The organism is Serratia sp. FGI94 (genome assembly GCF_000330865.1).
GTDB lineage: Bacteria > Pseudomonadota > Gammaproteobacteria > Enterobacterales > Enterobacteriaceae > Serratia_B > Serratia_B rubidaea.
Genome location: NC_020064.1, coordinates 1,895,070 through 1,952,740, shown reverse-complemented (window position 1 = coordinate 1,952,740; position 57,671 = coordinate 1,895,070). Strand labels below are relative to the sequence as shown.

The following is a 57,671-nucleotide window of genomic DNA, read 5'->3' as shown; positions in this document are numbered from 1 at the left end:
ATCATCCTGCTGCAGCTGGCGGCGGCGCGCATTGTAAAACGCCTGCACCAGCTCCGGATCGCGCTGGAAGCCTTCCGGCGTCGCCACGTCCTCCACCTTATGCTCTTCCCACAGGCCGTCCGCCGCACGGAAGGTGCGAATGCCGGACTCCGCAGAAATGCCGGCGCCGGTCAACACCACCACAAACGGCTTTTTCAACTCCGCCGCCGCCATGGTATCGCGGTGAAAAATCCGCGAACGGAAACGTTGGTGCAACACATGTTTGCTCTTGCGAAACTGACACAGCCGATGGCGCGTACGCATAACTACTCCTTATTCAATTATCCACCAGGTTGAGGAACGCCGCCCCGCGTACGCCGCCGGCATCGCCATAGCGTGCCGGCTCGATCCTTGGCATCTTCGCCACGCGCAACAGGCTGCGCGGCAGACGCGACGGCAGCGCCTGATAGATCGCTGCAAAATTCGAAAGTCCCCCGCCAATCACCACCAGATGCGGATCGATGACGGTCAGTAAATTGCCCAGGCAAATCGCCAGCAGATCGAGAAAACGCTCAACGTGAGCCTGCGCCTGCGGCTCACCGGCCTGATAATGCGCAATAATTTGCGGTGCAGACAAGCGCTGCTGATAAAAATGCGCGTACAGCCACTCAAATCCGCGGCCTGATATGTAATTTTCAATGCAACCATGGTGGCCGCAGCCGCAGGCAACGCGAGGTATGTCACGCCCCAGCACCTCCAGCGCGTCGACCGGCAGCCGCAGGTGGCCGAATTCGCCGGCAATATGATTACGGCCCGACACCACCTTACCGTCGACGATCAGGCCGCCGCCGACGCCGGTGCCGAGAATCAGCCCAAACACCACCGGATAGCGGCGGAACTCCTCGTCCCAGGCCTCCGACAGCGCGAAGCAGTTGGCGTCGTTTTCCACCCGCACTTCCCGGCCGATCAGCGCCGCCAGATCGCGCGGCAGCGGCTGCCCCATCGCCGCCGGCACGTTGGCGGTAAACAGCGTGCCGTCATCATCGTTCGGCAGGCCGGGGATACCGATGCCCACCTGTCCGGGCGCGCCGCAGACGGCGTCCGCCTCCAGCGTCATATCGCGCAGCGTCGCCAGCAACTGGCGATAGTCGTCCCGCGGGGTCGCCACCCGCTTTTGCCAGATACGCTGCAGCTTGGCGTCAAACACGCCCAGCTCAATTTTGCTGCCGCCCATATCAAAACCGTAGAACATCCGTTACCTCACGCAAAAAAATGGGGCTGCATCACTGCGCCCCATTTTTAATCCGGTCACTGACCGCTTAGCACCCGCGCCGGATCGATACGGCTGGCGCGGCGCGCCGGGTACCAGCTGGCCAGCAGGCTGAGTACGATGGCGGTCGCCAGGACGATCAGTACGTCCAGCCAGTGCAACTCCGACGGTAAAAAGTCGATAAAGTAAATATCGCCGGACAAAAACGAATGTCCGACCATTTTTTCAATCAGCTTGATGATATTCGTCAGCTGCAGCGAGGCAAACACGCCGGCCACCACGCCGCTCAGGCTGCCCACCAGCCCCGCCAGCAGGCCGTACCAGACGAATATCGCCCGGATAAAGCCGTCTTTGGCCCCCAGCGTACGCAGCACGGCGATATCGCCGCTCTTGTCCTTCACCGCCATCACCAGCGTGGAGACGATGTTAAAGCAGGCCACGCCGATCACCAGCACCATCGCCAGATACATAATGGCGCGGATCATCTGAATATCGCGGTACATATAGCCGTACTTGCCGATCCAGCTCTTGATATAGACGTAGGCGTTGGTCACCTCGCCGGCGTCGCGCACCAGCTTATTGGCGGCGAACACGTCGTTCACCTTGATGGCGATACCGGTGACACTGTCACCCATGTCCAGATAGCGCTGCGCATCGGCCAGCGGCACCATCGCCAGGCTGTGATCCAGCTGGCCGCTGAGCTGCAAAATACCGCTGACGTGCAGGCGGATACGCTTCGGCTGCAGCAGTTTCATTTCCGGGTCGCTGTTGGGGATCATCACCGTGACAAAAGAGCCCTGCTTAACGCCGAGCGCATCGGCGACGCCTTTGCCCAGAATCACCTGCTGTTCGCCGCCCTTGAAGTTGGCCCAGGCGTCGCCCTGCACATACTTCGGCAGCGCGCTGAGATCCGCTTCCTGCGCCGGGTCAACCCCCTTCAGCTGCACCGCGCGCAGCTGCGCGCCGTTTTCCATCAGGCCGGTGAAATTGATGTACGGCGCGGCGGCCAGAATGCCCGGCACCTTCTCCACCCGCTGCATCATCGCCGGCCAGCCGTTAAACGGCTGATTGACCGGCTCGATTTCCCCGTGCGGCACCACCGACAACACGCGGTTTTGCAGCTCACGCTCAAAACCGTTCATCGCGCTCAGGCCGACGATCAGCACCGCCACCCCCAGCGCAATGCCGATGGTGGAGATCACCGAAATCAGCGACACCATGCCGCCGCGCCGCCGACCGCGGCTGAAACGCAGCGCCGTCAGCAGTGAGAGAGGCAATGCACGCATTACTCGGCCCCCAGCAGCGTCAGCTGCGCCTGCAGATGGCCGTCGCGCATTTCCAGCTGACGGTTAAGGCGTTTGGCCAGCTGCAGATCGTGGGTCACCACCAAAAACGCGGTGCCCTGACGCACGTTCAGCTCGCCCAGCAGATCAAAGATGCTGTCGGCGGTGCGCTGGTCCAGGTTGCCGGTCGGTTCATCCGCCAGCACCAGCGACGGATTGTTCACCAGCGCACGGGCGATCGCCACCCGCTGGCGTTCGCCGCCGGACAGTTCGGCAGGACGGTGTTTGCTGCGCTTATCCAGCCCGACCGCCGCCAGCATCTCCAGCGCCTTCTCCTGCGCCTGCGCCGGCTTGACGCCGCCGATCAGCAGCGGCATCGCGGCATTTTCCAATGCGGTAAAATCCGGCAGCAGATGGTGAAACTGGTAGATAAAGCCCAGCTCGCGGTTACGCAGCTCCGCCTTGGCGGCGGACGACAGCGCGTTCATCGCCTGCCCTTTAAACACCACGCTACCGGAGGTTGGTGAGTCCAGCCCGCCCAGCAGGTGCAACAGGGTGCTTTTCCCCGAGCCCGAGCTGCCGACAATCGCCATCATCTCGCCGGGCTGCATGGCAAAGCTGACATTACGCAGCACGTCGGTATGCAGATTGCCTTCCTGATAGGTCTTGCACAGGTTGTCACACTGCAACAATGGATGGTTACTCATAACGTAAAGCCTCAGCGGGTTGAACGGCGGCGGCGCGCCATGAAGGATACAGCGTGGACAGCAGTGAAACCGCCATCGCCGCGACGGCGATGATCGTCACCTGCAGCGGATCCACCGCCACCGGCAGCGATGCGCCGTCAATCAGCGCGCCAAGCGCCGGCATAATGGTGTTCAGGTTCAGCGCCAGCAACACACCCAGCAGCGTGCCAAGCAGTGCGCCGATGATCCCGGCGCTGGCGCCCTGGGTCATAAACACCGCCATGATCTGGCGGCGCGTCAGCCCCTGGGTTTGCAGGATGGCCACTTCGCCCTGCTTTTCCATCACCAGCAGGCCGAGAGAGGTAATGATATTAAAGGCGGCGACCGCCACGATCAGGCTCAGCAACAGCCCCATCATGTTCTTTTCCATACGCACCGCCTGGAACAGCTCGCCTTTGCGATCGCGCCAGTCTTTCCAGCTCGCGCCCTGCGGCAGCGCCTGCCGGCTCAGGCTGTCGACCTCCAGCGGCTGCTGCAGGAACAGGCGCCAGCCGGTGATGTTGCCCGCCGGATAGCGCATCACGCGCGAGGCGTCCTGCTGGTTGACCAGCAGCTGGTATTCGTCCACATCGCTATTGGCGTGGAAGGTGCCGGCCACGGTAAACACGCGCTGGCTGGGGATGCGTCCCATCGGGGTAAACTGGCTGGCGCTCGGCACCATCAGGCGCAGTTTGTCGCCGCGTTTGACGCCCAGCTTGCCGGCCAGCACTTCGCCCAGAATCACGCGGTACGCGCCCGGCTGCAGCGCCTGCTGTTTGATATTGACCAGAAACGGCGTCAGCGGATCGGCTCCATCCGGGTTGACGCCAAGCATCACCCCGACCGCCACGTTGCGCGGGCTTTGCAGCACCACGTCGCCGGTAGTCAGCGGCGCCACGCGGGTGACGCCCTGCAGCCCCTGCACCGCAGAGGCCGGTAGCCGTTGAGGATTGACCGACCCGCTCGGGGTGGTGACCAGCGCTTGCGGCATCAGACCCAGAATGTTGTTTTCCAGGTCTCGTTCAAAGCCGTTCATCACCGACAACACGGTGACCAGCGCCATCACCCCCAGCGTAATGCCGATAGTGGAAAGCCAGGAGACAAACCGGCCAAAGCGGTCTGAAGCCCGCCCGCGCATGTAGCGCAGGCCAATGAATAACGCGACAGGTTGATACATGAAATCCGTTTTGTGGCCGTAGCTTAAGCAAAGTGATCATGGATAATAAAGGCTCCGCGCCGATTAGGGAACCGTTCGGCGGCTTTTATTCTGCCAACGCGGGCGCATGCGGGTTAATTAACCACCACTAAACCGATTTGCCTATGTCAGTTTGCCAGCCAGTGGGCTAGTATAAAGCAAACAAAAGCGCCGCCCGCCGACGCCGGATCACCATCACTTTACAGACCAAAAGATACCTGATGAGCATTGCCGATAACCGTAGTCGTTCCGCCGCACTCTCCTCCCGTTATGACCTGCCGAGCCGCGCAGGGGATTTACGCCAGCTGGGTCAGCTGACCGGTGCGGCCTGCGCCGTTGAGTGCGCCGAGATCGCCGAACGCCACGACGGGCCGATTATGCTGATCGCGCCGGATATGCAAAACGCCCTGCGACTGCGCGATGAGATCCAACAGTTTACCGACCAGATGGTCACTACGCTGTCGGACTGGGAAACGCTGCCTTACGACAGCTTCTCGCCGCATCAGGAGATTATCTCCGCCCGCCTCTCCAGCCTGTACCATCTGCCGACCATGGCGCGCGGCATCATTATTCTGCCGGTCAACACGCTGATGCAGCGCGTCTGCCCGCATGAGTTCCTGCACGGCCATGCGCTGGTGATGAATAAGGGCCAACGACTGTCGCGCGACAAACTGCGCGCCCAGTTGGAGCAGGCCGGCTACCGCAGCGTCGATCAGGTGATGGAGCACGGCGAGTTCGCCACCCGCGGCGCCCTGCTCGATCTCTACCCGATGGGCAGCGACGAGCCCTACCGCATCGATTTCTTTGATGATGAAATCGACAGCCTGCGCATTTTCGACGTCGACAGCCAGCGCACGCTGAGCGAAGTCGAGTCGATCAACCTGCTGCCGGCGCACGAATTCCCGACCGACAAAAACGCCATTGAGCTGTTCCGCAGCCAGTGGCGTGAACAGTTTGAAGTGCGCCGCGACGCCGAACATATTTACCAACAGGTCAGTAAAAGCAGCTGGCCCGCCGGCATCGAATACTGGCAGCCGCTGTTTTTCAGCCAGCCGCTGCCGTCGCTGTTCAGCTATCTGCCGGCCAACACCCTGCTGGTCAATACCGGCCATCTGGAAAACGCCGCCGAGCGCTTCTGGCAGGATGTCAATCAGCGCTACGAGAGCCGCCGCGTCGATCCGATGCGCCCGCTGCTGGCGCCGGATACCCTGTGGCTGCGCGTCGACGCGCTGTTCGCCGAGCTGAAAGCCTGGCCGCGCGTGGCGCTGAGTACCGAAGAGCTGCCGGCCAAAGCGGGCAATACCAATCTCGCCTACCGTGGCCTGCCTGAGCTGGCGGTACAGGCGCAGCAAAAGGCGCCGCTGGATAACCTGCGCCGCTTTATCGAAGGCTTTGACGGCAGCGTGATCTTCTCGGTGGAGAGTGAAGGCCGGCGCGAAACGCTGCAGGACCTGCTCGGCCGCATCAAGCTGGGCACCAGCCTGATTCAGCGGCTGGACCAGGCCGAAGCCGGCGGCCATTATATGATGGTCGGCGCCGCCGAACGTGGTTTCCTCGACGCGCCGCGCCAGCGGGCGCTGATTTGCGAAAGCGACCTGCTGGGTGAGCGCGTCAGCCGCCGCCGGCAGGACAACCGCCGCACCATCAATACCGACACCCTGATCCGCAACCTGGCGGAGCTGCATCCCGGCCAGCCGGTGGTGCACCTGGAGCACGGCGTCGGCCGCTACGTCGGCCTGACCACGCTGGAGGCCGGCGGCATCAAGGCGGAGTATCTGATTCTGTCCTATGCCGGCGAAGACAAGCTGTACGTGCCGGTCTCCTCACTGCATCTTATCAGCCGCTATGCCGGCGGCGCCGATGAAAACGCCCCGTTGCACAAGCTCGGCGGCGACGCCTGGTCGCGGGCGCGGCAAAAAGCGGCGGAGAAGGTGCGCGACGTCGCCGCCGAACTGCTGGATATCTACGCGCAGCGCGCGGCCAAGGCCGGCTTCGCCTTTAAACACGATCGCGAACAGTATCAGCTGTTCTGCCAGTCCTTCCCGTTTGAGACCACTCCCGACCAGGAGCAGGCGATCAATGCGGTGCTGAGCGATATGTGCCAGCCGCTGGCGATGGATCGTCTGGTGTGCGGCGACGTGGGCTTCGGCAAAACCGAGGTGGCGATGCGCGCCGCCTTCCTGGCGGTGGAAAACGGCAAGCAGGTGGCGGTGCTGGTGCCGACCACCCTGCTGGCGCAGCAGCACTTCGACAACTTCCGCGATCGCTTCGCCACCTGGCCGATCCGCATTGAGATGATGTCGCGCTTCCGCAGCGCCAAAGAGCAGCAGCAGGTGCTGGACGACGCGGCGGACGGCAAGGTCGACATCGTGATCGGCACCCATAAGCTGCTGCAGAGCGATCTGCGCTGGAAAGATCTGGGGCTGTTGATCGTCGACGAAGAGCACCGCTTCGGCGTGCGCCACAAAGAGCGCATCAAGGCGATGCGCGCCGATGTGGATATCCTGACGCTGACCGCGACGCCGATTCCGCGCACGCTGAATATGGCCATGAGCGGCATGCGCGATCTGTCGATTATCGCCACCCCGCCGGCGCGCCGTCTGGCGGTAAAAACCTTTGTGCGCGAATACGACAGCCTGGTGGTGCGCGAAGCCATCCTGCGTGAGACGCTGCGCGGCGGCCAGGTCTACTACCTGTATAACGACGTGGAAAACATCGAAAAAGCGGCCGAGCGGCTGGCGGAGCTGGTGCCGGAGGCGCGCATCGCCATCGGTCACGGCCAGATGCGCGAGCGCGATCTGGAGCGGGTGATGAACGATTTCCACCACCAGCGCTTCAACGTGCTGGTCTGCACCACCATTATCGAAACCGGCATCGATATCCCCAGCGCCAACACCATCATTATCGAACGGGCCGACCGTTTCGGTCTGGCGCAGCTGCACCAGCTGCGCGGCCGCGTCGGCCGTTCACACCATCAGGCTTACGCCTACCTGCTGACGCCGAATCCGAAAGCGATGAGCAGCGATGCCCACAAGCGTCTGGAGGCGATCGCCACGCTGGAGGATCTGGGCGCCGGTTTCGCCCTGGCGACGCACGATCTGGAGATCCGCGGCGCCGGCGAACTGCTGGGGGAAGACCAGAGCGGGCAGATGACCACCATCGGCTTCTCGCTGTATATGGAGCTGCTGGAAAGCGCGGTGGATGCGCTGAAACAGGGGCGCGAACCGTCGCTGGAAGATCTGACCAGCAGCCAGACCGAGGTGGAGCTGCGCATGCCGGCGCTGCTGCCGGATGACTTTATCCCGGACGTCAACACCCGGCTGTCGCTGTACAAACGCATCGCCAGCGCCAAACACGAAGGCGAACTGGAAGAGCTGAAGGTGGAGCTGATCGACCGCTTCGGCAAACTACCGGACGCCACCCGCAACCTGCTGCACAGCGCCGCGCTGCGTCAGCATGCGCAGACGCTGGGCATCAAGCGGATTGAGGTTAACGAGCGCGGCGGCTTTGTCGAGTTCGGCGAGAAGAACTGCGTCGATCCGGGTTACCTGATCGGCCTGCTGCAGAGCCAGCCGCAGATCTACCGGCTGGACGGCCCCACCAAGCTGAAGTTTACGCTCGACCTCAGCGACCGGGCAAAACGGCTGAAGTTTATTGAGGATCTGCTGAGCGCCTGCCGTGAACATACGCTGGCCTAGCGCCATCGCCTGACACGCAGGCAAACAAAAACCCGCAGCCGACGTTGAAGTTGGCTGCGGGTTTATTTTTAACGCCGGGGAGGCGTTAAGGCATCAGGCCTGCGTGCTGTTGGTACGGTTCAGAATCAGCTGACCGCTCTTGTCCAGCGGGATCTGAGTGCCCGGATCGTGATCCATGCGGATTTTGCCCTGTTGGTCGCCGATCTTGTAGGTCACGTCATAACCCAGCAGCTTCTGCGATTTGTCGTACACCGTTTTACAGCGCTGTTGCACGCTGGTGGTGGTGTCGTTGTTCTGCATCGACCCCTGGATCTGGTTGCCGGCATAGCCGCCGCCCAGCGCACCAACCACCGTCGCCACGTCACGACCGCGACCTCCGCCGAACTGGTGGCCGATAACCCCGCCGGCTACGGCGCCCAGCACGGAACCGGCAATGCGGTTCTCATCCTGCACCGGCGCACGGTGGGTGACCGTCACGTTGCGGCATTCACGCCGCGGGGTTTTGATGGTTTCATTAATCGGCTTGGCGTTGAGAACCTGCGCGTATTGTGGGCCGGAAGAAAATACGTCCAGGCTGGCAACGGCAGCAACACCCAGAGCAGCTGCGATGCCGATACCTACGCCGGCTAACATTGACTTGTTCACAGGAAATCCTCCTGAAATTGTTACCACGCATTTGCACCGGGTACATCGCCAACGTTGCACCGCGCTTATTATTTTGCGCATTGGCGGCACGGGCCTCCCGGTTTACGGCGTGCGTGCTGCGCCGTCTGTAAACACGTCAAAGTCTGCACAATCCTTATTGTTGCTGCAATAAGACGAAGTGACCAAAGATGCGGGAAAATGCATGAATAACACCTGTTTAGGAGAAATCCGAACAATCAGGCAGAAAATAGCCCGCTTTTATGCTGCACCCGCAGTGACATGGCACACATCGGTCTGCCGGCGCCAATAAAAAACCCACGCGGTCACAAAACGGCGTGGGTTGGATAACGCGCTACGGCAGAATCAGTGCATTTTCAAACGCGGACGAATCACGCGGTTGATGCCGCCCACCAGCATCATCAAGCCGGTTTTGATATAGCCGTGCAGCGCCACCTGGTGCATGCGGTACAGCGAAATGTAGACAAAGCGCGCAATACGCCCTTCCACCATCATCGAACCGCGCATCAGGTTGCCCATCAGGCTGCCGACGGTGCTGAAGCGGGACAGGGAAACCAGCGAGCCATGGTCTTTATAGACGTAAGGCTTCAGCGTCTGGCCGTTAAGCAGCGCCAGAATGTTGCTGCCACAGCGTGACGCCATCTGGTGCGCTGACTGGGCGCGCGGCGGCACGAAACCACCGCCTTCTTTCGGGCAGGAGGCGCAGTCACCGATGGCGAAGATGTTCGGGTCGCGCGTGGTCTGCAGCGTTGGCTCGACCACCAGCTGATTGATGCGGTTGGTTTCCAGCCCGGCGATCTCTTTCATAAAGTCCGGCGCTTTAATGCCCGCCGCCCACACCATCAGATCGGCCTGAATAAATTCGCCGCCTTTGGTATTGAGACCGTTGTGCTCCGCACTGGTGACCATGGTATTGGTCAGTACCCGCACGCCCAGCTTGTTCAGCTCCTGATGCGCAGCGGCGGAAATCCGCGGCGGCAGCGCCGGCAGGATGCGCTCGCCGGCTTCCACCAGCGTCACGTTCAGCGCGCTGTTGTCCAGCCCCTCAAAGCCATAACTGTGCAGCTGCTTCACCGCGTTGTGCAGCTCCGCCGACAGTTCAACCCCGGTCGCGCCGCCGCCGACGATGGCGATATTGACGCTCTCTTGCTGCCCCGGCTGCGCCGAGAACTTCAGGAACAGGTTGAGCATTTCGTTATGGAAGCGCCGCGCCTGATGCGGGTTATCCAGGAAGATGCAGTTATCCTTCACGCCCGGCGTGCCGAAATCATTCGAGGTACTGCCCAGAGCCATCACCAGGATGTCGTAAGACAGCTCACGTTCAGGCACCAGCTCGTCGCCCTGCTCATCACAGATCTGCGCCAGCTGTACGGTCTTGTTGTCCCGGTCGATATTGGTCAGCGAACCCAGTTGGAAACTAAAGTGGTGATTACGGGCGTGGGCCAGGTAGCTCAGCGCATCGACGCCGTCATCCAGAGAACCGGTCGCCACTTCGTGCAGCAACGGTTTCCACAGGTGGCTGTGGTTACGGTCGATCAACGTAACCTCGGCCTTGTTTTTACGACCGAGCTTGTGACCCAGGCTGGTCGCCAGCTCCAGGCCTCCGGCGCCGCCGCCCACAATGACGATTTTCTTGATTGGCATTGTCAAAATAACCCTCTAAATGTGAACCAATTGTTATCTAAGGGTAAACAAACAATATCCTTAGAATACATGGGGTTCGCGTAAAATAAACCTGCAATCTGCGGCCAGAATAGCATGTGAGGTTATTTGGTCATACCAAAATTGACGCATATCAAAGTTTTTTACTTAAAGGCTGGACGCGGGGCTTTTTTGACGATTGCGATTCAAATAGTTAGCGTCAGGTCACATTTTTTTGCCCCGCCGCTGGCTGCCAACATCTTTGCCAGAGCAATAAAAAAAGCCGCGCATTACCCTCATTCAGAGCAATAGTCGCGGCGGTGCGGCACGTTATAAAACTGTTACGCGAGGGTCTTGAAGGCTTTGATGCGCTGCAAATGCGGGGAGATGTTTTTGAACTTGTGCGTCTGCTGTTCGTCCCAGACAATTTCGTAGTACTTGTGCAGCAGATCGGCGCTACGCTGGCTATCCAACACTTCGTCATGGCGTGACAACACCACCAGGCAGCGATCGCGATTTTTTTCACGGAAGTCCGCCACGCACTTGGTGGCAATATCCAGGTACTCTTCCGGCCGGTCGATCTTGCCGTGCATATGCTCCTGCGGGAACAGGTTCGGGTTGAACGCCACCTGCCGGATGCCGCACAAAAAACCGATGCGCTCCGCCCAGAATCCCCCCAGCCCAACGCCGCAGATCAGCGGCTGGCGGTCCCCTTCCTGCTGCACGGCCTTGTCGACCTCCTTCAGCAGGTGCTGCATATCATGACGCGGATGCAGGGTGCTGTAGCTGATAAAGCGTACGTCCGGATCGATAAACTGCAGTTGCAGCACTTTCTCATGATTGCCGGGACTGGTGGAATCAAAACCATGCAAATAGATAATCATGTGGATCCTCGCAATAAACGGAGGGCCGGCTCTCGGCCCTCACCGGCAGCGCCGCAGGACGACGCCGTTATTGGTTGACCTCGCCGCGCTGTTTGTACTCTTCCCAGCGCTCGCTCAGCGCGCTCAGTTGCTGATGCGCCAGTTTCCAGCGTTCGGAATCGCGCAGCGCCTGACGGGTAAACTGCCCCTGATGATACAGCCGCTTAAGCTTGTCAACTTTGACCGGGGACAGGTTATCCAGCACACTGACCGCGCCGGCGCGGTTGTTGCACACCAGAATCATATCGCAGCCGGCATCCAGCGCCGCCTGGCCGCGTTCAGCGTAGCTGCCCATCACCGCCGCGCCTTCCATCGACAGATCGTCAGAGAAGATGATGCCGTCAAAGCCCAGCTCCTGACGCAGAATTTGCTGCAGCCAGTACGGCGAGCCGCTGGCCGGACGCGGGTCAGCCTCAGTATAGATAACGTGGGCCGGCATCACCGCGTCCAGCAGCCGGCGCTCAATCAGCGCGCGGAAAATCGACATGTCGTGATTGCGGATGGTCGCCAGCGGACGCGGATCGCGCGGGGTTTCTTTATGCGAGTCGGCGCTGACCGCGCCGTGCCCCGGGAAATGTTTGCCGGTGGTGCGCATGCCGGCGCTGTGCATCCCCTGTATAAAGCGTTCCGCCATCGCCAGCGCCTGCGTCGGATCCTGGTGGAAAGAGCGCTCGCCAATCGCCGCGCTAACGTGGCCGATATCCAACACCGGCGCAAAGCTGATATCGATATCCTGCGCGATCATCTCCGCCGCCATCAGCCAGCCGGCCTCCTGCGCCAGTCGCCCCGCTTCCGCCGCGTCATTGAGGGCGGCGAACGACTGCGCCGCCGGCAGGCAGGTAAAACCTTCGCGGAAGCGTTGTACGCGGCCGCCTTCCTGATCGACCGCCACCACCAGTCGATCGTGGGACGCCGCGCGGATCTGCCGCACCAGCTCACGCAGCTGCTGCGCATCGTGGAAGTTGCGGGTAAACAGAATCAAACCGCCCACCAGCGGATGCTGTAAAATTTCGCGCTCTTCGGCATCCAGCTCATAGCCGGCGACGTCTAACATTACTGGGCCCACGGCCACCTCACTTCATCAATTCATACAGAAACAGGGATCATAAACAAAAACGCCGGCGCAGCGCTGCGGCGCAACGCAAAAATTGCGCATCGCCGCTCTGCTGCCAGCGGACTTCAAACCACATCAGCATCAGGTAATCAACCCATGGCAGCCAGCGGTGCACCTGACGACTCAGCGCCGCCGGATCCCGGTAGCCCTGGCCGGCGTACTGCTGCAAAAATTCCCACTGCGCCGCGGCGGACCACTGGTTGAAACGAAACAGGGCCGCCAGTTCAAGCGCCACATCGCCGTCGCCGGCGTATTCCCAGTCAATCAGCCGCAGCCGCGTCTGCTGTTCAATCAGATTTTCCGGGTGAATATCCATATGCAACGGCGCCAGCTTCAGCGGCCGCGGCGGCGGCGTCTGCAGAAAATAGCGCTGCAGGCGCAGCCAGGCCGGGGTGATGCGCCGCCGGTCCAGCTGCTGCCAATAGCGCAGATATTGCGCCGGCAGGTTCAGCCGGTAGCCGCTGCGCGGCCGGCGGTGCAGCGCGGCAATCAGCGCCGCCAGCTCGCCCCCCTGCCGGTAGCGTTCAAACGCCTGCGGGCTGACGCTGGCGCCGTCAAGCCATTCCACCACCAGCCAGCGCCGGTCCTGCGCGAGCGGCCGCGGCCCCAGCGCGCCTGCGCTGCGGCGTAGTACACGCGCCTCGCGCCGGCGGTTCACCCCCAGCGCCGCTTTTTCCGCCCCCTGCTGACGCGCCAGCAGCACAACGCCGTCAGCGCTCTCAATGCGCCAGCTTTCGCCGGTCAGCCCGGCTACCGGGCTGAAACGACTACCGGCGGTTTTCACCGCCGGCAGTTTGTGTTGCAAGAGTCGCTGCAGTTCGGCCTCAGCGCTTAACCGCGCCATTGCCCGACCAGATGATTTCGCCGGTCTGCACCAGCATCAGCTGCATATCCAACTGCGGTGACTTCACATCGCCGCTGGCGTCGCTATACAGCACGTATTGCGCGTTGACGATGCGCGCCAGGCCAATCGCCTTGCTGCGTGAACCCAGGCTGTCTTCCGCCGACAGCCCCAGCGTCTGCTTGGCGCTGGTCAGTTGCGCCTGCGGCACCACGGTGAAGGTCTGGTTGGCGCCCAGCGCTTTATGCAGCGCCGCGGTCGCCTTGCCGGTCTGCAACGAACCGTTGGTGTTGTTTTTTACGCTGTCGAGCAGCAGCACGCTGCCCGGCGTTACGCCATCGGCTTTCAGCATCTGTGCGATCAGCGGCTGTACGCTACCCAGCCAGTTAAAACTCTGAATCTTCGGCGGCTGCGGCACCGGCTCGGAAGTCGGCGGCTCCGGCTGTTGCGGCACCGGCGTGGTCTCTTCCGGCGTCACCGGCGTGATCGTCACCGGCGCTTCCGACTGTTCAGGCGGACGCTGTGGACAACCGGTCAATACCAACGCGGCCGCTGCCACAAACAGATACTTTTTCATTATTTTCTCCAACTGGCCCGAGGATTATAAGAATAGATACAGGCGCGCGCGCTTGGCGTCAAAGTTGCCATTGATGGAATAAACCTGCGCCGTCGCATTTGGCGCCAGGGTAATGGCGCGCGGTTTTTCAAACGGACGAATATCCAGACCCTGTTCGTCATACCAATAGAAGCGGTAGCGCAGGGTTACCGAGGTCGGCTGCGTGTTGCTGAGCACCGCGGTGGCTATCACCCGGCCGGAGGCGTCGTTAACCACCGGCCTGTCGGCCAAAATGCCGGCGGTCAGCACCGACGGCTCCATCACCACCGTCTGTCGTTCATTAACCGCGATCCCCTGCGGGCTGCTGCAGCCCGTCAGTATCGCGGCGGACAGCGCCAGCGCCATTAGGCAACGCAGCGGTTTGTGATAGCGCATGGCGGCTTCCTCAATCAGTGTGACAGCATAGGGCCGAGGGCATGACCGCCCACCAGGTGCATATGAATATGATAGACCTCCTGGCCGCCGTGGCGATTGCAGTTGACGATCAGGCGGTAGCCATCCTCGGCGATGCCTTCCTGCTCGGCAATTTTCGCCGCCACGGTCATCATCCGCCCCAGCGCCGCCTCATGCTCGCTGGTCACGTCGTTCACCGTCGGGATCAGCACGTTCGGCACGATCAGGATGTGCGTCGGCGCTTTCGGCGCGATATCGCGGAAAGCGGTCACCAGCTCATCCTGATACACCACATCGGCAGGGATTTCACGGCGGATAATTTTACTGAAAATCGTTTCTTCGGCCATCTGGAATTCCTTGTTAGCGTTAAAGAAAAAGGTATACGCAGTATGAGTGACAAATTCTACCGCTTTCAACCTGATTGCGCACTTTCTACATCGAGTGGCGCAGAATCAGACAATCCTGGCGCAGCACCGCTAATTAACTGCGGCGCATGGCTGCGCATCCAGTCGGCCAGCGAATCCAGCGTCGGGCGCAGCGTCTTGCCCAGCGGGGTAATCTGGTATTCCACCCGCGGCGGCACCTGCGGAAATATTTGCCGCGTCACCAGACCGCGTCGTTCGAACTGGCGCAGCTGACGCGTCAGCTCCTTTTGTGCAATCGGCGCCACGGCGCGCTGCAGTTCACCAAAGCGCACCGGCGCGTCCATCAGGATCAGACGGTACAAAATCGGTATCGCCCACTTGCCGGACAGCAGATTGACAAAATCCACCATCGGGCACGGCTGCCCCGCAGCCGGCAGCGTCGCTAAATTTTTTTCCTGCTCGCTATGCGCAGAACCCGTCATTTCATACCTCCCAGCGCCTTAGTATCCATTCGGTACCTACTATGCAAAGGATAGTTTTGCCGTAAATAATGCCAGCAAGCTCAGCAGGAGGAAACCGTAATGACACGATTAGCAGACAAATACGCGCTGATTACCGGCGCAACCAGCGGCATCGGGTTGGAAACCGCCCGTCAGTTTATTGCCGAAGGCGCCAACGTGGCGATTACCGGCCGTTCGTCACGCGGACTGGAGGAGGCGCAACGGCAGCTGGGTAAGGCGATCGCCCTGCAAAATGACGCCGGGGATATTGCCCAACAGCGCCAGCTGGCGCAGCAGTTGGCCCAACGCTGGCCACGGCTGGACGTGCTGTATATCAACGCCGGCGACGTCACCCACCAGCCGCTGGAACTGTGGGATGAGCAACGTTACGACCGTCTGATGCATACCAACCTCAAGGGGCCGTTTTTCCTGATCCAGGCGCTGCTGCCGCTGCTGGCCAATCCAGCGTCGATTATTCTGTGCGGTTCGGTCAGCGCCCATATCGGTCTGCCGCAGAGCAACGTCTACGCCGCCAGCAAAGCCGCTCTGCTGTCGCTGGCGCGCACCCTGTCCGGCGAGCTGCATTCCCGTGGTATCCGCGTGAACAGCCTCAGCCCCGGGCCAACGGAGACGCCGGCCTTCGGCAAGCTGGGGCTGCAGGATAAGGATGAGCAAATGCTGAAGGACGAGATCCGCGCGCTGGTGCCAATCGGCCGAATGGGCACCAGCCATGAGTTGGCCAAAGGGGCGGTATTCCTCGCCTCGGACGAATCGGCGTTTATGGTCGGCACCGAGCTGTTGATGGATGGCGGCGTAAGGAATTTGTAGCCTGCATTCCCCTGCCCGTTCAATTTTATGCATCACCGTTGCACCATCAATTGTTATGTTATATTGTAACTTTTTATTTGTTTCTATCAGCAGGGAGATATACGGTGACGATTCATTTTGGCAAACTGGCGCTTGCGCTGGGAACGCTGCTTATCAGCAGCCAGGCGCTGGCTCATGCCCATCATTCACATGGCAAACCGATGACGGAAGCCGAGCAAAAAGCCGCCGCAGGCGTATTCGACGATAAACAGGTGCAGGACAGAACGTTAAGCGACTGGGATGGCGTTTGGCAGTCGGTATATCCTTATCTGCTCAGCGGCGATCTCGACCCGGTATTTAAGCAGAAAGCAGAAAAGGACAAGGGTAAAACCGTTGCCGAGCTGAAGGCCTATTACCGCCAGGGCTACGCCACCGACGTGGACACCATCGGCATTGAAAACGGCGTGATGGAGTTTCACCGCGGCGATAAAGTCAGCAGCTGTAAATACGACTATGCCGGGCATAAAATCCTGACCTACGCCTCCGGTAAAAAAGGCGTGCGCTACCTGTTTGAGTGCTCGGATGCCGGCAGCCAGGCGCCGAAATACGTGCAGTTCAGCGACCATACTATCGGCCCGCGTAAATCAGCCCACTACCATATCTTTATGGGCAATACCTCTCAGGAAGCGCTGCTGAAGGAGATGGATAACTGGCCGACCTATTACCCGTATCAGTTGGACGCCAAACAGGTGGTGGACGAAATGCTGCACCATTAAAGTGCGGCTGACTTCTATACCCAGCACGCAGGTGCATTGTCGGCTACCGCCCCAACGTCGGCAGGCCCAACCCGCCCCCGCAGCTCACCCTCACCGGTAAGTGGCTGGAGCCGCTGGGCTTTACCACCAGCCAGCGGATCGAGGTGATCGCCGAACCGGGGTAGTTTATCGTCCGGCTGACGGAATAGACATAACCGACTGACCGGTAAAGTAAAAATCCCAGCCGCAAGGGCTGGGATTTTATTTATTCAATGGGTGTTGCTACATATTCATCAAGGATATAAACATCTTCAACATTACATTCTGGATATATCCATTTTTCCCAGTTATTGACAACCCATTCAGTGCTTAAAGCCCTTCCTTCAGTTGAGCCACTTTCAGTTGGTAAAGATATTAAAATTAATCCAGCTTTATGTCCTGAAGAGACGACCAACCCATGAGTATCAAATAAATCAATAACCATAAAATCAACCCATGCTTCATATGGCCAAACGGCAGGCAGCCTAAAAACCGAACCTCTCTTTATAGATTTGTTTTTATAATCAATCAATTTCATCATTTCACCTTCAAATCATGACCGCCTGACTTATCGATACTGTTAAGAATTTTTTGCATAGCAAAATCAACTTCACCTAAATGCTTGCCTTTTGGACTAACAACTTCAAATCGTCCATGCTGCGTATCGAGAGCATAAAGGTTTCCGTCCTACCCACGATACACATCACGACCACCATTCTTTTCAGTCAGTTGATTATCCTTAACCATGCCATTCTCAGCGGCTACCTTCGGGGCTGTCTGTCTTATGATAGCTACACGCTCTCCAAGAGGAAGGTTTGCCAAGCATTTCTCAAAGGCACCGACCGCCTGCCCAGTAGCAATTTTAATGGTTGGGTCAACGGCTTTAACAACATTCGGCAATTTCTTGCCAGGCAATATAATCCCGGCAAGCAATCCACCCGTAGCTTCCAGCGCTGCCTGATTTCCTTCCGACGCCTGTACTACCGTGTCTTTCACTGCAGACCAGGTTTCACTGCTCATCAGTGCTTTAACGCTGTCTGCCACTGCCTGATTCTTACCAGACAGATCGCTCAGTGCCTTATTACAGTAGCTGTCTCCTGCTGCACACGCTGCCAGCGCCATTGCCGCATCCGCCGCGTAATCCACTGAGCCTAATGCCGCATCACCGGTATCAGCAAGGGCATTGATAATACTATTGGCGATGGAAGATGTGGCGCCTTCACCCAGTTTATCCCTGACCTGATTCTTCAGAGATTCAGCAGCCTGTTTCACCGTCTCACGGACTTTATCACCAATTTTCAACAACAACCCGGGCCAAAGCCGAGGTTGTTGTTGTGGCTACTCTTTCGGTTTCGGCGGAGATTGCTTCTCTTTACGGACTTTCATCCACGACATAAACCAGATGCCTATTCCTGCGGGGATACCGGCAGCAATTCCTACTTTAATTGAATATAGAACGTCATCTTCCCAACTAAAATAAAATGTCCCAACCTTAAACAAATAGACAAGGGAAACACCGAACCTAATTATTAATACCGTGACAATCAATATGGTTACACAATAAGCAATAAGGTAAAAAAATAGGTAAATACCAACCGTTGTAGGTTTCATTATTTACTCGCCTCCTTATCAATAATATTTTGGATCGCACTTCCTGCAGCTTCAGAACTCGCAGAACCTGCGATATTTCCCAAAACATCCGCTGCCTTGTCGGTAACAAGTGGCTTCAATTTATCAGTAACAACCTTACCAGCACCACTACCCGCTGCCGCACCAACTCCGGCACCGATCATCGCATTGGTCGGATCTCCTCCTTTAATTGTACCGCCAACATAAGCCCCCCCCGACGTTAATACCTCCCGTCACAATCGCACCTTTCCCCTGGGATAATGCCCCTGTTCCTATCGCTATCAATGCATCGGTATAACTGAACGGCTTATCACCGTTGACCGTCAGTTGGGTGCTGATATTGGCCGAACCACCAATGACTCCGCCGGTTAACATACCTCCGGCACCGGCTGCCGTTCCTGTCCCTAACGTCGCTGCCGTACTCATCAACAACGCCCATTTCTTCACCAACTCCGTCGCGGGCTGAGGTGCTCCTGTACCCAACCCTTTCGCCAGATCGCTTTGAGCCTGCGCGATTTCTGCCGTCGAGGCACCATTTTGCGCCATATACTGCCCCAGCGTAGAAGCAGCCTGACCAGCATTCATCATCCCATTCGGCAGGCTTAAGTGGTTATTTTCTACAACAACCCCGGCCAAGGCCGGGGGAAAATTGATTACTCTTTCGGGAAGGACGGTTTCTTTTTACGTTTCAATTCATCAAGTTTAGATAAAACCCAGCCACCGATTCCTATAGGGATACCACTGGCTAGCCCGACTTTACCTGAGTAAATAACATCTTCCCATCCAAAGTTAAATACTCCTATTTTGTAATAAGCGTAACCACTAATTCCTAAAACTAATAAATTGATAAACAAGAATATTACAACAACAAAATAAATAATTAGAAAAACAAACAAATAAAAATTTACCTTTGTGGGCTTAAAATTAGAGAGCATCATTTTTTCTCTCCGAGTTTATCCTGCATCTTGCTACCTACAACCTCTGAAACTACAGAACCAAGAGCTGTTCCTGCTGTCTCAGAAAGATTATCAGAAACAATGGGCTTTAACTTATCAGTAACAACCTTACCAGCACCACTACCCGCGGCTGCACCAACCCCTGCACCGATCATCGAGTTGGTCGGATCTTCTCCTTTAATTGTACCGCCAACATAAGCCCCCCCGACATTAATACCTCCTGTCACAATCGCACCTTTCCCCTGGGATAATGCCCCTGTTCCTATCGCTATCAATGCATCGGTATAACTGAACGGCTTATCACCGTTGACTGTCAGTTGGGTGCTGATATTGGCCGAACCACCAATGACTCCGCCGGTTAGCATACCCCCGGCTCCAGCAGCCGTTCCCGTCCCTAACGTCGCTGCCGTACTCATCAACAACGCCCATTTCTTCACCAACTCCGTCGCAGGCTGAGGTGCCCCTGTACCCAACCCTTTCGCCAGATCGCTTTGAGCCTGCGCGATTTCTGCCGTCGAGGCACCATTTTGCGCCATATACTGCCCCAGCGTAGAAGCAGCCTGACCAGCATTCATCATCCCATTCGGCAGACTTAAGTGGTTATTTTCTACCGTCGTCTTACCAGACTGCGCTCCTGCCAACGTATCAGCTGTGCTGCCGCCAATCAACCCTCCCGCCAGACCTGAAGCCAGCGTGGCCAGTGCCGACACCGTCTGTTTTTCTGTCTCACTCAGTTCACTTACCGGCCTGCCGTATGCATTAACCGCGATCATCCCGATAAGCTCACCCGTGGCAGCGCCACCTGCACCAACCAGCGCATTATTGCCCTGCGCCGCCGCCAATGCGGCATTCACTGCGGCGTGCGCCAGTACCTTGCCTGCATCATCCAGACCGCTGCTGCCGATGATATTCGCAATATACGGCGCTGAACCGCCCGCTATGGCCTTCGTCAGATCTCCGCCGGCCAGCCCCTGAATGACCGCTGTCGCCGCCTGCATTGCACGCTGTACCTTGCCGCCCGTACCAAAACCAGAGTCATTCAGCGCCTGATTGTATGCCGTTTCATAGGCCTGCTTCTGAATCGCTTCTGCCGTCGCCGGCTTGCCTTCTTTTTCCAGTTTTTCCCTGGCCGCTGCCAATGCAGCCGGGTCTTTCTGTTTCTCCCTGGCTTCTTTCGTCGCTGCTATCGCACCTTCCGTCTCTGCAATATTCATCAGTTGGCTGCCAATTTCGCCAATCAGCTGCGCTTCCTTCAGCCGGTTCTGTTCCTTCTCCTTATCAAATATCGGGCTTAACGCCTGATTGGCGTGCTCCACATCGCGGCTCAGCTCGTTAACATCCTGCTGCTGCTTGCCCGGGTCGCGGATAACTATCGCGCCCTCGCTCACCGCCGATTTCGTCGTCGAACTGGCATGCCCCTCGTTGTTCGCGCCCACCAGCAGGTTGTTCGCCACGTTCCCCAGGAACTGGCCGCCAACGTTGCCGCTGGTGCTCACACTCACGCTCTGGTGCTCGGTCTTAAAGTCCGCCTGATTGTGGATATCCTTAAAGCCCAGCGTTCCCGTCTCCAGCCGGTTCTTGTCCGCCGTCGCCGTACTGCCTATCACCGCGCCGTCCAGCTGCGTATGCTCGCCCACCTTGACGTCAAAACCGCCCTTGCCGGCAAAAATACCCGTCTGCTCCTGCACGCTGTCGTAGTTGCTGTGCAGTTTGTCGCGGCTGGCGCTGACACCCGCCGATGCGTTCATTGAACCAAAGGTGAAGCTGCCCCCGGCGCTGCCGCTCTGCTGCTTGGCATCGTAACGGTCGCTGTCCCGCTCCGAGGTCAGCGACAGGTTGCGACCGACGTCCGCGCTCACCTGCTCGCCGCTCACCTGCGCGCCCTTCAGCGTGGTGTCGCGTCCGCTGCTGATGTTGACCCGCTGGCCCGCATTGACCGTGGTTTCCCCGTGCGTTGTGCCGTTGCCGCTCTCCGAACCTTTGCCCTTGTTGACGCTGGCGGAGACGCTCAGGCCCGCGCCGCCGGAGCCTACGCCAAGTCCCAGACCGACGCTGCCGCCCTTGCTGCTGTTTTTACCGGTCAGGAACTCGGTGTTCTTCGCCGATACCAGGTTCACATCCCGCGCCGCTTCCAGACTGACGTCCTTGCCCGCCTGCAGCTGGCTGCCCGTCACGTTGACGTCGCCCTCTTTGGCGCGGATTGTCAGGTTGTCGCCCGCCGTCAGGCTGCTGCCCTGCGCGGTGCTCTGTCCGCTGTGCTGTACGGACTTGGAAGACTGGCTGCCGTAAGACAGGCTGATCCCCACCGAATTGTTGTTCGACGGATCGTCCCCCTTCGCCGCATCCATTCGCCCGGCCTGCATCGCCTGTACGCCGGACAGCGCCGCCTTGGTGCCCTGCAGCGCCTGCAGGCGGCCGCTGCTCTCCTTGCGCGCCTGCTGGGCGGTGCTGACCGCGGTATTCAGCGCGCTGCCCACCGCGCCCGACAGCGCCACGCTCAGCCCGCTCTGCTTGGTCTCAAAGGTTTCCGTGCGGGTGCGCTGGTCGTAGCCCGGGTCGATCTGCACGCTGTCGCCGCTCAGGGTCATATCCTTGCCGGCCACCAGATCGGCGCCGCCGATATGCAGCTGCTTGCCCGCGCTGATGGTCACGTTGCCCTGATTGCTGCCCACCGTGCTGACGCTCTGGCTCTGGGTGACGCCCTTCTCGTCAATCTGATGCCGGCTGGACTGGCTGCCGAGGGTGAAGCCCAGTCCGCCGCCGCCAAGTAGGCCGCTCTTTTTCTTCTCTTCCAACAGGTAGTGCGCATCGGTCTCGGTGGCGGCGGAAATATCGACGTTGTTGCCCGCCTGCAGGTTGACGTCATGGTCGGCGGCAATCGCCGAGCCGCTCACCGTCAGATCGTTGCCGGCGCTGATGCTGACGCTGTCGCCGCTCAGCAGGCTGCCCTGCTCGCGCGTCACCCGGTCGTTTTTCACCGTGCGGCTGCTTTGCTTCTTCAGGAAGCCTTTCTTCTCGGCGCGCTCCTCCGAGTACGTCGCCTCGCTTTCGGTGGCGCTGCTTAGCGTAACGTCATTTTTCGCCTGCAGGGCGATCGCCCCGTCCTCGCTGTGCAGCGTGCTGCCGGTGACCGTCACGTCCCCGTCGCGCGCCACCACCGTCACGCCGCTCTGGCCGCTGAAGGTGCTGCCCACCGCGTCGCTGCGCGAACTCTCTTCCTCGCGCCGGCTCTTGGTCTTGCCGACCCGTTTGTTCTCGCTGTCGCGGTCGTTAACCTGCTGCCGCGCCTCTTTGAGGGTCACGTTCTGCCCGCTCAGGCCGATGCCTCCTTCCTGGCTGTCAACCTGCGCGCCCTCCGCCAGCAGGTTGTTGCCCGCCGTCAGCGTCACGCCCTGGTCGCCGCTCAGGGTGCTGAGCTGCAGGCGCTCTTCCTCACGGCTGTTCTTCACCGAGGAGGTGCGGCTGTTGGCCGTCAGCTGCGTGCTGTTGGTGGTGCTCTCCGCCAGCAGTTTAACGTCGCCGCCCGCCTGCACGCCGAGCTGGCCGCCGGCCTTGGCCTGGCTGCCCTGCAGCGTAATATCCCGCCCGGCCTTCAGCGTCAGGTTGTTGCCGGCGCTGAGCGTGCTGCCCTGCGCCTGCTGCCACTCGCCGCTGACCTGCGCCATCCGCGAGCCGGCCTCTTCCATCCCGCCGCTGGTGCGGTTGCCCATCGCGCCGGAAATCACCTGCAGATCCGCCGTGTGGCTGCTTCTGGCGGCGCCGATCTCCAGATTGTTGCGCGCGCTCAGGCTCAGGTTCTGCGTCGCGTCCAGCTTCGCCCCCTGCAGGCGGATATCGCCGCCGCTCAGGCTGATGTCATTGGCGCTCATCGACGCCTGACGCAGCGCGTCCTGTAGGTTGGTGCTCATGGTCAGGCTGTCCGCCTGCACGTTGATGCTGTCGGCGCGGATATCGCCGCTCTGATGCATAAACTGACCGGCGTCGATGGTCAGCGCCTTATCGGCAAACAGATTGCCGGCGTTGTTGATGCTGCCCGCCGACAGCTGCAGCTCGCCGCCGGCGATCAGCGCGCCGTCGCCGTTCAGGCGCAGCGTGTCATTGGCCAGATAGACCTTCGGCACCCATACCGTCTGCGGGCCATGGGCGGTCTGCACCGTTTCACTCACCAGCCAGACGATATCCTGCGTCAGCGCCGCAATCTGCTCAGGGCGCAGCGCCACGCCCGGCACCAGCTGGAAGTCCTGCGCCACCTTGATGCCGTTGTTCATCAGGCGCTGGTACTGCGCCATCGCGTCTTCGCCGCGCACCGACGGCCGGCCGGTCAGCGTCAGCATCTGCTCGCGCACCAGGCGCTGCTCATAGAAGCCGTCGCCCAGGCGCTTATGCACCTGCGCCGGGTCGTAGCCCACCCGCTGCAGCATATAGTCGCTGCTGATAAATTTGCTGCGGCTGGTGAAACGCTCGTCGGTCACCACCAGATACGGGCTGTCCGCTGCCAGATGCTGACGGAACAGGCCGTTGTCCGGGATCGCGGTCGCCACGTCGCCCAGATGCTGCTTGTCGGTCAGCGCCAGCTCGCCCGGCGTCAGCGGCCGGCCGCCGGGGGTCAGCTGCGTATCGCCGGACTGCCACGCCACGCCGTCGACCGTCACCGCCAGCGGATTGCGCTCCAGCTCCGCGCGCTCGGCCTCCGCCGCCTGCTGCGCCGCCGCCACGCTGCCGATCTGCGCCTGGTTGACCGTGGTGTTCTCAATGCTGGCGCCGCGAATAGCGACGCTGCCGTTGCCGCTGATGATGCCGTCAATGGTGGTCAGCGCCGTGGTCTCGTCGCGGTTAAACGTCGGGTACCAGTGGTGGGTATCCTTGTCATAGTGGTCGACGATATATTCCTGCCGCCGCTCGTTGACCGAATAGCCGCGGTTGATCACCGTGCCGTCGCCGTCAATCGTCAGGTTGCCGTTGGCGGCGAGGGTGCTGGCGTCATTCAACAGCTGGCTGGCGATGCGCAGCACCATATTGCCGCCCGCCAGGATCTGCCCGCCGATGCCGGCGGAAACCAGCCGGTCACGCGTGACCGTGCCGGTGGTGGTGCGCTCGCGGAAGTTGCTGTAATCGGTCACAAAAGGCGCGTTGATGATATCGAGGTGTTTCTCCGGATCCCACTGTTCCAGACGCCCGCGATCGTGCTCGCGCCACACCGTATTGTGGTACGGCGTCGGCACGCGGTTCTGCCGGAAGCCGCGCGTCTCGTAGAAGGTCATGGCGTAGCCGCCGTCGTCGTTCGGCGTCAGCGCCAGGTAGTTGACCCAGACCTCCAGCATCTCTCCCTGCGCGCTTTTTACCCGCACCTGCGCGCGTTTGCCCGCCGGGTCAATCGCCAGCAGGGTGCCGTAAGGGTTGCTGTCCGCCGCCGCGTCATCGCGGAACGTCAGGTTCTGCGTGGTCGGCGCCATGGTCTCTTTGTCGGGGTTGACCCTGGAGCCGTAAGAACGCCAGTAGTAGTTGTAACGGTGCCACGTGTAGTCGCTGCTTTCCGCCTCGCGCTCAATCTCCAGCCCTTCACGCAGGTTGTCCAGCCGCTTGGCCTCCACCGTCACGTCGCCGTCCGCCTCAATATTGCTCGCCCGGTTCTCAATCAGATCGCCGCTGCCCAGATGCAGGCTGCCGGCGCTGTAGATCAGGCTGCCGTCGCGGTTGGTCAGGCGTTCGCCGGCCTGCAGCTGCAGCCGCTCGGTGGCGGCGATCACCGCATCGCGACCGTGGTTGTCGATCGTTTTAGCGCGCAGCGTAATGTCATCGCCCATCACCGTCGCCAGGTTATCCAGCGTGTCGGCGTCCACCGTCATGCTGTCAGCCTCCAGCCGCCCCTTGTTCAGCAGCGCGCCGGTCGTCAGCCGCAGCGTTTTGCCCACCAGCGAGCCCAGGTTGGTGATATGCGTGCCGTTGACGGTCAGGCTGCCCGGCAGCAGCCACTGTGTCAGGTTGGTCAGGCCGCCGGCCAGCGTCAGCGTCAGCGCTTCGTTGCTGCTGAGCGTATCGCCGGCGCGCTGGGTGTAATCCTGCTGCAGCGACAGCGTCAGCGCCTGCTGGCTCAGCAGCGTGCCGCCCTGGTTGTCCAGCGTGCCGGCGTCCACCGCCAGCGTGGCGCCGCTCTGGATCAGCCCGCCCTGGTTCAGCAGCTGCAGAGCGGAGACGGCGCGCTGCTGGCCGTTAATCGCCAGCGCGCCGTTGGCCACGATGCGCCCCTGCGGGTTGTTCAGCGTATCCAGCAGCGACAGCGTCAGCGAACCGGCGCTTTGCAGGCGGCCGCCGCCGTTATCCAGCGTCTGCGCGCTTACGTCGGTGTGCGTCGTGCCCATCAGCAGGCCGCCGTCGCGGTTGTTCAGGCCGCTGCTCTGCAGCGACAGCCGATCCTGGCTGGTGACGGCGCCGCCGCGGTTATCGATCTGCGCCACCTCCAGCCGCTGGGCGCCGGTGGAAACCAGCTGCCCGCCCTGGTTGTTCAGCTGCTGGCCGCGCAGCGTCAGCGCCTGACCGCTGTGGATCTTGCCCTGCTGGTTATTCAGCAGGTCGATACGGTAGTCGCCGTCGCCCTGACCAATCAGCGTGCCGTTCAGGTTATCCAGCCGCCCGGCGATCAGCGCCAGCGAGCCACGGCTGCTGAACACCCCTTCGCGGTTCTCGACCTGCTGCGCGCTCACCTGCTGCGCGCCGTTGCTTCTGATCGCGCCGCGGGTATTGTCCAGCAGCCCCAGGATCCGCAATGCCACCTGCTGCTGGCCATCCAGCGCGCCGCCTTCGTTAAGCAGCGACTGCGCGTCGAGCTGTAGTTGCTCCCCGCTCTGCAGCCGCCCCCGGCGGTTATCCAGTGCGCCGTTCAGGTTCAGCCGCATCGCCCGCTGGCTGTAAAGCAGGCCGCCCTGCTGGTTGTCCAGGCGCTGCGCCGCCACGCTGAGCGCGTCACCGGCCAGCAGCTGACCCGCCGCGTTGTGCAGCGTGCCGGCGGCCTCACCCGCGTTCGCGCCGCGCAGCGCCAGCTGCCCCTGCGCGCTGAGCTTACCGCCGCGGTTATCCACATCCTGGCCGATATGCAGCGCCAGCGCCCCGGCCGACTGGATGCTGCCGCCCTGATTGTCCAGCCCGGCGCTCGCCAGCTGCGCATCCTGCTGGCTTTGGACGCTGCCGCCCCGGTTGTCAACATGCCGGGCGACGGCGAACCAGCCGCCCTGGCTGCCCATCCAGCCCTGATGGTTCAGCAGATCTTCCGCCCGCAGGGTCTGTGACAGCTTGCTGAAAATCTTGCCGTCGCCGTTATCCAGCTGGCGGGTAAACTGCATATCCAGCGCGTCCAGCGACTGCACCGCGCCGCCGGCGTTCAGCAGGCTGTCGGCGCGCACCCGGGTCGCTCCGCCGCCCTGCAGCGTGCCGTCCCGATTATCCCAGCCGCCGTCCAGCGCCAGCGTCAGCGCCTGCCGGCTCTGCACCCGCCCCTGCTGCCGGTTGCTCAGGCTGCCGCCCTGCAGCGACAGATCGCCGTCGCTGAGCACCTTGCCGCCGTCGTTGTTCAGCCGGCTGCCTGCAGCGCCCTGCCAGCTCAGCCCCTGCTGTGCCGTTAACAGCCCGCCCTGGTTGCTGACGTTGCCGGCGCTGTTGAGCGTCAGCGCGCCGCCGGACTGCAGCCTGCCGCCGTCGTTATTGATCTGGCGGGCGGTAACGGTCGCCCGCCGGCCGCCGGTGGCGCGCCCGCCGCGGTTATCCCAGTCGCCCGCGCTGTTAATCGCTAATTCATCGCCCGCTTCCAGCAGCCCCTGTCGGTTGTCCAGCCCTGTGTGCGCCGTCAGCTGCAGCCCACTCTGGCTGACCAGCCGGCCCTGCGCGTTGTCCAGGCTGTGCGCCGCCAGCTGCAGCCCTGTGCCGTTGATATCACCGTCGCGGTTGGTCAGCGCGCCGCCGGCGTTCAGCGTCAGCTGCCGGCCGGCCAGCAGCTGGCCGCGATCGTTGTCGATCCCCGCCGCCGAGCGAAGATCCAGCGTCGACTGGCTCTGCACCACGCCGCTCTGGTTGTGCAGCTCGCCGGCCGTCAGCGTCAGGCTGCCGTTGCCGCCCAGTACGCCGCCGCGGTTATCCAGCAGGCCGCCGACCCGCCAGCGCTGCGCCGCACCGTCCAGCGCCACCAGACGCCCGCGCTGGTTGTTCAGCAAGGCGGTATCCAGCTGCAGTCCCCGGGCCTCAATGCTGCCGTCGCTGTTGTCAAACAGGCCGTTCAGCGCAAAACGGCTGTCGCCGTCGCCGCTCTGCGACCAGATCGCGCCCTGGCCGAACAGGCTGTTGCCGCTGACGTCCCAGCGCCCGGCCTTGATGCGCGCCTGCTGCGCGTCGATATCGCCCGTCGCGCTGAGCGCCAGCGCCCGGCTGTCCAGCGTGGCCTGCCGCAGCGCTACGCCGCCTGCTGCGGCGCTGACCTCAGTGCGGCGCGCGCTGAGCGTCGCCTGGCTGAGGTCGGCCTGCCGCCCGCTGACCTTCAGCGTTTTTTTACTCAGTAATTTGCCGCTGGCCTGCACTTCGCCCTGGCTGGCCAGGGTCAGATCCGCCTCGCGCACCAGTTGGCTGTTAATGTCGCTGCCGGCCAGCAGGTTGCCGCTGCTGCGGATGCCGCGCGCGGCGTTAAGCCGCACGTCGCCGGCCGCCGCCAGCGTGCCGGACTGGCGCAGCTCGCCGTCACGGCTCTGCACCGAGAGCGTGCCGCCGCTGTGCAGCTTGCCGTGGTAGTCAATGTCGTCGCGGGCGGCCAGTTGGATATCGCCGCCGGCCTGGGTGACCGCCTCCTGTTTTGCCGGCTGCCAGCTCAGTTTGCCTTCGCTGCTGACGGTCAGCGTTTTGCCCGCCTGCAGATGGCCGCCCTGATTGCGCACGCCGACGCCCGCTTCGGTGCCGATCATCTGGATATAGCCGCTGTACATGCCGCCCATCTGGCCCATATCGATCGCCAGTGCCGGTTTTTTATCGTCGGCGGCCAGCGGCGTTACCGCGCTGCCGTCGGCGCTGACGCGGTTGCGCCCGGCCACCACCGTCAGCCCCTGTTTGGCCCAGACGCCGGCGTTCACGTCCACCGCGCGCGCCAGAATATCGACATATTCGGTGTCGTGGCGGGCGTCGCCGTTCAGGCCGCCGCCTTCGATGCGCACCATGCCGCGCTCCACCTGATAACCGCCCAGGCTGCCGTCGGCGTTCAACTGCGGCTTACCGGTGGTCAGCGTCATGCGCCCGGCGTTGATGGTGCCGCAGCCGTTACAGACAATCCCCGCCGGGTTGGCGACGATCACCTGCGCCCGGCCGCCCGCCACTTCCAAAAAGCCGCGCAGCTGACTGGGGTTGTTGCTGTTGACTTCGTTCAGGATCACCCGCGCCGGCGCGCCGTTGGGGGTCAGGTTCGGGTTGCCCTGGATCATGCCCCCCAGTTGGGTTGCGGTCATCGTCGCCGAGTTATTGAGGATCGCCCCCTGCCGGTCGACGTCGAACTGTTTATATTTGTTATGCGACACCCCGGCCTGGTTGGGCGCGGTGATATTGATCTGCGGCAGCCCGTTCTGGGTGGCGATCACCTCAGGACGCTGCCCCGCCGGACCGTCGGCGACGATGCCGCCCGCCAGCGCCGGGCCGGCGAACAGCGCCAGCCCCAACAGCCACACCGCACGGCGCACCGTCACCCACAGGCGCGGCGCATGCCCGCCGCGGCTCTGGCCCGGTTCGGTGCTGCAGCTGCGCGCCAGCTCGGAAACCACCCGCAGCTCCCCGTGAGTGCGGCTAAAGATCAGGCGATAGCAATGTTTATTCATGAATCACGTCCGTGTAAAAGATCTATCCCGTGAACGGCCCGCGGCCGTCCGGCAGATTAAATGTCCAGGTTTACGCTGAAGCCGGCGGTGGCGCCGGAGGTGTGGAACGCGTCCGGCTTGCTCAGCGGTACGCCGGCGAACAGGTCATAGCTGAAGCGGCGCCACAGCGCGCCGCGCACGCCCAGCGCCGCGCCCGTCAGCTGTTTGCCGACCAGCCGGCGCGCGCCGGGGCCGCCCACCCGGCCATAGTCCAGCGCGGTGTACAGTTCATGGCCGCGGGACTGCACGTTCCACGCCAGCTCATTGCGCCACACCATGCCGCGCTCGCCGGACAGCGACATTTCGCCATCGAAGCCGCGCACGGTATAGCGGCCGCCGATCGCCAGCCGCTCCTGCGGCGTCAGCGCGTTGGCGCTCCACTGGCCGCGCAGGCTGGTGTAATAGCGCCAGGGCTGCTGACCCAGGGCAAACGGCTGGTTCAGGCTGACATCCCCCATGGCGATGCCGACGCGGGCGCTGCCGCTGTGCGTTTCCTCTTCCGGCGCCGGTTTGGCGCCGAATGCTCCGGTGCCGCGGTGCCAGTTGAGGTTGGCGTCCAGCGTGGCGCTGCCGAGATAGCTGCGCTGGTTAACGCCCAGCTCCCAGCCGGCGGTGCGGCGCTCCTGGTTATCAATGTTGTAGCCGTCGACCGCGTTGGTGGCGTGGCGACGGTAAGCGCGCATAGTGAGCGTCAGCTTATGGGACTGGTTGCGGAACAGCAGGCGGGACAGCGTCAGCTGCAGGTTTTCACTTTTACCGCTGTAGCTCAGCACCTCGTTGGCGTTGGGGATAGTCTGGTGGTAGGTGTAATCGCTGTAGTTGGCGGCCAGGCTCCAGTAGCCGATCGGGAAGACGTAGTTCAGCGTATGCGAACGGTTGCCGAACGGCCCGTGTTCAAACAGGTTTTTGCCGATATTGGCGTAGAACAGATCGTTCTGGGCAAAGGGCGCGTCAATCGCCAGCGTGGCGGAACCCAGATAGCGGCCGGTGCTTTTCGAACCGCTGTCGTCCAGCCCCAGGCTCAGGCGCACCGGACGCCCCTCTTTCCAGCTCACCCGCAGATCGCTGGTCGCCTCCTGCTCGCCGGGGGCGATTTTAATATCGGCCTCGACGCTGGGCACGCGCTTAAAGTTCTCCAGCCCCTGCTCAATCGCGCGCAGGTTGAGAATATCGCCGCTCGACGCCGGCAGCGCATTCCACAGCCGCCCGCGCCAGGAGGTCCCCTCTTCAAAACGTACATGGTCGATACGACCGGGCTGCAGCGTCAGCGTCAGCACGCCGCGGGTCAGATCCTGCTCCTGCACCATCACCCGGGTGGTGACATAGCCTGCGGCCAGAATGCGGTTCTGCACCTTATTGATTGCCAGCACGATGCCCTGCTGGCCCAGACAGCGGCCTTTGGCGTCTTCCGCGGCGTCCAGCGCCCACTGAAAGCGCGCCGCCGCTTCGCCGACCAGCTGCAGGCTGTTGATGGTAAAACAGGGGTGTTCGTCAGACGGGTAGTCAGGCAGCGCGACCTCGGGACGGCTCAGGCGCACGTCGCTGTGCGGCGCATTCTGCTGCTGCAGCACGCGTTCACGCTCCTGCTGACGCTGCTGCTCCTGCGCATCCCGTGCGGCGGCGTTTTGCAATACGCCATCCGCCACCGGCGCACCATATATCGGCAGCGAGTGTGTGAATAATAAGCCGGCGGCCAGCGAAGCAGGCAGCGTCCTCCGCCATACCCGCGAGGATAAATTCCTTTTCATGTTATGAATTCCGTTTCATAAATTTATATTTGCCGAATTATCCAATCCGACCGATGAAAATCAAGCAAAGTCTTATTGATTTTGTGGCTTTTGGAGAGATGTACTTATATTTGTGGTTATTTCAGCTTTTAATAAAGAAAACAAGCGGATAAAAACCTAAATTTACCAGGTGCGGGTAATAGGATACGGCATGAAATAGGTTCCCTGTGTCCTACTTATGGCAAAACGCTATTTATCCGCCCTCTTTCCCTACGGGTCGGCATCACGAAAAACCCTCATTACGGCTACCGTAAACGGTGTGATTAATGCATGGATAACAGGGGGTCCCAATGTGAATGGGGATAAATTAATGTTAGTCAGCTAGCAAAAAAAAAGGGAGGCTTGCGCCTCCCTCCCGTTGATGCCCATCTGAATCAGTGATTACGGATATATTCATCCATATCGGTTTTCAGGTTATCGGATTTGGTACCGAAGATAGCCTGCACGCCGGAACCGGCAACCACTACGCCGGCAGCGCCCAGTTTCTTCAGCCCGGCCTGGTCAACCTTGGACACGTCGGCCACGCTGACGCGCAGACGGGTGATACAGGCATCCAGGTTGGTGATGTTGTCTTTACCGCCGAACGCCTGCACCAGCGCCGCGGACATTTCCGTGCCGCCCTGCGCGCTTTGGTCGGCGGTGCTGTCTTCACGACCCGGGGTCTTCAGATCCAGCTTGGCAATCAGCACGCGGAAGATGGTGTAGTACACCAGACCGTAAATGATGCCGACAATCGGGAACAGCCAGATTTTGCTGCTGTTGCCGCTCAGTACGATAAAGTCGATCAGACCGTGTGAGAAGCTGGTGCCGTCGCGCATGCCGAGCAGAATACAGATCGGGAACGCCAGGCCGGCCAGAATGGCGTGGATAGCATACAGCACCGGCGCCACGAACATGAAGGAGAATTCGATTGGCTCGGTAATCCCGGTCAGGAACGAGGTCAGCGCCGCGGAGATCATGATGCCGCCCACTTTCGCGCGGTTCTCAGGCTTCGCCGAGTGCCAAATGGCGATAGCCGCCGCCGGCAGGCCGTACATTTTGAACAGGAAGCCGCCGGACAGTTTGCCCGCGGTCGGGTCACCCGCCATATAGCGCGGGATATCGCCGTGGAACACCTGGCCTGCTGCGTTGGTGAACTCGCCGATTTGCATCTGGAACGGCACGTTCCAGATATGGTGCAGACCGAACGGCACCAGAGAACGCTCAACGACGCCGTAGATGCCGAACGCCACGACCGGGTTCTGATAGGCAGCCCACTGCGAGAAGGTCTGAATGGCGCTGCCGATTGGCGGCCAGATAAAGGAAAGCAGCACGCCCAGTACGATCGCCGCCAGGCCGGAGATAATCGGCACAAAGCGTTTACCGGCGAAGAAGCCGAGGTATTCCGGCAGCTGAATGCGGAAGAAGCGGTTAAACATATAGGCCGCAATGGCGCCGGAGATAATCCCCCCGAGCACGCCGGTATCCGCCAGGTGTTTGGCGGCAATCTCTTCGGCCGGCAGATGCAGCACCAGCGGCGCCACCACCGCCATGGTTTTTACCATGATGCCGTAAGCCACTACCGCCGCCAGCGCGGAAACGCCGTCGTTATTGGTGAAGCCCAGCGCCACGCCGATGGCGAAAATCAGCGGCATATTGGCAAACACGGAACCGCCCGCCTCCGCCATCACATGCGAGACTACCGCCGGCAGCCAGCTAAAGTTGGCAGAACCGACGCCCAGCAGGATACCTGCAATAGGCAGTACGGATACCGGCAGCATCAGCGATTTACCTACTTTTTGTAGGTTTGCGAATGCATTCTTGAACATAGTTGAGTGTGCTCCTGAGTAATAGGCTTAGCGACTTCTTGTTGCGCGCTTTTTGCGCTGCAGAGGGGAACAAAAACCCTCTACAATTCAGGGTGTCTGAGCACCCCTTGAATTTTTACGAAGAGTAAAATAAATACCCCAAACATTGTTTGATGGCAGTCACGTTTCAATCAATAACCCTGCTACTATTTCTGAAATTGGTGTTTTTTTGTAAAAAATGATGAAAGCACATCCGTTAACGGGCCGAACGGGGGTGGAACCTTACCCGTTCAGCCGATTAATTACGAGAGTTAAAATAATTACGTGTGCAACGCTGGCAACCTAAGACTAGGTCATGAATCAGAATTTGATGTGAAATAAGCGAGAAAAATTGGCAGTAGTGGCGGCGGCCAGTTCTTCCAGGCTTACGCCTTTCAGTACGGCCATGTATTCAGCCACGTCGCGCACATAGGCAGGCTGATTCTCTTTGCCACGGTGCGGCACCGGGGCCAGATAAGGCGAGTCGGTTTCCACCAGCATGCGGTCCAGCGGCACATAGCGCGCCACGTCGCGCAGCTGCTCGGCGTTACGGAAAGTGACAATGCCGGAGAAGGAGATATAAAAGCCCAGGTCCAACAGCACCTCTGCGGTCGCCCGGTCTTCGGTAAAGCAGTGCAGCACGCCGCCGCACTCCTGCACCTGCTCTTCACGCAGGATCGCCAGCGTGTCTTCCCGCGCATCGCGGGTATGCACGATCACCGGCTTGTTCAGCTCGCGGCCGATGCGGATATGCTGGCGGAACGACTCCTGCTGCAGCGCCCAGTTATCCTTCTGGTAGAAATAGTCCAGCCCGGTCTCTCCCAGCGCCACCACCTGCTCCGCCGCTGCCAGCTGGCGCAGCTCAGCATAGTCATAGCCGCCTTCCAGGTTTAACGGGTGCACGCCGCAGGAGAACGCCACGTCGGGACGATCGCCAATCAGCGCCGTCATCGAACGGTAGCCCGGCAGAGTGGTGGCCACCGCCAGCACATAGCCCACGTCGCGCGCCTTGGCTTTCGCCAGCGCGTCGTCCACGTTCTGGTGTAATGCCTGGTAGTCCAGGCTGTCGAGGTGACAGTGAGAATCGACTAACAACATAATGTTTAACTCTTTTACAGCGAATGAGGGTGAGAATAGCCGGCGGCTGCGAACATCTGTTCCCAGCCCAGCAGGCGTTCGGTCAGCAGCAGTTCGCGGTTAACGCCCACCACGCTGAGTAATTGATGCCGGCAGTGCAGCCACTGCTGCACGCTATGCTGCAGCGAGCTGCAGCTCAGCCGCGCGGCCAACAGCTGCACCAGCGGCTGCTGATCCTGATTGAGCACAAACGCCGCGGCGCCCTGCTGCCACTTCATCGCGTCCATCAGCAGCGCGCACAGCCAGTGCAGCCGCTCGGCGACGTCATCGTGATTCAGCTGCGGCAACAGCTGCAGCATATCCTGCGACTGCAGCGCCTTAGCGAGCGCCGCACACAGCACACTGCGCTGCTGCCAGCGCTCCGGCTGCAGCAGGCGTTCGGCGGCCAGCGGCGCACCGTCATGCAGGCGCAGCGCCGTCAGGCAATCCGTCCGGGCGCCGGCAACGCCCTGGCGCTCCAGCCACTGCTGGCTCAGCGCTTCCTCAGGGCTGGACAGGTGCCAGTACAGGCAGCGGCTGCGCAACGTCGCCAGCAGGTTGGAGGGTTCGCGGCAGCTCAACAGAAAATAGGTGTGCGCCGGCGGCTCTTCCAGCGTTTTGAGCAGCGCATTGGCCGCCGCTTCGGTCAGCTGCTCCGCCTGCGGCAACCACACCACTTTGGCGCCGCCCTGCTGCGCATGGGCATACAGGGCTTCGCTCAGCTGACGCACCGGCTCGATGCCCAGGCTGCTTTTGCCCTTCTCCGCCGCCAGCACGTGGTAATCCGGATGGCTGCCCGCCAGCATCAGGCGGCAACTGTGGCACTCGCCGCAGCTTTTTTCTCCGTTGCGGCGCTGGCAAATCAGCCAGCGGCTGATGGCGTAAATCAGCGCGTCGTCGCCGTTGCCGGCCGCCGCATGCAGCAGCAGCGCATGGTGACCGCGCCCGCCGGCATACTGCCCGACGAGTTGACGATAAGGCGTATTCAGCCACGGATACCAATTCATCAGGCCGTTTCCTGTTGCAGCAGCCACGCGCTGACGCATTGACGAATGTCAGCGGTGACCTGTTCCAGCGTCTGCGCCGCATCGACGGTCACGATCGCGTCGTCCGCCGCCGCCAGCTGCAGATAGCGCTCGCGCGTACGTTCAAAGAACGGCAGCGCCTCTTGCTCAATGCGATCCAGCGCGCCGCGCGCCTGCGCACGCTGCAGCCCGACCAGCGGCGGCAGATCGAGATACAGGGTCAGATCGGGGCGGAAATCACCCAGAACGGTATCCCGCAGCGACGCCATCAGCTGAGGGTCGACGCCGCGCCCGCCGCCCTGATAGGCCTGAGACGACAGGTCATGACGGTCGCCGACCACCCAGGCGCCGCGCGCCAGCGCCGGTTTAATCACCGTTTCAACCAGCTGCACCCGCGCCGCATACAGCATCAGCACTTCCGCCTTGATGGTGGGCAGCTCGCCTTCATGGCCGCGCTTAAACAGATCGCGCAGTTTTTCCGCCAGCGGCGTACCGCCCGGCTCACGGGTAAAGACCATGTCCTCGATACCGTGTTCGCGCAATACGCTGACGACCGTATCACGCGCGGTGGTTTTTCCCGCGCCTTCCAGCCCCTCAATAACCACGAATTTACTTTTCATTCTTTTCCTTCACTAGCTGGCGGTAAACCCGCACCGCCTTATTATGGCTGGCCAGATTGGTGGTAAAGGTGTGTCCACCCTTGCCGTCAGCAACAAAATAGAGATAAGGCGTTTTTTCCGGCTGCGACGCCGCCGTCAGCGACGCCTGGCTCGGCATGGCGATCGGCGTCGGCGGCAGCCCGCTGATGGTATAGGTGTTATAGGCGGTCGACGTATCCAGATCCTTACGGGTAATGGTACCAGTATAGCGTGCGCCCATGCCGTAGATCACCGTCGGATCGGTCTGCAGCCGCATACCGATGCGCAGGCGGTTGACGAATACCGACGCCACTTTGCCGCGCTCCGCCGCCACCGCGGTCTCTTTCTCGATAATGGAAGCCATGGTCAGCAGCTGTTCCGGCGTTTTATACGGCAGCGCCTTGTCACGCTGCTGCCAGGCCTCATCCAGCGCCTTTTCCATCCGCGTATGGGCGCGCTTGAGCAGAGCGATATCGCTCATGCCGGCGGTATAGGAATAGGTATCCGGGTACAGACGCCCTTCCGGGTGCGTGCCTGCCGGCATGCCCAGCGCGGCGGCGATTTCCGCCTCGCTTTTACCCGCCAGCGTATGCTTCAGGTACTTGGCTTGCTGCAGAATGCTCATCCAGTCGCTCAGGCGTGAACCTTCAATAAACCGCGCGTTGAACTGCGCCTCTTTGCCGCTGGCCAGCAGTTCCAGCATCTGGCGCACCGTCATGCCCGGAGTGAAACGGTAGGTGCCGGCTTTAAATGCCGCCAGCTTAGGCTCAATTTTCAGCAACCACGGGAACCATTTTCCGTTGCGGATCAGTTTGTCGCGCACCAGCAGCCCTTCCAGTGCCACCCGGCCGGTGCCCGCCGGCAGTTTAAAGATCGCTTCCTGCTGAATCGCCAGCGGCGTATCGGCAAAGCGTTCAACCTTCTGATAGCCCCAGAACAGCAGGGCCAAAATCACGACGACGAGCAGTGCAACAAACTTTACTTTCTTCATTAATCGGCCTGGTTAAATGTGGTGTCGTAAAAACTCATACAGCCGGCGCGAATCATAGCGCCATAAATGGGCGGCATTGACCGGCAATAACGGCATCAGCGCGTTACTGATCAATACCTCTTCCGCCGTCGCCAGCGTTTCCGGCGGTTCGGCGACGTAATGCAGCGTATATTCGCTGTCCGTCAGTAACTCAATCACCCGGCGGCGCATCAGGCCAGCCACGCCAGACTGGCTCAAATCCGGGGTATATACCGCTTTCCCCTTACGCCAGAATAAATTAGCCGCACAGCATTCCACCAGCAGCCCTGCGGTGTCAAGCACCAGCGCCTCGTCGGCGTCAGTCTGCTCAAGATGCGCACGGATCAACACCTGCTCCAGCCGGTTCAGATGTTTAATCCCCGCCAGCAGCGGGTTACGCGCCAGCGGCACCGGGCTTAACGCCAGGCTGACGCCCTGCTCGCGCCATGACAGATAGTGCTGCGGATACGCGCCGCATGACACGATGCGGGTGGGACGCTCACAGCCGGCAGGGCTATAGCCGCGCCCGCCGCTGCCCCGCGTCACGATGGTTTTGACCACACCAAAGCGGATTGATTCTGCCGCCTGACGTATTTCCTGCTCCAGCGTCGCCCAGTCCAACGGCGGCAGCAGCAGACGCTGCGCCCCCTGCTGCAGGCGTTCAAGGTGCCAGGGCAGCAGTTCCACCCGGCCATCGACCGCACGCGCGGTGGTAAAACAGCCGTCGCCGAACTGTATGCCGCGATCGCCGGCCGCCAGCGTGTCGCTCTGCTTTCCATTAATCCAGTACATGGCTCTTCCCCTGCATCTCATCTTGCGCCCTACAGGATAACAGGCGCGGCGCAAAATCCTGAACGGCGGACATAAAAAAGCCCGGTAAGAACCGGGCTTTTAACCTGCGACGCAGCAACGTTACGCGCGACGGAAAATCAACGAGCCGTTGGTGCCGCCAAAACCGAAGGAGTTACACAGCGTGTACTCCATATCTTTGGTCTGACGCGCTTCATGCGGCACGAAGTCCAGATCGCAACCTTCATCCGGGTTATCCAGGTTGATGGTTGGCGGTACGGCCTGATCGCGCAGTGCCAGCACGGTGAAGATCGACTCAATCGCCCCCGCCGCCCCTAACAGGTGACCGGTCATGGATTTTGTCGAGCTGACCATCACCTGAGCAGCATCGGCGCCGAATATCGATTTCACCGCCTCTGCCTCGGCTTTGTCGCCTGCCGGGGTAGAGGTGCCGTGAGCATTGATATAACCGATTTGCCCGGCGTTGAGGCCGGCATCGCTCAGGGCGTTCGCCATCGCCAACGCAGCACCCGCACCGTTTTCCGGCGGTGACGTCATATGGTAGGCATCGCTGCTCATACCAAAGCCGACCACTTCCGCATAAATTTTCGCGCCGCGTTTTTTCGCATGTTCGTACTCTTCGAGCACCATCATGCCAGCGCCGTCGCCCAGAACAAAACCGTCACGGTCTTTATCCCAAGGGCGGCTGGCGGCCTGCGGATCGTCATTGCGGGTGGAGAGCGCGCGTGCGGCGCCGAAGCCGCCTACGCCCAGCGGCGTACTGGCTTTCTCTGCGCCGCCGGCCAGCATCACGTCGGCATCATTGTAGGCAATGATACGCGCCGCATGGCCGATATTGTGCACGCCGGACGTACAGGCGGTGGCAATGGAAATGCTCGGGCCGCGCATGCCATACATGATGGTCAGGTGGCCGGCAATCATGTTCACGATGGTCGACGGCACAAAGAACGGGCTGATCTTGCGCGGACCGCCGTTAACCAGCGAGCTGTGGTTTTCTTCGATCAGACCCAGGCCGCCAATGCCGGAGCCAATTGCGGCGCCAATACGGCCGGCGTTAGCCTCGGTGATCTCCAATCCGGCGTCCTGCATGGCCTGCATGCCGGCAGCGATACCGTACTGGATAAACAGATCCATCTTGCGCGCATCTTTGCGCGAGATGAAATCTTCAGAATTAAAATTCTTTACTAAGCCGGCAAACTTGGTTGCATAGGCTGTAGTATCGAAATGGTCAATCAGGCTGATGCCACTCTGACCGGCAAGAAGTGCGTTCCATGTGGACTCGACCGTGTTGCCGACAGGAGACAACATGCCCAGTCCGGTCACAACTACTCGACGCTTAGACACGTTTGTCCTCCAAGGAGGGATAATATGACACTAGGATAGAAAAACTTAGGCGGTCGAGTGACCGCCTAGATATGTTCGCTTACTGCTGGCTAGCGTTGATGAAATCAATAGCTGCCTGAACAGTAGTGATTTTCTCAGCTTCTTCGTCTGGAATCTCGGTGTCGAATTCTTCTTCCAGTGCCATTACCAGTTCAACGGTGTCAAGAGAATCGGCGCCCAGGTCTTCAACGAAAGAAGCGCTATTTACCACTTCGTCCTCTTTAACACCCAGCTGCTCAACAATGATTTTCTTAACGCGTTCTTCGATAGTGCTCATACTCTTAAATTTCCTATCAAAACTCGCTTTCGCGATGGTTTTCGTAGTGTATAAAATGTTGAAAAAGATGCAACTAAATCCCGGCTGGTCAAACCACGATTTTACGCTATTTTGCGGTTTTTACCTCAAATAACGCAAATAGTTTTCGCATTTTTTAGACCATGTACATGCCGCCATTGACATGTAAGGTCTCACCGGTGATATAGCCAGCCTCATCAGAGGCTAAAAATGCAACAGCGCTGGCGATTTCTTTAGCATCCCCAAGCCGGTTGGCCGGTACAGATGCCAAAATGCCTGCACGCTGTTCTTCTGTCAACGCCCGTGTCATGTCCGTTTCAATAAAACCGGGCGCCACGACGTTGACCGTAATGCCACGAGAAGCAACTTCACGTGCCAAGGACTTGCTAAAGCCAATCAGGCCGGCTTTAGCCGCCGCATAGTTTGCCTGCCCTGCGTTCCCCATGGTACCAACCACGGAACCGATGGTGATGATACGGCCAAAACGCTTTTTCATCATAGCTCGCATTACCGCTTTTGACAGACGGAATACGGAAGTCAGGTTGGTGTCCAGGATATCCTGCCACTCGTCTTCCTTCATACGCATCAGCAGATTATCACGCGTAATACCGGCATTATTCACTAAAATGTCGATTTCGCCAAATTCTGCGCGAATAGATTCTAAAACGCTGTCGATAGATTGCGCATCGACCACGTTCAGCATGAACCCTTTACCGCTTGCGCCCAAATAGTCGCTGATCGCTTCAGCGCCTTTTTCACTGGTCGCCGTGCCGATCACCTTGGCACCGCGCGCAACAAACGATTCCGCCACCGCGCGGCCAATACCACGGCTGGCGCCGGTGACCAGAACAACTTTTCCTTCGAAGCTCATTGTTTTCCTCTTTATTGTGCAAGCGCCGCCGACAGGGTTGCAGGGTCATTGACCGCCGCCGCCGTCATGGTATCAACGATACGCTTGGTCAGGCCGGTGAGCACCTTGCCCGGGCCGACTTCCAGCAGAGAGCTGACGCCCTGCGCTGAGATAAATTCTACGCTTTCCGTCCAACGCACCGGGCTGTACAGCTGACGCACCAACGCGCTGCGGATCGCCTGAGGATCGTTTTCGATCTTCACGTCGACGTTGTTCACCACCGGGATCTGCGGCGCATTGAAGGTCACCGCCTCCAGTGCAACGGCCAGTTTGTCGGCCGCCGGCTTCATCAGCGCACAGTGGGAAGGTACGCTGACCGGCAGCGGCAGCGCGCGCTTGGCGCCGGCGGCTTTACAGGCCGCGCCTGCGCGCTCAACGGCTTCTTTGTTGCCGGCAATCACCACCTGACCCGGTGAGTTGAAGTTGACCGGAGAGACCACCTGGCCTTCCGCCGCGTCGGCGCAGGCTTTGGCGATGGACTCATTGTCCAGACCGATAATCGCATACATCGCACCGGTTCCCGCCGGCACCGCTTCCTGCATCAGTTTGCCGCGCAGCTCAACCAGGCGTACCGCCTCCTGGAAATCCAGCACGCCGGCGCACACCAGCGCGGAGTATTCGCCCAGGCTATGGCCAGCCATCAGCGCTGGCGCATCGCCGCCCTGCTGCTGCCATACGCGGAAAATCGCCACCGAGGCGGCCAGCAGCGCAGGCTGCGTCTGCCAGGTTTTATTCAGCTCTTCGGCCGGCCCCTGCTGCACCAGCTGCCACAGATCGTAGCCCAACGCGGCGGATGCCTCGCCAAACGTCTGTTCAACCACCGGGAATTCAGCAGCCAGTTCGGCCAGCATGCCAACGGTCTGCGACCCCTGGCCCGGAAAAACAAAAGCAAATTGCGTCATTTTTATTTCCTGTCAATCAGAAACGAACCAGCGCCGAGCCCCAGGTAAAGCCGCCGCCAAAGGCTTCGAGCAGTACCAGCTGACCGCGCTGAATGCGTCCGTCGCGTACGGCTTCATCGAGCGCCGCCGGTACCGAGGCGGCGGAGGTGTTGCCGTGTCTGTCGAGCGTCACCACCACTTTGTCCATCCCCATACCCAGCTTCTTCGCCGTCGCGCTGATGATGCGCAGGTTGGCCTGATGCGGCACCAGCCAGTCCAGCTCGCTGCGGTCCAGGTTGTTGGCGCTCAGCGTTTCATCGACGATATGCGCCAGCTCGGTTACCGCCACTTTAAAGACTTCATTGCCCGCCATGGTGACATACGCCGGCTTGTCTTTATCCTGACGGTCTTTGTACGCCAGCGTCAACAGATCGCCGTAGTGGCCGTCCGCGTGCAGATGGGTGGACAGGATGCCCGGCTGCTCGGAAGCGCCCAGCACCACCGCGCCCGCACCATCGCCAAACAGGATGATGGTGCCGCGGTCTTCAGGATCCAGCGTGCGCGACAGCACGTCGGCGCCGATCACCAGCGCATGCTTCACCGCGCCATTTTTAATGTATTGGTCAGCCACGCTCAGCGCATAGGTAAACCCGGCGCAGGCCGCCGCCAGATCGAACGCCGCGCAGTCTTTAATGCCCAGCATGTTCTGAATCTGACAGGCCGAGCTTGGGAAGGCGTGGCTGGATGTGGTGGTCGCCACAATAATCAGGCCGACGTCTTCCTTGGCCACGCCGGCCATCGCCAGCGCGTTGGACGCCGCCTGGAATCCCATGGTCGCCACGTTTTCATCCGCAGCGGCGATACGACGTTCACGGATGCCGGTACGCGTTACGATCCACTCGTCCGAGGTATCCACCATTTTTTCTAAATCAGCATTGGTGCGCACTTGTACGGGTAAATAACTCCCCGTACCGAGAATCTTTGTATACATGTACGATCAGTCACTCTTGGGTAATACAGCCTCAAGGCGCGCCGCAATCCGGTTGGGGATTTGCCGCTGCACCGCCTGCACAGCCTGTTCAATAGCTACCGCAAACGCCTTCTGGTTCGCAGCGCCGTGGCTCTTGATTACGGTGCCCCGCAATCCTAACAGACATGCACCATTATACTGGTCGGGGTTCAGGTGGCCGAAGCGTCCCGCCATCCGTTTTTGCAGCCAACGGCCCAACCATGTTAACCACCACGCCTGCTTGCCACCGTCGCCTGACGATTTCAGCAGCGATAAAAATAGCCTTATTACGCCTTCCATGGTTTTCAGCGTAACATTGCCGACAAAGCCGTCGCAGACCATAACATCGGTTTTACCTGTGAGCAGATCATTGCCTTCCAGATAACCAATATAGTTGATTGTCGGAGTTTTTCTTAATACGGCGGCGGCTTCGCGAATATTATCTAAACCTTTGCTCTCTTCTTCGCCAATATTGAGCAGCGCCACGCGCGGCTGCGCGATACCGACCACTTCTTCCGCCATCACCGCGCCCATCACGGCAAACTGCACCAGCATCGTGCTGTCGCATTCCACGTTCGCGCCCAGATCGAGCACCACGGTTTTACTGCGCTGCTGATTCGGCAGCACCGTCATCAGCGCCGGGCGCTCAATGCCGTCCAGCGGCTTGAGCAACAGTTTAGCCAGCCCCATCAGCACGCCGGTATTGCCGGCGCTGATGCACGCCTGCGCCGCGCCGCTGTTCACCTGCTCCAGCGCCACGCGCATCGAGGTGCCGCGGCTGGCGCGGATCGCCTGAGAGAGCTTGGCGTCGTCGGCAATGACCGATGCTGCAGGCACGACTTGCAGACGCTCCAGCAAATGCGGATCGGCGTTGGCAAGTAAGGGGGAGATGGCGTCAGGATCGCCGACGAGCAGAAGATGGAGCTGTAAATTAGAGGCCAGTGCCTGCAATGAAGCAGGCACTGTGACGCAGGGACCGAAGTCCCCGCCCATTGCATCTAACGCCAGGGTTAGACGAGTCAAGGTATCGCTACTTAGCCGATAACCTTGCGACCGCGGTAGAAACCGTCGGCAGTGATGTGGTGACGACGGTGGGTTTCACCGGATGCTTTGTCTACAGACAGGGTAGTCGTAGTCAGCGCATCGTGTGAACGACGCATGCCACGCTTGGAACGGGTTGGTTTGTTCTGTTGTACGGCCATGGACCTTACTCCTCGATTACTTACGCTTTAAACTGGCTAATACGGCAAACGGATTCGGTTTCTCCGCCTCTGCAGGCAGTTTGCCAAATACCATGTCCGCTTCGGACACTTCACAGTGTTCAGATTCATGTACCGGAACGACCGGCAGTGAAAGAATAATTTCGTCTTCAATCATTGCCAACAGATCGACTTCGCCAAACTCGTCAACTTCGATCGGTTCGTACGCTTCCGGTAATGCCTCAGCCTGCTCATCATTGACGACCGGGCTAAAACAATATGTTGTGTGCACATGATGCTGGAACGGCTCGCCGCAGCGCTGACACGATAACGTGACCGTGACATCTGCCTGACCGGTGATAACCGCCAAACGCTGGTTGTCGATATTAAACGACAATTCAGCGACAACGTCGCTGTCCACACTGACCACGGACTCGGCAACACGGGTAACCAGCTCAGGCGCATAGACACCAACATAGTCCAGGCGTTTCTGAGCGGTACGTACCGCATCAATGGTCAAGGGTAATTTTACCTTTTGCATAGGGCGCGCATATTAACTTTGTAACGACATAGAGTCAAAGAAAAAGGCCGTGAAAACGGCACCTTTCACCAATATTCGCTTCCGCAGCGGCCGACAGTTTAAAATGCTGGCACCATTTACGCTACGGTTTACGAAAAAAATTATGCAACAACTTCTTTTGGCCTCCACCTCCCCTTACCGCAAAATGCTGCTGGAAAAACTGCATTTGCCGTTTATCACCGCCGCGCCGCAGGTTGATGAAGCGCCGCTGCCGGGCGAAAGCGCCGAAGCGCTGGTGCTACGCCTGGCCGCCGCCAAGGCGCAGGCGCTGGCGAACGCCTACCCCGACCACCTGATCATCGGCTCCGATCAGGTATGCGTGTTAAACGGACAGATTACGGGCAAGCCGCACAGCGAGGCGCAGGCCTGCGAACAGCTGCGCCAGGCCAGCGGCAATGTCGTCACCTTCTATACCGGACTGGCGCTGTACAACAGCCGTACGCAGCATCTGCAGGCGGTCTGCGAGCCGTATCAGGTGCATTTCCGCCCTCTCGGCGCGGAGGAGATCGCCCACTACGTACGTCTGGAGCAGCCGCTGAACTGCGCGGGCAGTTTCAAAAGCGAGGGGCTGGGCATTGCCCTGTTCGACAAGCTGACGGGCCGCGACCCCAACGCGCTGGTCGGGCTGCCGCTGATCGCCCTGCTGGAGATGTTGCGGGCCGAAGGGGTCAGCCCGCTGGCGTAGCGTTACTTCTGCGCCTGTTGGCGCAGCTGCTTCAGGCAGTGACGCAGTTGGTCATCCATCGGCGCTTCAATACGCAGCGTTTCGCCAGTGCCCGGATGCTCAAAACGCAGCGCCGCCGCATGCAGGAACAGCCGTTTCAGACCGGTCGGCGCCAGCTGACGGTCGAACTCCCGGTCGCCGTAACGGTCGTCAAAGGCGATCGGATGGCCGGCATGCAGCGTATGAACGCGGATCTGGTGGGTGCGCCCGGTGATCGGGCTGGCCTTGACCAGCGTGGCGAACGCAAAACGCTCCTCGACCTTGAAACGGGTTTCGGACGGTTTGCCTTCGCTGCTCACCCGCACCACCCGCTCGCCGCTTTGCAGAATATTCTTCAGCAGCGGCGCCTGCACCGCCTTGCAGTGGGACTGCCACTGGCCGCGCACCAGCGCCAAGTAATCCTTCTGCATGGTTTTCAGCCGCAGCTGTTCATGCAGCGCCCGCAGCGCCGAACGTTTTTTCGCCACCAGCAGCACGCCGGAGGTATCGCGGTCCAGCCGATGCACCAGCTCCAGGAAGCGCGCCTCCGGACGCAGCGCGCGCAGCCCTTCGATCACGCCGAAGCTCAGGCCGCTGCCGCCGTGCACCGCCGTGCCGGACGGTTTGTTCAGCAGCAGCACATGGTCGTCTTCATACAGGATGCAGTCGGCCAGCGCCGCCACTTTATCCAGCTTGGCGGACACCGGCGTCTCTTCGCGCTCGGCCACCCGCACCGGCGGTACGCGCACCACGTCGCCGGCCGCCAGCTTGTATTCCGCCTTGATGCGCCCTTTATTAACCCGCACCTCGCCCTTGCGCACGATGCGGTAGATCATGCTCTTCGGCACGCCTTTCAGGCGGGCCAGCAGAAAATTGTCGATTCGCTGACCCGCTTCGTCGTCAGAAACCGTGATGAATTGTACTGCAGGATTGTTCGTTTTCATGGGGCGGGATTCTAAATACAGCAGGTAAATAGCGCCACCTCTTTTTATATGCTTAACTGTCAGTCTGAGTGCGGAAGTCGCCGCAGTGAACAATAAGGCAGCAAGCCGGTTTGATCGTTTGCGATTTCTTCCGCAGTTAAGGCAAAGTCACCTTGCTATAACGGTATCAGCAGTGGAATAATGAGTTCGCTTTCCGCGTTGATTCTCGTTAAAGCAGAGTAAAATGCGGAATTACCAAGGTTTGTCTGATAACGCAAAAACGCAGCAATGGCGTAAGACGTAATGCGATATCAAACAATTAGCGGGCTGCGGGTTGCAGCTTGGCCGGCAAATGGAATGTGATCTGTCGACGTAAATCAGAGGCTATTCCCCGAGTAAAAGTGCTGTTTTTCACAAAGAAAAACAGGCTTACCGAGATAATGCGCCCCTATGCAGGCGACAACCGGGAGGTTGACGGCTTTGCGAGAAGACACGGGGTTTTCGGTTTTAACCCGGCCATAGAGGTTATGCCCAAATAGTTCAGGTGGCGCTAAAGCGGCGACCGCGCGCACGTTCGGCAGCATGGACGGGCGCGAGAGAAGGCCGCGACGCAAGGCAACCTGAATGATGACGGATATATTGCCCGCAGCTCTGTCGATAATGTAAAAAATAACGAGTAAGTTAAGATGAAAAGAATGTTGATTAACGCAACTCAGCAGGAAGAGTTGCGTGTTGCCCTTGTAGATGGACAGCGGCTGTACGATTTGGATATCGAAAGCCCGGGTCATGAGCAGAAAAAAGCGAACATTTACAAAGGCAAAATCACCCGTATTGAACCAAGTCTTGAAGCAGCGTTTGTTGACTACGGCGCAGAACGACATGGTTTCCTTCCTCTTAAAGAAATCGCCCGCGAATACTTCCCTAACAGCTATTCCTCCCATGGCCGCCCCAACATCAAAGATGTGCTGCGCGAAGGCCAGGAAGTGATTGTACAGGTTGATAAAGAAGAGCGCGGCAACAAAGGCGCCGCCCTGACCACCTTTATCAGCCTGGCCGGCAGCTATCTGGTGCTGATGCCGAACAACCCGCGCGCCGGCGGCATTTCCCGCCGTATCGAGGGCGACGACCGCACCGAACTGAAAGAAGCGCTCTCCTCGCTGCAACTGCCTGACGGCATGGGCCTGATCGTCCGCACCGCCGGCGTCGGCAAATCCGCCGAAGCGCTGCAGTGGGACCTGTCGTTCCGCCTCAAGCATTGGGAAGCCATCAAGAAAGCCGCCGAAGGCCGCCCTGCGCCGTTCCTGATTCACCAGGAAAGCAACGTTATCGTGCGCGCCTTCCGCGATTACCTGCGTCCTGATATCGGCGAAATCCTGATCGATAACCCGAAAATTCTCGATCTGGCGAAAGAGCACATCGCCGCGCTGGGCCGTCCGGACTTCAGCAGCAAAATTAAAATGTACAGCGGCGAAATCCCGCTGTTCAGCCACTACCAGATTGAGTCGCAGATCGAATCCGCCTTCCAGCGTGAAGTGCGCCTGCCTTCCGGCGGCTCCATCGTTATTGACACTACCGAAGCGCTGACCGCGATCGACATCAACTCCGCACGTGCCACCCGCGGCGGCGACATCGAAGAGACCGCGTTCAACACCAACCTGGAAGCGGCGGATGAAATTGCCCGTCAGCTGCGCCTGCGCGACCTCGGCGGCCTGATCGTCATCGACTTTATCGATATGACGCCGGTGCGCCACCAGCGCGAGGTGGAAAACCGCCTGCGTGATGCGGTGCGTCAGGACCGTGCACGCATTCAGATCGGTCGTATTTCCCGCTTCGGCCTGCTGGAGATGTCCCGCCAGCGCCTCAGCCCGTCGCTGGGCGAATCCAGCCACCACGTCTGCCCGCGCTGTAACGGCACCGGCACCGTGCGCGACAACGAATCGCTGGCGCTGTCCATCCTGCGTCTGATTGAAGAAGAAGCGCTGAAGGAAAACACCAAAGAAGTTCACGCCATCGTGCCGGTGCAGGTCGCCTCTTACCTGCTGAACGAAAAGCGTGAATCCGTCAGCGCCATTGAAAAACGCCAGGCCGGCGTGAAAGCCGTGATCGTGCCGAACGATCAGATGCAAACGCCGCATTACTCGGTACTGCGCGTGCGCAAAGGCGAAGAAACGTCAACCCTGAGCTATCTGCTGCCGAAGCTGCATGAAGAAGAGATGGTGCAGCCGCTGGAAGAAACGCCGATGGAGCGCAAGCGTCCTGAGCAACCGGCACTGGCCTCCTTCTCTCTCGGCGCCGACGCACCGCCGCCGGCGGCTGAATCCGCCCCGGTGAAAAAACCGGCCGCCAACCAGCCGGCCGCGCCGGCAGCCGCCGCAGCACCTGGCCTGCTGAGCCGCTTCTTCAGCGGTCTGAAATCGCTGTTCGCCGGTGAAGAACCACAGCCGGCAGTCGAGGAAAAACCAGCTGAAACCGCGAAGAGCAGCAGCGGCGAAAACCGCCGCCAGGATCGTCGCAGCCAACGTCGTCAGGGTTCCGGCCGTAAAGAACGCGGCGAGCGTGGTGAACGTAGCGAGCGCAATGAGCGCGGCGAGCGTAAAGAACGCAGCGAGCGTAAAGAACGCGGCGAAGGCCGTGAGCGTGACAACCGCGAAGGACGCGACCGCGATAACCGCGAGTCGCGTGACGAGCAGCGCCGCAACCGTCGTAACGCCGCGAATAACGCGCCGGCGGGCGCCGATGCGCCCGTTATTGATGAAGCCGCTAAAGCGCAGCGCGAAGAGCAACAGCAGCAGCGCCGCGAGCAGCGCGCCGAGCGTCAGCGTCGTCGTCAGGAAGAGAAGCGTCAGGCGCAGCAAGAAGTGCAGCAGCTGGAGAAAGCCGCAGTCGAACCGGTAGCGGCCGCTGAAGAGGATAAGGAAGACCGCCATCAGCAGCCGGCGCAGCGTCGTCAACGCCGCCAGCTGTCGCAGAAGGTGCGTATCCTGTCCGCGGAAGAAGAGCTGCAGCGTGCAGCGGAAGAACTGTTAGCGCCAAAAGCGCCGGCGGCAACCGCTGAGGAAAGCAAAGCGCCAGCGGCAGACGACAGCGTCAAGCTGCTGCCGGAAACCGTCGCCGTAACCGGCGAAGAAGAAGCGCAGGAAAACCGTAACGGTGAAAACGGCATGCCGCGTCGCTCACGTCGTTCACCGCGCCATCTGCGCGTGAGCGGTCAGCGCCGCCGTCGTTACCGCGACGAGCGTTACCCAACCCAGTCGCCGATGCCGCTGGCGGCAGCCTTTGCTTCGCCGGAAATGGCCTCTGGCAAGGTATGGATCGGTTACCCTGTCACAACAGCTGCGCAACCGGTTGAAGAGACAGAAGTTAAATCGCCATCCGCCGACATCGTTGAGCAGCCGGCAGCGGAAACCGCCGCCAGCGTTGCCGCGCCTGTCATCGCCGCTGCTCAGGATGAGGTTCAGGCACCAGCCGCTGCTGCGGCCGCCGCCAGCGTCGAGCCGGAGGAAAGCACGCCAGCCGCCGCTCTGCCGCAGGAAGAGGTCAAAGCGCCTCAGCCGGCAGCCGTAGAAGCACCGGCCGACGTCGCCAGCGATGCAGAACCTGTCGCTGAAGCCGTACCGTCTCAGCCTGAAGAACAGCCTGCTGCGCCTGTCGCCGTTGCGCCGGCAGCCGACAACGCTGCTGCTGAAGAACAAGCGGTGACAGAACAGGCCGTTGAGGAAGCGACCATTGCGGCACCGACCGAAGCAGTCGTCACCAAACCAGCTCCGCAGCCGGTAAGCGATGAGACGGCGGCAACCCCGGCGCCAGCCATCGTGGCCCAGCCAGCAGAGACGCGCTATAAGCACATCGCCAGCGCGCCGATGACTAAAGCACCGGCACCGGCTTACCAGCCGGAAGCGCCGAAGCACAGCGACTGGCAGCGCCCGGCGTTTAATTTCGACGGCAAAGGCAGCGCCGGTGGCCACTCGGCAGTAAGCCAGGCTACCGCCCCGGCCACCAAGCCGCAGCCGGTTAACGACTAAGTTAAACCGTGAAAAAAACCCGCCAATTTTGGCGGGTTTTTTATTGTGCGGCATTCAGGCAATTTTTTTCAGCTGTTTGATATCCAACGAGTCCAATTTACCGTCAATCTGGCGGACAAAGTGTTGGAAGTGTTCGGTGGCGTTATGCTTATCCAACGCCTCAGCGCTGGCCCAGCGCTCGAAGAATACAAAGGTGCCGGGCTTATCCAGCTCACGGTGTAGGTCGTACTGCAGATTTCCCAATTCCTGACGGCTGGCGTCGATAATCTGATGTACGGCATCATTAACATCATCAATAAACTCCGCTTTGGCCTGCAAAGTGGCCACCACGCGAATCTCCATTTCATCCTCCTAGGAAGTAAGTAGCAAAAGTCATCGTCAAGACGATTACTATGCGCCCGTTTATCTATTGTTTTCAACTTTGGTTAACAAACAGATGCATCAAGAGCGCTTTCCGCTTATGCTTACACCCCGGCGTGAATAACCCCCATTATTCGCTTTTACTTAGACGTATTTCTGACCGCCGGAGCCTTGCACCATGACAGCACAACCTCAAGCCATGAAAATTCGCCGCCCTGACGACTGGCACATCCATCTGCGTGATGATGAGATGTTGAAAACGGTCCTGCCCTATACCAGTCAGGTATTCGGCCGCGCGATTGTAATGCCGAACCTGGCTCCGCCGATCACCACGCTTGAAGCCGCACAGCGTTATCGCGACCGCATCCTGGCGGCAGTGCCGGCGGAACACAATTTCACCCCGCTGATGACCTGCTACCTGACCGACTCTCTGTCGGCCGACGTGCTGACGGAAGGGTTTAAGCAAGGCATTTTCACCGCCGCCAAACTCTACCCCGCTAACGCCACCACCAACTCTAACCACGGCGTCAGCGACGTAACGGGTATCTACCCACTGTTTGAGCAGATGCAGAAAATCGGCATGCCGCTGCTGATCCATGGTGAAGTGACCGACGCCGGTGTGGATATCTTCGACCGTGAAGCCCGCTTTATCGCCCAGGTGATGGAGCCGATCCGCCGTCAGTTCCCGGAGCTGAAGATCGTCTTTGAGCACATCACCACCAAAGAGGCGGCTGAATACGTCCAGGCCGGCGACCGCTTCCTCGGCGCCACCATCACGCCGCAGCACCTGATGTTCAACCGTAACCATATGCTGGTGGGCGGCATCCGTCCGCACCTGTTCTGCCTGCCGATCCTCAAGCGCAATATCCACCAGGAAGCGCTGCGCAAGGCGGTAGCCAGCGGCTCCGACCGTTTCTTCCTCGGCACCGATTCCGCGCCGCACGCCAAGCACCGCAAAGAATCCAGCTGCGGCTGCGCCGGGGTGTTCAATGCGCCAAGCGCCATGCCGGCCTACGCCACGGTGTTTGAACAGTTAGGCGCGCTGGAACACCTGGAAGCCTTCTGTTCACTCAACGGACCGCGCTTCTACGGCTTACCGGTCAACGAAGACTTTATCGAACTGCAGCGCGTCCCTAGCATGCAGCCGGAAGAGATTGCGCTGGGCAACGAGTCGATCGTGCCGTTCCTGGCGGGCGAAAGCGTTAACTGGACGGTAACCGCCAGCTAATCTTTTTTATTTATCACGCCCTCTTGCTCCCGACGCGGGTTAACTGTATAAATAAACAGTAGATAACTTCGGGGGCAATAATGCGTGTTGAAGTAACCATAGACAAGACCAGGCCGCTGCCGCCGGGGGCGATAGAAGCCCTTAACGGTGAATTAAGCAAACGGATTAACCGTCAGTTTCCGGATACGGTGGTTCAGGTCAGGTATTCCGGCGCCAACGGGCTTTCCGTTCTCGGCGGCCTCAAGACAGATAAGGATCTGATCGCCGAGATTCTCCAGGAAACCTGGGAAAGCGCCGACGATTGGTTCAGTGCCGAATAATACTGCAATGCTGTTTTTGCCGGGGGGTCGCTCTCCGGCTTTTTTATACCTGTAACCCGCCAACCGGGATGAAATTAGCTGGAATAAAAACGCCATCTGATCTGTAATAAGGATGGGTGCGGGCGCTATTACAACAGGAGGTCTCTTTCCATGGCCCTGGACAAAGAAAAATCAGAAGAAGCAATGACCTTCGGCGAACTGCTGACGGTTATCGCCGATCAAAAACGGCGCCTTAACGTGCTGGAAGTCGCCTTCTCCTATCTGGCCTTTGGGCTGGATGACAAGGCGAATCAACTGCTGATCCACAGCCTGAAGCTGGAAGCGCAAAACCAGAACCGCGATGCCGAAACGCAACAACACTTCGCCCAGCTGGCCGGCGAACTGGAAAAACATCTTCAGCCTCCCGCCGCTTCCCCTGCGGCAGAGTAAACCGTCGTTCTACGGCTTGTCGTTCCGAGAAACGGCAAGCTGCCCCCCTCTCTTTTGCTGAATTATTGCGCAAACACGTCATTATTTAACAAATTTTCATCGGAAAAGCCGCATCAGACAACCACGAAGCGTATACTGTAAAGGCTCCTCATGAAGATGAGCCGCATCGATCCTCGTTAGTCACTCGCGTTAGTTACTACTCAATAAGGGGTCTTTATGGACAGAAATGATGAAGTTATTCAGACACACCCGCTTGTTGGATGGGATATCAGCACCGTTGACGTTTACGACGCCATGATGATACGCCTTCATTACCTGTCTTCGCTAGACCAAACGCCCGAGGAAGCCCAAGTAGACAGAACGCTTTGGTTAACCACAGATGTCGCCCGACAATTGATAAATATCCTAGAGGCGGGCATCGCAAAAATCGAATCGACGGAATACCAGGATCTTGATCGTAAAAAACACTGATTCATTAAGCCAAACGTCCTAAGCGCCGGTGAACATTCCCGGCGCTTTTTCTTTATCTACCGCCGACAACGGGTGCATTGGCGCGCCCAACCTTTTATCATGCTGAGTTCAGCAAAGCGCAACAGTGAGGATAGGTTACGTGGAATATGATTTAATCGTCGTCGGCAGCGGTTCCGTTGGCGCCGCCGCTGGCTACTACGCCACGCAGGCAGGGTTGAAAGTGCTGATGATCGACAGCGAAATCCCCCCGCACAGCAACGGCAGCCACCACGGCGATACGCGTATTATTCGCCATGCCTACGGCGAAGGTGAACGATATGTTCCGTTATTGCTGCGTGCGCAGGCCCTGTGGAACGGCCTGACGCGGGACAGCGGCGAGCAGCTGTTCCACGCCTGCGGCGTGCTCAACCTGGGCCCCAAAGACGCCGAGTTTATTGCCAACGCCCAACAAAGCGCGCGCACTTTCCGCCTGAACACCCAACTGCTGAGCGCCGACGACGTGCAACAGCGCTGGCCTGAATTCAACGCGCCGGCGCACTACGTCGGCGTCTTCGAGCCGGACGCCGGCTTTCTGCGCTCCGAACGGGCCATCGCGCAATATATCCGCCTGGCGCAAGAGGCCGGCTGCAGCCAGCTGTTTAACTGTCCGGTCACGGCGGTTAACGCCATTGACGGCGGCGTAGAAGTCACCACGGCGGAAGGCCGCTATCAGGCGAAAAAAGCTCTGGTCGCCGCCGGCACCTGGGTAAAAGCGCTGTTGCCGCAGCTGCCGGTCACGCCGCTGCGTAAAGTATTTTCCTGGCACCAGGCCGACGGGCGCTACAGCGAACCCAACCGCTTCCCGGCCTTTACCGTTGAGGCGCAGGACGGCTGCCACTATTACGGCTTCCCTGCCGATAACGACGGCCTGAAAGTCGGCAAACACAACGGCGGCCAGCCGATTGAAACGCCGGAGCAGCGCCGGGCCTTCGGCAGCGTCGCCAGCGACGGCAGCGAAGTATTTAACTTCCTGCGCCAGCATCTGCCCGGCGTCGGCGTGTGCCTGCACGGCAAAGTCTGTACCTATGATATGAGTCCGGACGAGGACTTTATTATTGATACCGTTCCCGACAGTGAAAATATGATGGTGATTACCGGGCTTAGCGGGCATGGCTTTAAGTTTGCCAGCGTGCTGGGTGAAATCGCCGCGCTGTTTGCGCAGGACAAAGCCATTCCGTTCGATCTGACGCCGTTCTCGCTGCAGCGTTTTAACTAACCGCGCTAACGCAATCGCAGCCGTTGCCCGCCTCGGCTGCGATATTTCCCCTGCCGTTGACATCCCTTCGGCACCTATCCACGGAAAAAGCTGGCGCAACAATCCAGATTTCCGAATTGATTGGCACCAGGCTCCCCCCTATTTTACCTATGCTTGGTATTATTTGCCCGATCACAAGGATGTCAGCATGAAACTACTCGTCGTGGACGAATGCGGTTATACCCGCCTCGGCATCGCCAGCTATCTGGCCGATAACGCCGCCAATACCGTAACTGGCTGTGATACGCTCAGCGCCGCGGTGCAGCATCTGTCCAGCGATAACCCCTCGCATATCCTGCTGAACCTGACCCACTACTGCCGGCCAAATCTAGACAATCCCCGGTTACAGGCGCTGATCGACAGCGGTAATAACGCGGTGCTGTTTATCTACCTGGATGCTCCCTACCCTTACGGCGACCGGCCGATGCGCATCGCCGATAACGCCTTCCTGTTCAATAAGGCCGCATTGCCCAAAGCGCTGCGTATCCTGCGCGATACGCCGCATGCCTTGATGGAAAACAGCCTGCATTCGCTGTTCAGCCCGCAGGAGCTGACGGTCATGAAGTACTGGATGGCGGAGGAGCCAAACTACCGCATCGCCCGGAAGCTGCAGATCAGCTCGCATACCGTGTATGTGCATAAGCGGCATATCACGGAGAAGATTAACGCCCGTAACCGGCTGGAGTTTTATTCGCTGTACAACATCCTGCGATATTTTTATCCGCCCGATGCGCCCGCAGTGCGCATGGCGGGCTGAACAGTAGAGCGTCAGCCGCGCCAAATGCGTTAGCGTCGCGTCATTCCGCCTGGCGTTCCGCCGCCCTTTCGTCGCGGCCATCACCCAGAATTACCGCTATCTTCCTGCCGTTTTCACTGGCTTCCAGCGCGATGCGCGCAATGATGGTGAGCGGCACCGACAGCAGCATCCCCACCGGCCCCAGCAACCACCCCCAGAAAATCAGCGAGAGAAAGACCACCAGCGTCGACAGGCCAAGACCGCGCCCCATCACCCGCGGTTCGAGGATATTACCAATCACCAGGTTGATCAGTACAAAGCCGCCGGCCACCACCAATGCATCGCCAAAGCCGTTAAATAACAGCGCGGTGATCAACGGTGGAACGGCGGCGATCACCGAACCGATATTGGGAATAAAATTGAGCAGGAAAGCCAGCAGCCCCCAGATAAAGGCAAAGCGCACGTCGATAATCGCCAAAAAGATCCAGACAATCATGCCGGTCGCCAGGCTAATCGCCGTTTTGATCACCAGATAGTGCGTCACCCCCTGCACTGCCCGCTGCAGGTTGGCAATGCCCTGGGTCGGCCTACTCAATACCTGGCGCAGTTTCGCCGGCAGCAGCTGCACCTCAAACAGCATAAAGACCACTGTCATCAGCAGCAGGAAAATATTGGTCATCGCGCCGGAGAGATGGCTCAGCAGGCGCGTCACCAGATTCATCGTAGCGCTGGGATCAATATAATGCACGATCGCCTCCGCCGAGATGACGATATTGAAGCGATCCGCATAGCGCTGCAGCTCATGCATTTTTTCCGTCATCATACCGCGATACTGCGGCAGCGAACGGGCAAACTCATTCAGCGATGCCCCCATCATGCCGATAAACATCACCAGCACGATCACCACCAGCGTCACTAACAGCATCACGCCCAGCATGCGCGGCACCCGCCAGCGTTCCAGACGGGCAACCAACGGGTTTAGCACGATGGTTAAAAATACCGCCAGCAAAAACGGCACCACAATTTCCGAGGACATTTTAATCCCGGCAAGGATCACCACGATTGTCGCCAGCATAATCGCCAGTCGCAGCGGGCGATCGATGAATAGATTTCGGCTCAAGATAACATCCTTTTTTCCCGATAATAGGCAAACTGATGAAACATTTATTTTAACAAACTCCGCCGCAGGACTGTGGGTTAATCATCAGTTTTTATAACTCATCCGCGTGGAAAATCAGCGGATACCGACCAATAACGACAACGTTTTTCCAACCAGCAAGACGCGTTGCCGAACTCCTGCGCCTGGATTTACGCAACATGACAAAAATTGACAGTAAAATAGAAATTCGTTTTATTTCAATTTACAACGCAAGTCATAGCCACCTCTTTTCCCTTTTCACTTCAACGATTACTTTGACTAATTTTTCCGATCTTGTGCAAATCCACTGACTAATATTATCAAGTCGTAACATAGTTAAATTTATTATTGATTTTATGTTTTTTCCTGTTAATTATTGCAATCGGCAATAAGGAATTAAGGAAGTCCGATGCTTTGGAAAAATACCCCCGACCGTTTCGGTCATCTGTTTATCTTGATCCACTGGCTGGTCGCCCTTGTGGTGTACGGCATGTTTGCGCTTGGCCTATGGATGGTCACGCTGGGCTATTACGACGTGTGGTATCACCAGGCGCCGGAGATCCATAAGAGTATCGGCGTACTGCTGTTTATCGTTATGGTGGTGCGCGTCATCTGGCGCCTGATCTCTCCACCGCCGAAACCGCTGGCCAGCTATTCCCGCGTTACCCGCGTCGGCGCCGTGCTGGCGCACCTGGCGCTGTATGTCATTCTGTTCGCCATTCTGATCAGCGGCTATCTGATTTCTACCGCCGACGGTCAGGCGATCAGCGTATTCGGCTGGTTCGAGGTTCCCGCCAGCGTCACCGGCATGGGCGCTCAGGCCGATACCGCCGGGACGATTCATCTTTATCTGGCCTGGAGCGTCGTCGTGCTGTCGGTACTGCACGCTTTGGCCGCACTTAAGCATCACTTTGTGGATCGTGATGTCACTTTGAAACGGATGCTGGGTCGCAGCGCCGATTAACCTACTTGGAATAATGGAGATAACCATGTTGAAAAAGACCGTATTAGGCCTGACCGCAGGCGCTCTACTGCTGAGCGCCGGTTCCGCGCTGGCCGCCAACTACAAAATCGACAAGCAGGGGCAGCACGCCTTTATTGAGTTCCGCATCCAGCACCTTGGCTACAGCTGGCTGTACGGCAGCTTCAAGGATTTTGACGGCGGCTTTACGTTCGATGAGAAAGATCCGTCCAAGGATAAGGTCAACGTCACCATCAACACCGCCAGCGTCGACACTAACCACGCAGAGCGTGACAAGCACCTGCGCAGCGCCGAATTCCTCAACGTGGAAAAGAACAAGCAGGCGAAGTTTGAATCCACCGAAGTGAAAAAAGACGGTGACGGCTACGCCGTGGTCGGCAACCTGACGCTCAACGGCGTCACCAAGCCGGTTACGCTGGACGCCAAGCTGATTGGCCAGGGCAATGACCCATGGGGCGGCTACCGTGCCGGCTTTGAAGCCAACGGTAAAATCAAGCTGAAAGACTTCGGCATCACCACCGATCTCGGCCCGGCCTCACAAGAGGTTGAGCTGATCATCTCCGTCGAAGGCGTACGCGAGAAATAACTAACAACAAGGGCGCGGTTCTGCCGCGCCCTTCTGTCATCACCGCCCTTCGGCAACGATTATTTATCTTCCGGATCCGGAATATGCATGGTGGTCTGCAACAGCCCTTTTGACTTGTTGAAGATCTTCACGCCGTTCTCCCGCCCGGCGCGACGCGCACGCTGCTCTTCGCGCGGCAGTTTCAGCTCTTCACGACAGATTTCGCTGCAGCAGCCTTCAAACTTGGCGGCGCAGCTCGGGCACTGGATAAACAGCAGGTGGCAGCCGTCATTCTTGCAGTTGGTATGGCTGTCGCACGGCGCACCGCACTGGTGGCAGTGGGCGATAACATCGTCCGAAATCCGCTCGCCCATCCGCTCGTCAAACACGAAGTTCTTGCCGATAAACTTCAGCGGCAGCCCCTGCTCTTTAGCACGACGGGTATATTCAATAATGCCGCCTTCCACGTGATAAATGTTTTTGAAGCCGTTATGCAGCATGTAAGCGCTGGCCTTTTCACAGCGGATGCCGCCGGTGCAGTACATGACAATATTCTTGTCTTTCTGATCCTGCAGCATTTCCACCGCCATCGGCAGCTGGTCGCGGAAGGTGTCGGAAGGCACTTCAATGGCGTTTTCAAAATGCCCCACTTCGTACTCATAGTGGTTGCGCATATCGACAAACAGCGTGTTCGGATCGTCGATCATGGCATTGACCCGATCGGCCTTCAGATACTCGCCCACGTTAGAAGGATCGAAGCTGTCA

At 59.6% G+C, this 57,671-nt stretch carries 54 protein-coding genes and 1 pseudogene (2 of these 55 cut by a window edge); 14 read left to right on the top strand and 41 right to left on the bottom strand.

What is annotated here, in order from left to right:
- The 5 genes in view from cobB to lolC are tightly spaced (at most 56 nt apart) and all read right to left on the bottom strand, a layout consistent with a single transcriptional unit that may run on beyond the window.
- Positions 1–303 carry the beginning of a Sir2 family NAD+-dependent deacetylase gene (cobB, locus tag D781_RS08895; protein ID WP_015671981.1) on the bottom strand. It extends 534 nt beyond the left edge of the window, so 303 of the gene's 837 nt are visible here — the first part of the coding sequence; its start codon is at positions 301–303; its stop codon lies beyond the left edge, outside the window.
- A 13-nt stretch (positions 304–316) separates the two neighbouring features.
- Positions 317–1,231 (bottom strand): N-acetylglucosamine kinase, encoded by a 915-nt coding sequence (gene nagK, locus D781_RS08890; RefSeq protein WP_015671980.1) that lies wholly within the window; start codon positions 1,229–1,231, stop codon positions 317–319.
- 56 nt (positions 1,232–1,287) lie between these two features.
- Entirely contained in the window at positions 1,288–2,535 is a 1,248-nt protein-coding gene (gene lolE / locus D781_RS08885; protein WP_015671979.1) for a lipoprotein-releasing ABC transporter permease subunit LolE, read from the bottom strand.
- Complete coding sequence (gene lolD / locus D781_RS08880; RefSeq protein ID WP_015671978.1) at positions 2,535–3,239, bottom strand: lipoprotein-releasing ABC transporter ATP-binding protein LolD; 705 nt, start codon at positions 3,237–3,239, stop codon at positions 2,535–2,537. Before lolD ends, lolE begins: the two co-directional genes overlap by 1 nt.
- The gene (gene lolC, locus D781_RS08875; RefSeq protein ID WP_015671977.1) at positions 3,232–4,434 is read right to left on the bottom strand and encodes a lipoprotein-releasing ABC transporter permease subunit LolC; all 1,203 of its coding nucleotides are present in this window, start codon (positions 4,432–4,434) and stop codon (positions 3,232–3,234) included. The genes lolD and lolC overlap by 8 nt, the downstream gene beginning before the upstream one ends.
- 239 nt (positions 4,435–4,673) lie before the next feature.
- Here lolC and mfd point away from each other — a divergent pair, with 239 nt between their 5' ends.
- Positions 4,674–8,150: a transcription-repair coupling factor gene (gene mfd, locus D781_RS08870; RefSeq protein ID WP_015671976.1), complete on the top strand. Its 3,477-nt coding sequence runs from the start codon at positions 4,674–4,676 to the stop codon at positions 8,148–8,150.
- A 93-nt stretch (positions 8,151–8,243) separates the two neighbouring features.
- Here the strand turns inward: mfd and D781_RS08865 are convergent, their stop codons facing one another.
- From D781_RS08865 to D781_RS08825, 9 genes are all read right to left on the bottom strand, one after another.
- Complete coding sequence (locus D781_RS08865) at positions 8,244–8,795, bottom strand: glycine zipper 2TM domain-containing protein (protein WP_015671975.1); 552 nt, start codon at positions 8,793–8,795, stop codon at positions 8,244–8,246.
- A gap of 363 nt (positions 8,796–9,158) precedes the next feature.
- Positions 9,159–10,463: an NAD(P)/FAD-dependent oxidoreductase gene (locus tag D781_RS08860; RefSeq protein ID WP_041411773.1), complete on the bottom strand. Its 1,305-nt coding sequence runs from the start codon at positions 10,461–10,463 to the stop codon at positions 9,159–9,161.
- A 332-nt stretch (positions 10,464–10,795) separates the two neighbouring features.
- Positions 10,796–11,338, bottom strand: coding sequence for an alpha/beta hydrolase YcfP (gene ycfP, locus D781_RS08855; RefSeq protein WP_015671973.1), 543 nt, complete (start codon positions 11,336–11,338; stop codon positions 10,796–10,798).
- Between the two features lie 67 nt (positions 11,339–11,405).
- A complete protein-coding gene (gene nagZ / locus D781_RS08850; RefSeq protein WP_041411772.1) occupies positions 11,406–12,431 on the bottom strand; it encodes a beta-N-acetylhexosaminidase in 1,026 nt (341 codons plus the stop codon).
- Between the two features lie 49 nt (positions 12,432–12,480).
- Entirely contained in the window at positions 12,481–13,335 is an 855-nt protein-coding gene (gene thiK / locus D781_RS08845; RefSeq protein ID WP_015671971.1) for a thiamine kinase, read from the bottom strand.
- A complete protein-coding gene (lpoB, locus tag D781_RS08840; RefSeq protein ID WP_015671970.1) occupies positions 13,316–13,909 on the bottom strand; it encodes a penicillin-binding protein activator LpoB in 594 nt (197 codons plus the stop codon). Before lpoB ends, thiK begins: the two co-directional genes overlap by 20 nt.
- Before the next feature lie 24 nt (positions 13,910–13,933).
- Positions 13,934–14,323, bottom strand: a complete 390-nt coding sequence (locus D781_RS08835; RefSeq protein ID WP_015671969.1) for a YcfL family protein — start codon at positions 14,321–14,323, stop codon at positions 13,934–13,936.
- A 14-nt stretch (positions 14,324–14,337) separates the two neighbouring features.
- The gene (gene hinT, locus D781_RS08830; RefSeq protein WP_015671968.1) at positions 14,338–14,688 is read right to left on the bottom strand and encodes a purine nucleoside phosphoramidase; all 351 of its coding nucleotides are present in this window, start codon (positions 14,686–14,688) and stop codon (positions 14,338–14,340) included.
- Positions 14,689–14,753: 65 nt separating this feature from the next.
- Positions 14,754–15,116 carry a helix-turn-helix domain-containing protein gene (locus tag D781_RS08825; protein WP_233494134.1) on the bottom strand — a complete coding sequence of 121 codons (363 nt, stop codon included), beginning with the start codon at positions 15,114–15,116 and terminating at the stop codon, positions 14,754–14,756.
- A gap of 171 nt (positions 15,117–15,287) precedes the next feature.
- Here D781_RS08825 and D781_RS08820 point away from each other — a divergent pair, with 171 nt between their 5' ends.
- The 3 genes from D781_RS08820 to D781_RS22640 all read left to right on the top strand — a co-directional run bounded on the left by D781_RS08820 (position 15,288) and on the right by D781_RS22640 (position 16,953).
- Positions 15,288–16,034 (top strand): SDR family oxidoreductase, encoded by a 747-nt coding sequence (locus D781_RS08820; protein WP_015671966.1) that lies wholly within the window; start codon positions 15,288–15,290, stop codon positions 16,032–16,034.
- A gap of 104 nt (positions 16,035–16,138) precedes the next feature.
- Entirely contained in the window at positions 16,139–16,789 is a 651-nt protein-coding gene (zinT, locus tag D781_RS08815) for a metal-binding protein ZinT (protein WP_015671965.1), read from the top strand.
- Between the two features lie 35 nt (positions 16,790–16,824).
- Positions 16,825–16,953, top strand: a complete 129-nt coding sequence (locus D781_RS22640) for a SymE family type I addiction module toxin (RefSeq protein ID WP_071823877.1) — start codon at positions 16,825–16,827, stop codon at positions 16,951–16,953.
- A gap of 80 nt (positions 16,954–17,033) precedes the next feature.
- Here the strand turns inward: D781_RS22640 and imm45 are convergent, their stop codons facing one another.
- The 23 genes and pseudogenes from imm45 to yceD form a co-directional block, all read right to left on the bottom strand.
- Positions 17,034–17,345, bottom strand: a complete 312-nt coding sequence (imm45, locus tag D781_RS22635) for an Imm45 family immunity protein (protein WP_015671964.1) — start codon at positions 17,343–17,345, stop codon at positions 17,034–17,036.
- Positions 17,345–17,479 (bottom strand): annotated as a pseudogene (locus tag D781_RS24105) (hypothetical protein); the annotation flags it as partial. The gene imm45 and the pseudogene D781_RS24105, both read right to left, overlap by 1 nt.
- Positions 17,480–17,494: 15 nt before the next feature.
- Complete coding sequence (locus D781_RS23405; protein WP_233494122.1) at positions 17,495–18,109, bottom strand: hypothetical protein; 615 nt, start codon at positions 18,107–18,109, stop codon at positions 17,495–17,497.
- A 36-nt stretch (positions 18,110–18,145) separates the two neighbouring features.
- On the bottom strand, positions 18,146–18,418 hold the full coding sequence (locus D781_RS08805; protein WP_015671963.1) for a hypothetical protein: 273 nt from the start codon (positions 18,416–18,418) through the stop codon (positions 18,146–18,148).
- Positions 18,418–18,600 (bottom strand): hypothetical protein, encoded by a 183-nt coding sequence (locus D781_RS22235; RefSeq protein WP_051032577.1) that lies wholly within the window; start codon positions 18,598–18,600, stop codon positions 18,418–18,420. Before D781_RS22235 ends, D781_RS08805 begins: the two co-directional genes overlap by 1 nt.
- Positions 18,601–18,622: 22 nt before the next feature.
- Positions 18,623–18,982, bottom strand: a complete 360-nt coding sequence (locus D781_RS22230; RefSeq protein ID WP_124014442.1) for a hypothetical protein — start codon at positions 18,980–18,982, stop codon at positions 18,623–18,625.
- 107 nt (positions 18,983–19,089) lie between these two features.
- Entirely contained in the window at positions 19,090–19,374 is a 285-nt protein-coding gene (locus D781_RS08795; RefSeq protein ID WP_015671962.1) for a hypothetical protein, read from the bottom strand.
- Entirely contained in the window at positions 19,371–29,228 is a 9,858-nt protein-coding gene (locus D781_RS22225; protein WP_015671961.1) for a hemagglutinin repeat-containing protein, read from the bottom strand. The genes D781_RS08795 and D781_RS22225 overlap by 4 nt, the downstream gene beginning before the upstream one ends.
- A gap of 56 nt (positions 29,229–29,284) precedes the next feature.
- Positions 29,285–31,015, bottom strand: coding sequence for a ShlB/FhaC/HecB family hemolysin secretion/activation protein (locus tag D781_RS08780; protein WP_015671960.1), 1,731 nt, complete (start codon positions 31,013–31,015; stop codon positions 29,285–29,287).
- Between the two features lie 413 nt (positions 31,016–31,428).
- Positions 31,429–32,862 carry a PTS glucose transporter subunit IIBC gene (gene ptsG, locus D781_RS08775; RefSeq protein ID WP_015671959.1) on the bottom strand — a complete coding sequence of 478 codons (1,434 nt, stop codon included), beginning with the start codon at positions 32,860–32,862 and terminating at the stop codon, positions 31,429–31,431.
- 339 nt (positions 32,863–33,201) lie between these two features.
- Positions 33,202–33,978: a metal-dependent hydrolase gene (locus tag D781_RS08770; RefSeq protein WP_015671958.1), complete on the bottom strand. Its 777-nt coding sequence runs from the start codon at positions 33,976–33,978 to the stop codon at positions 33,202–33,204.
- Positions 33,979–33,992: 14 nt separating this feature from the next.
- Positions 33,993–35,003: a DNA polymerase III subunit delta' gene (holB, locus tag D781_RS08765; RefSeq protein ID WP_015671957.1), complete on the bottom strand. Its 1,011-nt coding sequence runs from the start codon at positions 35,001–35,003 to the stop codon at positions 33,993–33,995.
- Positions 35,003–35,641, bottom strand: a complete 639-nt coding sequence (gene tmk, locus D781_RS08760) for a dTMP kinase (RefSeq protein ID WP_015671956.1) — start codon at positions 35,639–35,641, stop codon at positions 35,003–35,005. The genes holB and tmk overlap by 1 nt, the downstream gene beginning before the upstream one ends.
- Positions 35,631–36,650: an endolytic transglycosylase MltG gene (gene mltG, locus D781_RS08755; protein WP_015671955.1), complete on the bottom strand. Its 1,020-nt coding sequence runs from the start codon at positions 36,648–36,650 to the stop codon at positions 35,631–35,633. Before mltG ends, tmk begins: the two co-directional genes overlap by 11 nt.
- Before the next feature lie 12 nt (positions 36,651–36,662).
- Complete coding sequence (pabC, locus tag D781_RS08750; protein ID WP_015671954.1) at positions 36,663–37,460, bottom strand: aminodeoxychorismate lyase; 798 nt, start codon at positions 37,458–37,460, stop codon at positions 36,663–36,665.
- Positions 37,461–37,580: 120 nt separating this feature from the next.
- Positions 37,581–38,822 (bottom strand): beta-ketoacyl-ACP synthase II, encoded by a 1,242-nt coding sequence (gene fabF / locus D781_RS08745; protein WP_015671953.1) that lies wholly within the window; start codon positions 38,820–38,822, stop codon positions 37,581–37,583.
- A 79-nt stretch (positions 38,823–38,901) separates the two neighbouring features.
- Positions 38,902–39,138: an acyl carrier protein gene (acpP, locus tag D781_RS08740; protein WP_015671952.1), complete on the bottom strand. Its 237-nt coding sequence runs from the start codon at positions 39,136–39,138 to the stop codon at positions 38,902–38,904.
- A 154-nt stretch (positions 39,139–39,292) separates the two neighbouring features.
- Positions 39,293–40,027 (bottom strand): 3-oxoacyl-ACP reductase FabG, encoded by a 735-nt coding sequence (fabG, locus tag D781_RS08735; protein ID WP_015671951.1) that lies wholly within the window; start codon positions 40,025–40,027, stop codon positions 39,293–39,295.
- Between the two features lie 11 nt (positions 40,028–40,038).
- On the bottom strand, positions 40,039–40,968 hold the full coding sequence (gene fabD / locus D781_RS08730) for an ACP S-malonyltransferase (RefSeq protein WP_015671950.1): 930 nt from the start codon (positions 40,966–40,968) through the stop codon (positions 40,039–40,041).
- A gap of 16 nt (positions 40,969–40,984) precedes the next feature.
- Positions 40,985–41,938, bottom strand: coding sequence for a beta-ketoacyl-ACP synthase III (locus D781_RS08725; protein ID WP_015671949.1), 954 nt, complete (start codon positions 41,936–41,938; stop codon positions 40,985–40,987).
- Between the two features lie 6 nt (positions 41,939–41,944).
- Positions 41,945–42,979, bottom strand: coding sequence for a phosphate acyltransferase PlsX (gene plsX / locus D781_RS08720; protein WP_015671948.1), 1,035 nt, complete (start codon positions 42,977–42,979; stop codon positions 41,945–41,947).
- Between the two features lie 11 nt (positions 42,980–42,990).
- On the bottom strand, positions 42,991–43,158 hold the full coding sequence (gene rpmF / locus D781_RS22625) for a 50S ribosomal protein L32 (protein ID WP_015671947.1): 168 nt from the start codon (positions 43,156–43,158) through the stop codon (positions 42,991–42,993).
- 16 nt (positions 43,159–43,174) lie between these two features.
- Positions 43,175–43,696 (bottom strand): 23S rRNA accumulation protein YceD, encoded by a 522-nt coding sequence (yceD, locus tag D781_RS08715; protein ID WP_015671946.1) that lies wholly within the window; start codon positions 43,694–43,696, stop codon positions 43,175–43,177.
- A gap of 142 nt (positions 43,697–43,838) precedes the next feature.
- On the opposite strand from yceD, the gene D781_RS08710 reads away from it, so the two are divergent.
- Complete coding sequence (locus D781_RS08710) at positions 43,839–44,420, top strand: nucleoside triphosphate pyrophosphatase (protein ID WP_015671945.1); 582 nt, start codon at positions 43,839–43,841, stop codon at positions 44,418–44,420.
- A 2-nt stretch (positions 44,421–44,422) separates the two neighbouring features.
- Here the strand turns inward: D781_RS08710 and rluC are convergent, their stop codons facing one another.
- The gene (gene rluC, locus D781_RS08705; protein WP_015671944.1) at positions 44,423–45,382 is read right to left on the bottom strand and encodes a 23S rRNA pseudouridine(955/2504/2580) synthase RluC; all 960 of its coding nucleotides are present in this window, start codon (positions 45,380–45,382) and stop codon (positions 44,423–44,425) included.
- Between the two features lie 665 nt (positions 45,383–46,047).
- On the opposite strand from rluC, the gene rne reads away from it, so the two are divergent.
- Positions 46,048–49,383: a ribonuclease E gene (rne, locus tag D781_RS08695; protein ID WP_015671943.1), complete on the top strand. Its 3,336-nt coding sequence runs from the start codon at positions 46,048–46,050 to the stop codon at positions 49,381–49,383.
- Positions 49,384–49,437: 54 nt separating this feature from the next.
- Here the strand turns inward: rne and D781_RS08690 are convergent, their stop codons facing one another.
- Positions 49,438–49,725 carry a putative quinol monooxygenase gene (locus tag D781_RS08690; RefSeq protein WP_015671942.1) on the bottom strand — a complete coding sequence of 96 codons (288 nt, stop codon included), beginning with the start codon at positions 49,723–49,725 and terminating at the stop codon, positions 49,438–49,440.
- Between the two features lie 196 nt (positions 49,726–49,921).
- Between D781_RS08690 and pyrC the strand changes: the two genes are divergently transcribed.
- The 6 genes from pyrC (at position 49,922) to D781_RS08660 (ending at position 54,242) form a co-directional block, all read left to right on the top strand.
- On the top strand, positions 49,922–50,971 hold the full coding sequence (gene pyrC, locus D781_RS08685) for a dihydroorotase (RefSeq protein WP_015671941.1): 1,050 nt from the start codon (positions 49,922–49,924) through the stop codon (positions 50,969–50,971).
- A gap of 80 nt (positions 50,972–51,051) precedes the next feature.
- On the top strand, positions 51,052–51,291 hold the full coding sequence (gene dinI / locus D781_RS08680) for a DNA damage-inducible protein I (RefSeq protein WP_015671940.1): 240 nt from the start codon (positions 51,052–51,054) through the stop codon (positions 51,289–51,291).
- A 150-nt stretch (positions 51,292–51,441) separates the two neighbouring features.
- Positions 51,442–51,720 (top strand): hypothetical protein, encoded by a 279-nt coding sequence (locus D781_RS08675; protein ID WP_015671939.1) that lies wholly within the window; start codon positions 51,442–51,444, stop codon positions 51,718–51,720.
- 216 nt (positions 51,721–51,936) lie between these two features.
- Positions 51,937–52,191, top strand: coding sequence for a biofilm formation regulator BssS (bssS, locus tag D781_RS08670; RefSeq protein WP_015671938.1), 255 nt, complete (start codon positions 51,937–51,939; stop codon positions 52,189–52,191).
- Positions 52,192–52,330: 139 nt separating this feature from the next.
- Positions 52,331–53,446 (top strand): N-methyl-L-tryptophan oxidase, encoded by a 1,116-nt coding sequence (gene solA, locus D781_RS08665; protein ID WP_015671937.1) that lies wholly within the window; start codon positions 52,331–52,333, stop codon positions 53,444–53,446.
- A 187-nt stretch (positions 53,447–53,633) separates the two neighbouring features.
- Positions 53,634–54,242 carry a LuxR C-terminal-related transcriptional regulator gene (locus tag D781_RS08660; protein WP_015671936.1) on the top strand — a complete coding sequence of 203 codons (609 nt, stop codon included), beginning with the start codon at positions 53,634–53,636 and terminating at the stop codon, positions 54,240–54,242.
- 40 nt (positions 54,243–54,282) lie between these two features.
- Here D781_RS08660 and D781_RS08655 read toward each other — a convergent pair whose 3' ends face one another.
- Positions 54,283–55,341 carry an AI-2E family transporter gene (locus tag D781_RS08655; RefSeq protein ID WP_015671935.1) on the bottom strand — a complete coding sequence of 353 codons (1,059 nt, stop codon included), beginning with the start codon at positions 55,339–55,341 and terminating at the stop codon, positions 54,283–54,285.
- A 427-nt stretch (positions 55,342–55,768) separates the two neighbouring features.
- Here D781_RS08655 and D781_RS08650 point away from each other — a divergent pair, with 427 nt between their 5' ends.
- Both D781_RS08650 and D781_RS08645 read left to right on the top strand, forming a co-directional pair.
- Entirely contained in the window at positions 55,769–56,323 is a 555-nt protein-coding gene (locus D781_RS08650) for a cytochrome b (RefSeq protein ID WP_015671934.1), read from the top strand.
- A gap of 25 nt (positions 56,324–56,348) precedes the next feature.
- The gene (locus D781_RS08645) at positions 56,349–56,927 is read left to right on the top strand and encodes a YceI family protein (protein WP_015671933.1); all 579 of its coding nucleotides are present in this window, start codon (positions 56,349–56,351) and stop codon (positions 56,925–56,927) included.
- A gap of 59 nt (positions 56,928–56,986) precedes the next feature.
- On the opposite strand, the gene D781_RS08640 is transcribed toward D781_RS08645, so the two are convergent.
- Positions 56,987–57,671, bottom strand: the 3' portion of a protein-coding gene (locus D781_RS08640; RefSeq protein WP_015671932.1) for a rhodanese-related sulfurtransferase. Its footprint extends 371 nt past the window's final position; the window shows 685 of its 1,056 coding nt (coding positions 372–1,056); its start codon lies off the right edge, out of view — the gene reads right to left on this strand; its stop codon occupies positions 56,987–56,989.

What these genes read in the sequence shown, in the direction of transcription:
- D781_RS08650 (WP_015671934.1), top strand. Translation starts at nt 55,769, where the DNA reads ATGCTTTGGAAAAATACCCCCGACCGTTTCGGTCATCTGTTTATCTTG.
- rluC (WP_015671944.1), bottom strand. Translation starts at nt 45,382, where the DNA reads ATGAAAACGAACAATCCTGCAGTACAATTCATCACGGTTTCTGACGAC.
- D781_RS08675 (WP_015671939.1), top strand. Translation starts at nt 51,442, where the DNA reads ATGGCCCTGGACAAAGAAAAATCAGAAGAAGCAATGACCTTCGGCGAA.
- mltG (WP_015671955.1), bottom strand. Translation starts at nt 36,650, where the DNA reads ATGAAGAAAGTAAAGTTTGTTGCACTGCTCGTCGTCGTGATTTTGGCC.
- imm45 (WP_015671964.1), bottom strand. Translation starts at nt 17,345, where the DNA reads ATGAAATTGATTGATTATAAAAACAAATCTATAAAGAGAGGTTCGGTT.
- nagZ (WP_041411772.1), bottom strand. Translation starts at nt 12,431, where the DNA reads ATGTTAGACGTCGCCGGCTATGAGCTGGATGCCGAAGAGCGCGAAATT.
- D781_RS08645 (WP_015671933.1), top strand. Translation starts at nt 56,349, where the DNA reads ATGTTGAAAAAGACCGTATTAGGCCTGACCGCAGGCGCTCTACTGCTG.
- D781_RS08820 (WP_015671966.1), top strand. Translation starts at nt 15,288, where the DNA reads ATGACACGATTAGCAGACAAATACGCGCTGATTACCGGCGCAACCAGC.
- D781_RS08795 (WP_015671962.1), bottom strand. Translation starts at nt 19,374, where the DNA reads ATGATGCTCTCTAATTTTAAGCCCACAAAGGTAAATTTTTATTTGTTT.
- mfd (WP_015671976.1), top strand. Translation starts at nt 4,674, where the DNA reads ATGAGCATTGCCGATAACCGTAGTCGTTCCGCCGCACTCTCCTCCCGT.
- D781_RS08780 (WP_015671960.1), bottom strand. Translation starts at nt 31,015, where the DNA reads ATGAAAAGGAATTTATCCTCGCGGGTATGGCGGAGGACGCTGCCTGCT.
- lolE (WP_015671979.1), bottom strand. Translation starts at nt 2,535, where the DNA reads ATGCGTGCATTGCCTCTCTCACTGCTGACGGCGCTGCGTTTCAGCCGC.
- bssS (WP_015671938.1), top strand. Translation starts at nt 51,937, where the DNA reads ATGGACAGAAATGATGAAGTTATTCAGACACACCCGCTTGTTGGATGG.
- fabG (WP_015671951.1), bottom strand. Translation starts at nt 40,027, where the DNA reads ATGAGCTTCGAAGGAAAAGTTGTTCTGGTCACCGGCGCCAGCCGTGGT.
- acpP (WP_015671952.1), bottom strand. Translation starts at nt 39,138, where the DNA reads ATGAGCACTATCGAAGAACGCGTTAAGAAAATCATTGTTGAGCAGCTG.
- pyrC (WP_015671941.1), top strand. Translation starts at nt 49,922, where the DNA reads ATGACAGCACAACCTCAAGCCATGAAAATTCGCCGCCCTGACGACTGG.
- rpmF (WP_015671947.1), bottom strand. Translation starts at nt 43,158, where the DNA reads ATGGCCGTACAACAGAACAAACCAACCCGTTCCAAGCGTGGCATGCGT.
- tmk (WP_015671956.1), bottom strand. Translation starts at nt 35,641, where the DNA reads ATGAAAAGTAAATTCGTGGTTATTGAGGGGCTGGAAGGCGCGGGAAAA.
- fabD (WP_015671950.1), bottom strand. Translation starts at nt 40,968, where the DNA reads ATGACGCAATTTGCTTTTGTTTTTCCGGGCCAGGGGTCGCAGACCGTT.
- yceD (WP_015671946.1), bottom strand. Translation starts at nt 43,696, where the DNA reads ATGCAAAAGGTAAAATTACCCTTGACCATTGATGCGGTACGTACCGCT.
- rne (WP_015671943.1), top strand. Translation starts at nt 46,048, where the DNA reads ATGAAAAGAATGTTGATTAACGCAACTCAGCAGGAAGAGTTGCGTGTT.
- D781_RS08835 (WP_015671969.1), bottom strand. Translation starts at nt 14,323, where the DNA reads ATGCGCTATCACAAACCGCTGCGTTGCCTAATGGCGCTGGCGCTGTCC.
- thiK (WP_015671971.1), bottom strand. Translation starts at nt 13,335, where the DNA reads ATGGCGCGGTTAAGCGCTGAGGCCGAACTGCAGCGACTCTTGCAACAC.
- dinI (WP_015671940.1), top strand. Translation starts at nt 51,052, where the DNA reads ATGCGTGTTGAAGTAACCATAGACAAGACCAGGCCGCTGCCGCCGGGG.
- hinT (WP_015671968.1), bottom strand. Translation starts at nt 14,688, where the DNA reads ATGGCCGAAGAAACGATTTTCAGTAAAATTATCCGCCGTGAAATCCCT.
- lpoB (WP_015671970.1), bottom strand. Translation starts at nt 13,909, where the DNA reads ATGAAAAAGTATCTGTTTGTGGCAGCGGCCGCGTTGGTATTGACCGGT.
- lolC (WP_015671977.1), bottom strand. Translation starts at nt 4,434, where the DNA reads ATGTATCAACCTGTCGCGTTATTCATTGGCCTGCGCTACATGCGCGGG.
- pabC (WP_015671954.1), bottom strand. Translation starts at nt 37,460, where the DNA reads ATGTACTGGATTAATGGAAAGCAGAGCGACACGCTGGCGGCCGGCGAT.
- nagK (WP_015671980.1), bottom strand. Translation starts at nt 1,231, where the DNA reads ATGTTCTACGGTTTTGATATGGGCGGCAGCAAAATTGAGCTGGGCGTG.
- D781_RS08770 (WP_015671958.1), bottom strand. Translation starts at nt 33,978, where the DNA reads ATGTTGTTAGTCGATTCTCACTGTCACCTCGACAGCCTGGACTACCAG.
- D781_RS08805 (WP_015671963.1), bottom strand. Translation starts at nt 18,418, where the DNA reads ATGAAACCTACAACGGTTGGTATTTACCTATTTTTTTACCTTATTGCT.
- D781_RS08660 (WP_015671936.1), top strand. Translation starts at nt 53,634, where the DNA reads ATGAAACTACTCGTCGTGGACGAATGCGGTTATACCCGCCTCGGCATC.
- D781_RS22235 (WP_051032577.1), bottom strand. Translation starts at nt 18,600, where the DNA reads ATGATCGGTGCCGGAGTTGGTGCGGCAGCGGGTAGTGGTGCTGGTAAG.
- D781_RS08725 (WP_015671949.1), bottom strand. Translation starts at nt 41,938, where the DNA reads ATGTATACAAAGATTCTCGGTACGGGGAGTTATTTACCCGTACAAGTG.
- lolD (WP_015671978.1), bottom strand. Translation starts at nt 3,239, where the DNA reads ATGAGTAACCATCCATTGTTGCAGTGTGACAACCTGTGCAAGACCTAT.
- D781_RS22230 (WP_124014442.1), bottom strand. Translation starts at nt 18,982, where the DNA reads ATGGCGCAAAATGGTGCCTCGACGGCAGAAATCGCGCAGGCTCAAAGC.
- D781_RS08710 (WP_015671945.1), top strand. Translation starts at nt 43,839, where the DNA reads ATGCAACAACTTCTTTTGGCCTCCACCTCCCCTTACCGCAAAATGCTG.
- ptsG (WP_015671959.1), bottom strand. Translation starts at nt 32,862, where the DNA reads ATGTTCAAGAATGCATTCGCAAACCTACAAAAAGTAGGTAAATCGCTG.
- ycfP (WP_015671973.1), bottom strand. Translation starts at nt 11,338, where the DNA reads ATGATTATCTATTTGCATGGTTTTGATTCCACCAGTCCCGGCAATCAT.
- D781_RS08690 (WP_015671942.1), bottom strand. Translation starts at nt 49,725, where the DNA reads ATGGAGATTCGCGTGGTGGCCACTTTGCAGGCCAAAGCGGAGTTTATT.
- D781_RS22225 (WP_015671961.1), bottom strand. Translation starts at nt 29,228, where the DNA reads ATGAATAAACATTGCTATCGCCTGATCTTTAGCCGCACTCACGGGGAG.
- holB (WP_015671957.1), bottom strand. Translation starts at nt 35,003, where the DNA reads ATGAATTGGTATCCGTGGCTGAATACGCCTTATCGTCAACTCGTCGGG.
- D781_RS08825 (WP_233494134.1), bottom strand. Translation starts at nt 15,116, where the DNA reads ATGGTGGATTTTGTCAATCTGCTGTCCGGCAAGTGGGCGATACCGATT.